At 34.0% G+C, this 57,671-nt stretch carries 43 protein-coding genes (1 of these 43 running past the window's edge); 26 read left to right on the top strand and 17 right to left on the bottom strand.

Annotated elements, in window-relative coordinates; genetic code table 11:
- Positions 1-926, bottom strand: the 5' portion of a protein-coding gene (locus H611_RS0102510; protein ID WP_051238694.1) for a T9SS type A sorting domain-containing protein. 16 nt of this gene lie to the left of the window's left edge; 926 of the gene's 942 nt are visible here — the first part of the coding sequence; it begins with the start codon at positions 924-926; its stop codon lies off the left edge, out of view.
- Between the two features lie 150 nt (positions 927-1,076).
- Here H611_RS0102510 and H611_RS0102505 point away from each other — a divergent pair, with 150 nt between their 5' ends.
- The 6 genes from H611_RS0102505 to guaB all read left to right on the top strand — a co-directional run bounded on the left by H611_RS0102505 (position 1,077) and on the right by guaB (position 8,893).
- Positions 1,077-1,940: a hydroxymethylglutaryl-CoA lyase gene (locus H611_RS0102505; RefSeq protein WP_027136865.1), complete on the top strand. Its 864-nt coding sequence runs from the start codon at positions 1,077-1,079 to the stop codon at positions 1,938-1,940.
- Positions 1,941-2,107: 167 nt separating this feature from the next.
- Positions 2,108-3,286: a porin family protein gene (locus H611_RS0102500; protein WP_027136864.1), complete on the top strand. Its 1,179-nt coding sequence runs from the start codon at positions 2,108-2,110 to the stop codon at positions 3,284-3,286.
- 196 nt (positions 3,287-3,482) lie between these two features.
- Positions 3,483-4,010, top strand: a complete 528-nt coding sequence (locus H611_RS0102495; protein WP_027136863.1) for an FMN-binding protein — start codon at positions 3,483-3,485, stop codon at positions 4,008-4,010.
- On the top strand, positions 4,011-4,499 hold the full coding sequence (locus H611_RS0102490; RefSeq protein ID WP_027136862.1) for a hypothetical protein: 489 nt from the start codon (positions 4,011-4,013) through the stop codon (positions 4,497-4,499).
- An 87-nt stretch (positions 4,500-4,586) separates the two neighbouring features.
- Positions 4,587-7,343, top strand: a complete 2,757-nt coding sequence (locus H611_RS0102485; protein WP_027136861.1) for an outer membrane beta-barrel protein — start codon at positions 4,587-4,589, stop codon at positions 7,341-7,343.
- A gap of 77 nt (positions 7,344-7,420) precedes the next feature.
- On the top strand, positions 7,421-8,893 hold the full coding sequence (gene guaB, locus H611_RS0102480; protein WP_027136860.1) for an IMP dehydrogenase: 1,473 nt from the start codon (positions 7,421-7,423) through the stop codon (positions 8,891-8,893).
- 55 nt (positions 8,894-8,948) lie between these two features.
- On the opposite strand, the gene H611_RS0102475 is transcribed toward guaB, so the two are convergent.
- Entirely contained in the window at positions 8,949-9,185 is a 237-nt protein-coding gene (locus tag H611_RS0102475) for a hypothetical protein (RefSeq protein WP_027136859.1), read from the bottom strand.
- Between the two features lie 146 nt (positions 9,186-9,331).
- Between H611_RS0102475 and H611_RS0102470 the strand changes: the two genes are divergently transcribed.
- From H611_RS0102470 to mqo, 10 genes are all read left to right on the top strand, one after another.
- Complete coding sequence (locus tag H611_RS0102470) at positions 9,332-11,284, top strand: peptidylprolyl isomerase (protein ID WP_027136858.1); 1,953 nt, start codon at positions 9,332-9,334, stop codon at positions 11,282-11,284.
- 3 nt (positions 11,285-11,287) lie between these two features.
- A complete protein-coding gene (locus tag H611_RS0102465) occupies positions 11,288-12,139 on the top strand; it encodes a hypothetical protein (protein ID WP_027136857.1) in 852 nt (283 codons plus the stop codon).
- Positions 12,102-13,556, top strand: a complete 1,455-nt coding sequence (locus H611_RS0102460) for a peptidylprolyl isomerase (protein ID WP_027136856.1) — start codon at positions 12,102-12,104, stop codon at positions 13,554-13,556. Before H611_RS0102465 ends, H611_RS0102460 begins: the two co-directional genes overlap by 38 nt.
- A 4-nt stretch (positions 13,557-13,560) precedes the next feature.
- Entirely contained in the window at positions 13,561-14,514 is a 954-nt protein-coding gene (locus tag H611_RS0102455) for an AAA family ATPase (RefSeq protein WP_027136855.1), read from the top strand.
- A 10-nt stretch (positions 14,515-14,524) separates the two neighbouring features.
- The gene (locus H611_RS14420; RefSeq protein ID WP_084158126.1) at positions 14,525-15,667 is read left to right on the top strand and encodes an acyltransferase family protein; all 1,143 of its coding nucleotides are present in this window, start codon (positions 14,525-14,527) and stop codon (positions 15,665-15,667) included.
- Positions 15,668-15,936: 269 nt separating this feature from the next.
- Complete coding sequence (locus tag H611_RS0102445; RefSeq protein WP_027136853.1) at positions 15,937-18,729, top strand: bifunctional aconitate hydratase 2/2-methylisocitrate dehydratase; 2,793 nt, start codon at positions 15,937-15,939, stop codon at positions 18,727-18,729.
- 223 nt (positions 18,730-18,952) lie between these two features.
- Complete coding sequence (locus H611_RS0102440; RefSeq protein WP_027136852.1) at positions 18,953-21,220, top strand: aconitate hydratase; 2,268 nt, start codon at positions 18,953-18,955, stop codon at positions 21,218-21,220.
- A gap of 109 nt (positions 21,221-21,329) precedes the next feature.
- Positions 21,330-22,103, top strand: a complete 774-nt coding sequence (gene mazG / locus H611_RS0102435; protein WP_027136851.1) for a nucleoside triphosphate pyrophosphohydrolase — start codon at positions 21,330-21,332, stop codon at positions 22,101-22,103.
- Between the two features lie 132 nt (positions 22,104-22,235).
- Entirely contained in the window at positions 22,236-25,490 is a 3,255-nt protein-coding gene (locus H611_RS14415) for an Ig-like domain-containing protein (protein WP_051238693.1), read from the top strand.
- Positions 25,491-25,692: 202 nt separating this feature from the next.
- The gene (gene mqo, locus H611_RS13840) at positions 25,693-27,042 is read left to right on the top strand and encodes a malate dehydrogenase (quinone) (protein WP_035483279.1); all 1,350 of its coding nucleotides are present in this window, start codon (positions 25,693-25,695) and stop codon (positions 27,040-27,042) included.
- Positions 27,043-27,097: 55 nt separating this feature from the next.
- Here the strand turns inward: mqo and H611_RS0102420 are convergent, their stop codons facing one another.
- From H611_RS0102420 to H611_RS0102370, 11 genes are all read right to left on the bottom strand, one after another.
- Positions 27,098-29,110, bottom strand: a complete 2,013-nt coding sequence (locus tag H611_RS0102420; RefSeq protein ID WP_394330411.1) for a DUF349 domain-containing protein — start codon at positions 29,108-29,110, stop codon at positions 27,098-27,100.
- Between the two features lie 131 nt (positions 29,111-29,241).
- Positions 29,242-29,979, bottom strand: a complete 738-nt coding sequence (locus tag H611_RS0102415) for a shikimate dehydrogenase family protein (protein WP_027136849.1) — start codon at positions 29,977-29,979, stop codon at positions 29,242-29,244.
- Positions 29,972-30,988 (bottom strand): DUF368 domain-containing protein, encoded by a 1,017-nt coding sequence (locus H611_RS0102410; protein WP_027136848.1) that lies wholly within the window; start codon positions 30,986-30,988, stop codon positions 29,972-29,974. The genes H611_RS0102415 and H611_RS0102410 overlap by 8 nt, the downstream gene beginning before the upstream one ends.
- A complete protein-coding gene (locus H611_RS0102405) occupies positions 30,988-31,908 on the bottom strand; it encodes a DUF368 domain-containing protein (RefSeq protein WP_027136847.1) in 921 nt (306 codons plus the stop codon). The genes H611_RS0102410 and H611_RS0102405 overlap by 1 nt, the downstream gene beginning before the upstream one ends.
- A 51-nt stretch (positions 31,909-31,959) precedes the next feature.
- Positions 31,960-33,348 (bottom strand): tetratricopeptide repeat protein, encoded by a 1,389-nt coding sequence (locus tag H611_RS0102400; RefSeq protein ID WP_027136846.1) that lies wholly within the window; start codon positions 33,346-33,348, stop codon positions 31,960-31,962.
- A 152-nt stretch (positions 33,349-33,500) separates the two neighbouring features.
- Entirely contained in the window at positions 33,501-34,691 is a 1,191-nt protein-coding gene (locus H611_RS0102395) for an aspartate aminotransferase family protein (protein ID WP_027136845.1), read from the bottom strand.
- A 1-nt stretch (position 34,692) separates the two neighbouring features.
- Positions 34,693-36,480: an OstA-like protein gene (locus H611_RS13835; RefSeq protein ID WP_035483276.1), complete on the bottom strand. Its 1,788-nt coding sequence runs from the start codon at positions 36,478-36,480 to the stop codon at positions 34,693-34,695.
- Positions 36,481-36,593: 113 nt separating this feature from the next.
- The gene (locus tag H611_RS0102385) at positions 36,594-37,868 is read right to left on the bottom strand and encodes an adenylosuccinate synthase (protein ID WP_027136844.1); all 1,275 of its coding nucleotides are present in this window, start codon (positions 37,866-37,868) and stop codon (positions 36,594-36,596) included.
- 12 nt (positions 37,869-37,880) lie between these two features.
- On the bottom strand, positions 37,881-38,333 hold the full coding sequence (locus tag H611_RS0102380; protein ID WP_027136843.1) for a Fur family transcriptional regulator: 453 nt from the start codon (positions 38,331-38,333) through the stop codon (positions 37,881-37,883).
- A gap of 25 nt (positions 38,334-38,358) precedes the next feature.
- Positions 38,359-40,578 carry a RelA/SpoT family protein gene (locus H611_RS0102375; protein WP_027136842.1) on the bottom strand — a complete coding sequence of 740 codons (2,220 nt, stop codon included), beginning with the start codon at positions 40,576-40,578 and terminating at the stop codon, positions 38,359-38,361.
- 71 nt (positions 40,579-40,649) lie between these two features.
- Positions 40,650-41,222 carry a non-canonical purine NTP diphosphatase gene (locus H611_RS0102370; protein WP_027136841.1) on the bottom strand — a complete coding sequence of 191 codons (573 nt, stop codon included), beginning with the start codon at positions 41,220-41,222 and terminating at the stop codon, positions 40,650-40,652.
- A 118-nt stretch (positions 41,223-41,340) separates the two neighbouring features.
- On the opposite strand from H611_RS0102370, the gene hpf reads away from it, so the two are divergent.
- Both hpf and H611_RS0102360 read left to right on the top strand, forming a co-directional pair.
- Entirely contained in the window at positions 41,341-41,640 is a 300-nt protein-coding gene (hpf, locus tag H611_RS0102365) for a ribosome hibernation-promoting factor, HPF/YfiA family (RefSeq protein ID WP_027136840.1), read from the top strand.
- A 62-nt stretch (positions 41,641-41,702) separates the two neighbouring features.
- A complete protein-coding gene (locus H611_RS0102360; RefSeq protein ID WP_027136839.1) occupies positions 41,703-42,728 on the top strand; it encodes a DUF481 domain-containing protein in 1,026 nt (341 codons plus the stop codon).
- Between the two features lie 7 nt (positions 42,729-42,735).
- On the opposite strand, the gene rlmH is transcribed toward H611_RS0102360, so the two are convergent.
- Positions 42,736-43,209 carry a 23S rRNA (pseudouridine(1915)-N(3))-methyltransferase RlmH gene (rlmH, locus tag H611_RS0102355; RefSeq protein WP_027136838.1) on the bottom strand — a complete coding sequence of 158 codons (474 nt, stop codon included), beginning with the start codon at positions 43,207-43,209 and terminating at the stop codon, positions 42,736-42,738.
- A gap of 130 nt (positions 43,210-43,339) precedes the next feature.
- On the opposite strand from rlmH, the gene nadC reads away from it, so the two are divergent.
- The 3 genes from nadC (at position 43,340) to priA (ending at position 47,693) form a co-directional block, all read left to right on the top strand.
- Positions 43,340-44,200: a carboxylating nicotinate-nucleotide diphosphorylase gene (nadC, locus tag H611_RS0102350; protein ID WP_027136837.1), complete on the top strand. Its 861-nt coding sequence runs from the start codon at positions 43,340-43,342 to the stop codon at positions 44,198-44,200.
- Between the two features lie 97 nt (positions 44,201-44,297).
- The gene (locus tag H611_RS0102345; protein ID WP_027136836.1) at positions 44,298-45,239 is read left to right on the top strand and encodes a YihY/virulence factor BrkB family protein; all 942 of its coding nucleotides are present in this window, start codon (positions 44,298-44,300) and stop codon (positions 45,237-45,239) included.
- 3 nt (positions 45,240-45,242) lie between these two features.
- Positions 45,243-47,693, top strand: a complete 2,451-nt coding sequence (priA, locus tag H611_RS0102340) for a replication restart helicase PriA (protein ID WP_027136835.1) — start codon at positions 45,243-45,245, stop codon at positions 47,691-47,693.
- A 19-nt stretch (positions 47,694-47,712) separates the two neighbouring features.
- Here priA and H611_RS0102335 read toward each other — a convergent pair whose 3' ends face one another.
- Positions 47,713-48,408: a LytR/AlgR family response regulator transcription factor gene (locus H611_RS0102335; RefSeq protein WP_027136834.1), complete on the bottom strand. Its 696-nt coding sequence runs from the start codon at positions 48,406-48,408 to the stop codon at positions 47,713-47,715.
- Between the two features lie 199 nt (positions 48,409-48,607).
- Between H611_RS0102335 and rpsF the strand changes: the two genes are divergently transcribed.
- The 5 genes from rpsF to hisS all read left to right on the top strand — a co-directional run bounded on the left by rpsF (position 48,608) and on the right by hisS (position 51,780).
- Complete coding sequence (gene rpsF, locus H611_RS0102330) at positions 48,608-48,946, top strand: 30S ribosomal protein S6 (protein WP_027136833.1); 339 nt, start codon at positions 48,608-48,610, stop codon at positions 48,944-48,946.
- A 2-nt stretch (positions 48,947-48,948) separates the two neighbouring features.
- Positions 48,949-49,245, top strand: a complete 297-nt coding sequence (gene rpsR / locus H611_RS0102325) for a 30S ribosomal protein S18 (RefSeq protein ID WP_027136832.1) — start codon at positions 48,949-48,951, stop codon at positions 49,243-49,245.
- Positions 49,246-49,258: 13 nt separating this feature from the next.
- Positions 49,259-49,705, top strand: coding sequence for a 50S ribosomal protein L9 (rplI, locus tag H611_RS0102320; RefSeq protein ID WP_027136831.1), 447 nt, complete (start codon positions 49,259-49,261; stop codon positions 49,703-49,705).
- A gap of 60 nt (positions 49,706-49,765) precedes the next feature.
- Positions 49,766-50,233 (top strand): DUF6495 family protein, encoded by a 468-nt coding sequence (locus tag H611_RS0102315; protein WP_027136830.1) that lies wholly within the window; start codon positions 49,766-49,768, stop codon positions 50,231-50,233.
- A 176-nt stretch (positions 50,234-50,409) separates the two neighbouring features.
- Entirely contained in the window at positions 50,410-51,780 is a 1,371-nt protein-coding gene (hisS, locus tag H611_RS0102310) for a histidine--tRNA ligase (protein ID WP_027136829.1), read from the top strand.
- 89 nt (positions 51,781-51,869) lie between these two features.
- On the opposite strand, the gene H611_RS0102305 is transcribed toward hisS, so the two are convergent.
- Entirely contained in the window at positions 51,870-52,646 is a 777-nt protein-coding gene (locus H611_RS0102305; protein ID WP_157515033.1) for a hypothetical protein, read from the bottom strand.
- 180 nt (positions 52,647-52,826) lie between these two features.
- The coding region (locus H611_RS13830) for a LamG-like jellyroll fold domain-containing protein (protein WP_035483274.1) at positions 52,827-57,671 on the bottom strand (4,845 nt) is incomplete at its 5' end.

Below are 57,671 nucleotides of genomic sequence, written 5' to 3'. Positions count from 1 at the left end.
TTCTGAGTTTGTTGTTTTCCACTACCTGAAATTAATCGTACTAGATATATACCTGTTGAAAGTGCAGAAAGATCTATGGTCTGGTAAGGTTGTTTTTTAGTTTTGAAGGTTATTTTTTCTACTTGATTACCAATAACATCGAAAAGTTCAAGAGACGAAACTTGTTCATTATTTGTATTTAAAATATTTACAATGCCCTGTGTTGGATTGGGGAATATTTTAAAAGAAGGAGCGTCATTTGATTTGGTACTTAGTGTTGAACCATTATAAGTGAAGGTAATCGTGCCCATTTTGTAGTCATTAATAGGGTAATCTTTAATTTTCGTAATTTCTATTGGCGGATCACTTGCCAGGTTATTCGAGGTGTAGTCCGTGCCATCATCAGTGCCAGCGTCGTATGCAAAAACATCCTTGGTATAAGTCTCTTTCCATCCATTATTGATGTTATTGTTTTCGGAACGTAGATTTTCGCTATTAATTCCTATAAACCAATCAGGACTGGGAGCAATCATCGATACTAAAGTTAGTGACGGGTATTCTTCAGATACCTGTAAGTTTTCTATAGTAAAAGTAGCCAGAGCTCCAGTTTTTCCTTCTACATTTATATAGGCATTAGCTTTATTGTTTGCAATGGCCGAATTCACTTCATTATTAAATGCGGTATTACTACCTAATTCAGCAACATTTTTAATTCCTAAAGTTGCAAGTTGTCCTATGTTAAAAAAAGTATGCGTGTTTTTATGTGTAGCTCCGACTAAAGCTGACCAGTGGGCGTTAGGAGGGATGGAAGAATGGTCGGTGGCGTTCCAGGTAGTTGATAAAGAAATCGTATAACTTGCACTGCTTTGTGCATAAATAGTTGCTCCAATAAATACTATGAAGAAGAATGAATAATAGCCTATAAATATCGTAGATTTAAGTATCACCCCCTGATTTTTAATAATAGTCGACCTTTAAAGATATTGCTTACAGAACACTATTTTTAAGATTGAACAAAGTACTGCGTATTAATACAGAGTAAATATTTGATTTCATAAAATAATAGTATTTTTACATCCGCATATTTACAATTATAAATGTCGAATCCTATTAAGATTATCGAATGTCCTCGTGACGCTATGCAAGGCATTCGTGAATTCATACCAACTGAGAAAAAGGTACAGTACATACAATCTTTATTGCGTGTAGGTTTTGATACTATTGATTTTGGTAGTTTTGTATCACCTAAGGCTATCCCGCAAATGGTTGATACGGCTGAGGTTTTATCGCGTTTGGATTTAAGTACAACTACGAGTAAATTATTGGCGATTATAGCCAATACACGAGGGGCAGAGGAGGCTTCTAAACATAGTGCCATAGATTATTTAGGATACCCTTTTTCAATTTCTGAAAACTTTCAGATGCGTAATACCCATAAGACCATTGCACAATCTATTGTTACACTTCAGGAAATTTTAAATATTGCAGATCGGGTGAATAAGGAAGTCGTGGTTTATATTTCTATGGGATTTGGAAACCCTTATGGAGATCCATGGAATGTGGAGATTGTTGCAGATTGGACTGAACGTTTAAGTCAGATGGGTGTTCGAATATTATCTTTAAGTGATACGGTTGGAAGCTCTAATTCTGAAACTATCGACTATTTATTTTCGAATTTAATCCCAAAATACAAGTACATAGAATTTGGAGCGCACTTGCATACTACTCCAGATTCCTGGTTTGAGAAAGTAGATGCAGCTTTTATGGCGGGGTGTACAAGATTTGATGGCGCTATTCAAGGCTTTGGTGGGTGTCCCATGGCGAAAAATGAACTTACCGGCAATATGCCCACGGAAAAATTATTATCCTATTTTACCTCTAAAAAGTGTAATAATTTAAATGCTTTAAGTTTTGAAAGTGCTCATAACGAGGCTTCTAAAATATTTAAGTTTTACCATTAGAAATAAGGTCTTTTTTAGTGGCTAATATGACGAAATTGTTAATTATTTAATTTTATTTAAATTTAATCTAAATAAAATTTGCTCAACTCATTTAGTGTTTTACTTTTGCAGCGTAAAACAATTTATTATTTATATTAAGTCTAAATAAAATCAATTAACAAGCAAAAATGAGAAAACTAACCTTACTTTTTTTATTCTTAGGATCATTAGCTGTGAGTGCACAAACCTTACAAGATTCTATTACCTTCGATCCTCAACAACAAATTAATGCAGCCCAACGATTATTATCTGGGAATTATGGTAAAGCTATTACCGTAGGTGGTTATGGGGAGATGACTTATAATCAACCAGAAGCTCAAAACGGAGAATTAGATGTACAACGTTTGGTGTTATTATTCGGTTATAAGTTTAACGATAAAACACAGTTTATAACAGAAGTAGAATTTGAGCATGTTCAAGAAGTATATATTGAACAAGCTTTCGTAAATTATGCAGTCGCTTCGAATGTGAGTTTACGTGGTGGTTTAATGTTGGTTCCAATGGGTATAGTTAACGAATTTCACGAGCCTACAACTTTTAATGGTGTAGAAAGACCAGCTACCGATAACGTTATTGTTCCAACAACTTGGCGTGAATTAGGAGTTGGTGTAACTGGACGTTTTAATGAATTATCTTTAGGGTATCAGGCCTATGTATTTAATGGGTTTAAATCTGCAGAATTAGATGGTGAAGGCGGAATTAATGGTTATTTGAAAGGATCGAATGGATTACGTGGCGGTCGTCAAAAAGGTATACAGTCTACCATTAATAGTCCGACATTTTCAGCTAAATTAGATTATTACGGTATTCCGGGATTACGTTTAGGTCTTTCAGGATATTTTGGAGATACACAAGCTGAAGATGGAGCCGATGATTTGGATGGTTCTATGGTAGGAGTTTCTATGGTGGGGGTTGATGCTCGTTACGCCTATCAACGTTTCACGGCCCGTGGTCAGTACATTCATGCTTCTTTATCAGGAACCGAGGCATATAACAATGCTACAGGTAGAGATTTGGGTAGTGCTTTACAAGGCTGGTATGCAGAGGCTGCCTATAATTTATTGCCACAAACAAAACAACAACGTTTATTTGCATTTGCAAGGTATGAAGCGTATGATACGCACGCTAACACCGCCGGAAGTGTAGTGAGAAATGATGCGTACAATCGTACCGATATTACCACAGGTTTAAGTTATCACATTGCCCCAGGTGTAGTTTTAAAAGGAGATTATCAGTTTAGAGATAATGCCCTTGAAGGTAATGATGTAGCAAACAGACTTAACTTCGGTATTGGGGTTTGGTTCTAATTTAAAATCAGACCAGTCTAATAGAAGATTATTATCGTTATAATAATGTCGATTGATGTTAATTTATAAAGCAATTATCCTTAGAATAATATTCTGGGGATAATTGTTTTTATTCATTTGATGAAGAAAATAAGCTTTATAAAACTAGCTTTGGTATCGTACTTGTAATAAATATAAAAAGCAATACTTTTGTAGAATGAAAACAAACCATGTAATATTATTAGTTTTTAGTATGTTTTTAATGGCATTCGGATTGCCAAATAATATTCAGAAAAAAATAGATAAGGAAATTACCAAAACTTTCGAGATTGAAGATTTCAGTTTTACCGAATTTAAAATTCCTAATGCTATAGCTAGCAAGGTAAAATCGAAATTTAATAATGATAATTTATTTAAAATTGAAGTAGAAAATAAGCTTGTAGGATATGCCTATGTGTCTCAGGCGCCAAGTAAAACAGCTTTATTCGATTATCTGGTACTTTTAGATACCGATTTAGTAGTTAAAAAATCGAAGGTATTAGTTTATAGAGAAGAATATGGTGGAGAAATAGGTAGTGCTCGCTGGCTAAAACAATTTATAGGTAAAAACCAGGATGATTCCTTAAAGTATGGTGAGAATATCATGGCTATCTCTGGAGCTACCATATCTGTAAGGTCGATGACTAATGCCATGAATGATTTACTACAGTCTTTAAAAGTACTCCATTCAAATAATATAATATAGATGCAATTAAACGGATTAATATATACGCTCCCAAAGGAAATTAAATTATTAATTGGAGCGTTTTTAATTGTTTTGTCGGTTGGTTTTTTTACCGGTCTTTTATTTGTTGAAGAAACATCATCTGCTAACCCTAATGGTATTGAAGAACAATATTTGGGAAATGAGAATGATGAAAATGCCGAGGTGATGCATTTTAAAAAAAGCCCTCAGGAAATGCTTACTTTAGTGCATAACCATATATTGTCTATGTCTATTATTTTCTTTCTTGTTGGAGTATTAGTTTCTCTAACCAAGCTAAATCGTAGATTAAAACTATTCCTTATGATAGAACCTTTAACATCGGTTATTCTCACTTTTGGTGGGTTGTATTTTTTATGGAGCGGTATGCTCTGGATGAAATATATTGTTATGTTATCTGGAATTTTAATGGTTTTAAGTTATTCATTATCAGTAATTGTTGTCTTTACACAGCTTTTGAAAAAAAGTTAATTTCAATTTTAACATTTCTTTAGTAAACTATTCATGAATTAATGAGTCTTAAGAACGCATAAAAGCGAATTAAACGACCAGCCTTTCATGAAAATATTTATTTCTTTATTTTTCCTTTTTTTAGTTTCAAGTTTATCTGCCCAAAAATTTACTTTAGAGGGGTATGTAAAGGATAAAGATGCCATAACTCTTGAAGGAGCAACGGTATATCTTCAAAGTATAAAAGACAGTGTGCCTATGGCTTACGGAATTACCAATAAGGAAGGCCAGTTTTCTATTCAAGTCAATACCGACAAAGATGCTAAGGCAATTTTTAATATTGCCTATTTGGGGTATAAACCCTATCGTAAAACTATAAATGTGCCGGAGGGGAAATTATTAGACTTAGGAAATATAACTTTAGAAGATCAGGTCGAGCAATTAAATGTAGTTTCTGTAATTGGTAAAGCACCACCAGTTGTAATAAAAAAAGATACAGTTGAATATAATGCCAATAGTTTTAAAACAATGCCCAATGATAAGGCTGAAGATTTGCTTAAAAAACTTCCAGGAATAGAGATCGATATGGATGGAGGCATTACCTTTAATGGTGTAGATGTTGAAGCGATAAATGTTGATGGCATGCAATTTTTTGGTGAAAAGAACGGCAATATTGCGCTTAAAAATATTCCTAGTAATGCTATTAGTAAAGTTCAGGTAACCGATTATAAAACCCAAATGCAAAAATTTACCGGTGAGGAGTCTGATTCTGGTACCAAAGAAATTAATTTGAAAATTAAGAAGGGAAAAAACCGTGCTTATTTTGGGGACGTTAATCTGGGGTATGGAACAGATGAAAAGTATCAGGGCAATGCAAATTTGTTTCAGTTGGTCGATGGGAAACAACTTGGGGTTATTGCGGGGACCAATAATATAAATATGTCACGTGGATTTAATGCACTCCCTGATGCCGAGTCTAGCGTTGGGTATATAGAATCCGACTTTGTGGGAGCGAATTTTTCAAAAGGTAAATGGAATGAAACTCGTGTTAATGCCAATTACACTTACAGTGCACAAAATAACGATACAGAGCAACGTAGCACAACGGAGAACTTTTTACCAAATTTTAATTATATAACGAAGGCTAACAATAAAGGATTTAACGATTCAGATAAACACAGAGCTGGATCCGATTTGAAATTTATAATTAAGCCTGAAAATAAACAATCTAATAGTTGGCTACAACTTTCAAACGAAACCAATTTTGATGCCTCTAATAATACCTCTTATTCTACGAGAAATAGTACCTCCGAATATTCAAATGGCGATTTGGTAAGTGAATATGTTTCAGAAAATGAATCGAATAATTCTAGTTATAATTTTAATAATGAATTTAGAGTTACTGGCCGCTTGCCTCAAAGAGGAGGTTTTGCAACTGCTGGCATTACAACAAATTTCGATAAATCTGATGGTGATTCTTATCGTTACTCTAAAAATGAAATTGTTAAGGATAATCGGGTAGTCGTTCAAGATCAAATATCCACATCAAATAATATGGGCTCCCGAATAGGATTTAATGCCCGATTACATAAACCTATATTTACAAATTTTACGCTTATACCTCGTTACGACGTTTATATAGATACACGAAATAATGAAAATCTATATTACGATTTGGATGAAAATACGGATTTATATGAGGATTTCAATGAGCAAATTAGTTCTGATAGTAAATATATATCAACAACCGTTAGGCCATCATTAAGGTTACGATATGAATATAAAGATTTTCGATTTGAAGTTGAAGGTGCTTATGTGAATACTTTTAGAAAATATGATGATAATATCATTCAGGAACGGGATTTTAAAAATGCTTTCGAATATGTTAATTATTCAGGTCGTATTCGCTATCGTGATCCTAATGGCTATAAAAACATCTCTTTAGATTATAGGCAAAATGTAAACTTACCTTCCGTAACTCAGTTACAACCGGTCGAAGATGTTAGTAATATTACACATATTAAAGTCGGTAATCCATTTTTGCAACCAGAAATTAATCATGGTTTCGATTTTAGATATCAAAATAATTTAGCGTTTCATAACATAAATATTGGAGGTAGAGCAAATGTGTCTATTATAAAGGATAAAATAATCAGCTCTACCATTACCGATGAAGATTTGATCCGTTACACGACTTACGAAAATATTAATGGGAATTATAATCTTTCGGGAAATGCGTCAGTTTCCAAATCATATTTTTCTAAAAACTCTAATTTCAATCTTAGTTTAAGAATTTCGGGAAATTATGCTAATAATAATTCCATTCAAAATGCTATTGAATTTAATACTCAAACCAGTAGATTAACACCAACGGGTTCAGTACAATATTCATACGATAAGAAAATAGAGGTATCAGCGTCTTATAGTTATTCCATGGTGAATACCAATTACAACACTGAGATGTTTAATGATAATGATTATTTTATTCAGAATTTACGATTTGATTCTTCTGTATTCTTTCTAAAAGATTTCTTTTTATCAAATAAAGTTTCCTATAGATACAATAGTCGTGTCGGGGATGATTTTGATGGGGCGGCGATTTTTTGGAATGCAGGTCTGGGAGTACAATTATGGGATAATAAAGCCACGTTAACGGCGGTTGGCTACGATATTTTAGGTTTGAATAACGGGTTTAATCGATCGGTTACAGAAACCTTAATTCGTGATGTTGAGAATAAAATTCTTGAGCAGTATTTCATGCTAACCTTTGTATATAAGTTTGGCCAGTTTGCAGGGCAAAATATAAATTCCGGAGACCGTGGTTTTAGAGGACGCGGTTCTGGTGGTAGAGGCCGTAGAAGGTAAAACTTTATGAAATGTTAAATGTCATTTATATTGATTAATTGTTGTATATTTGCACGCAATTATAACGTAATTGCATCATGATCGCACATCAAAATAAAATTGTAGGAGAGGGTTTAACCTACGACGACGTCCTGTTAGTTCCCGCATTTTCAGAAGTTCTTCCACGCGAAGTTAATATTCAAACTAAATTTACTCGTAATATTACTATTAATGTTCCCATTATTTCGGCGGCAATGGATACAGTTACCGAAAGTAAAATGGCCATTGCTATGGCTCAGGAAGGTGGAATTGGTGTGTTACATAAGAACATGACAATCGAAGCACAGGCATTAAAAGTTAGACGAGTAAAACGTGCCGAAAGTGGTATGATTTTAGATCCTGTAACATTACCTTTAACAGCAACTGTTTTAGATGCGAAGCAAAGTATGGCAGAGCATAGTATTGGAGGTATTCCAATTGTTGCAGAAGATGGTACATTAAAAGGTATTGTTACCAATCGTGATTTACGTTTCGAACATGATAAAAATCGTCCTATTGTTGAAGTGATGACTGGTGAAAACCTAGTAACAGCTTCAGTAGGAACGTCATTAAAAGATGCTGAAATTATTCTTCAGCAACATAAAATTGAGAAACTACTTATTGTAGATGACAATTATAAACTTTCAGGGTTAATTACATTTAGAGATATTACAAAACTTAGCCAAAAGCCAATCGCTAATAAAGATGAATTTGGGCGTTTACGTGTGGCTGCTGCCTTAGGTGTAACTGCTGATGCCGTTGAAAGAGCTGAAGCTTTAGTAAACGCAGGAGTTGATGCCGTGGTTATAGATACAGCTCATGGTCATACCAGAGGTGTGGTAAATGTATTAAAAGCAGTAAAAGCTAAGTTTCCTGATTTAGACGTAATTGTTGGAAATATTGCAACTGGTGAAGCGGCTAAATATTTAGTGGAAGCTGGAGCCGATGCTGTTAAAGTTGGAATTGGCCCGGGGTCTATCTGTACTACGCGTGTTGTTGCTGGTGTTGGTTTTCCTCAATTCTCTGCAGTTTTAGAAGTGTCTGCTGCTATAAAAGGATCAGGAGTACCTGTAATTGCTGATGGGGGTATACGCTACACAGGAGATATTCCAAAGGCTATCGCCGCTGGTGCTGATTCTGTCATGTTAGGATCTTTATTAGCAGGAACCAAAGAATCTCCTGGAGAAACTATCATTTACGAAGGACGTAAATTTAAGTCTTATCGTGGTATGGGATCTGTTGAAGCCATGAAAGAAGGTAGTAAAGATCGTTATTTCCAAGATGTAGAAGACGACATTAAAAAATTAGTACCTGAAGGAATTGTAGGGCGTGTACCTTATAAAGGTGATTTATATGAAAGTATTCATCAGTTTATAGGTGGTTTACGTGCAGGTATGGGATATTGTGGTGCTAAGGATGTTGAAACATTAAAAGAAACCGGGCGATTTGTTAAAATTACAGCTAGTGGCATTAATGAAAGTCACCCACACGATGTTGCTATAACAAAAGAATCACCGAATTATTCCAGGTAATTCATTAAAAATAATAAATAGTAAAAGCTCGGATGCCTATGTGTCCGGGCTTTTTTTATGGTGCATAAACCTGTCCTCGATGTGGTTTCAGAGCATCTCGTAAAGGTTTCATGTTGGCTTCATCCACCACTATATAGGCAATGGAATGCATTTCAGAAAGGTGCTCTATGCCTGTTATTGGAATATTTAGCTTTTCTATTTCTATGTACTCTTTTAAATGAATGAGATGATGTTCTGCCGTCTTACTAGCTTGAGGTCCTCTGAAATCCCAAATTAATTTTAATTTACGCATGGTAATTATCCCTGTTTTTAAGCGATCGAAAGGTAATTATTTATAAAATAAATACGTAATAATATTTCTTTTTTACCGTTCAATATTCCAACTTGTTTAATAGCTTTATATTAGTATTTTTGTAGCTATCGTATAATTTTATAAGTATGGATTTTAAATATTTATTGTTTGCTTTATTTCTGGCTTTTTCTTTAAAAATAGAAGCTCAATCAGAAAATAAGGAAATACTTTTTAGTGTCGACGGAGAGCCTGTTTATGTCTCGGAATTTATTAGAGTTTATAACAAAAACCTCGATTTAGTACAAGATGAAAATCAAAAAGATGTCGATGAGTATTTAACTTTATTTACAAACTATAAATTGAAGATTAAAGAAGCTCGTGCTTTAGGATTGGATAAAAAACCATCGTATAACCGGGAATTGACTAATTATAGAAAGCAATTAGCCAATAACTATATAACCGATACCAAAGTAACGGATGCCTTGATAGAAGAAGCTTACGAACGTGTGTCTTATGATGTAAAAGCATCACATATTCTTGTAAAAGTTGGTGCAAATGCAAGTCCTGAAGATTCTTTAGCGGCTTACAATTCAATAGTTAAATTACGTAATCGGGCATTAACAGAAGGCTTTGATGTGGTTAGAAAAGAAGTTCATAATGGACAAACCATTTATGGCGAGGATTTAGGCTGGTTTTCCGGATTTAAAATGGTTTATAAGTTTGAATGTGCGGCCTACAACACATCCGTAGGAGACGTTTCTCAGCCGTTTCGTACGCAGTTTGGGTACCATATAGTCAATGTCATAGATAAACGTAAGTCAAGAGGCGAGGTGACCGTGGCTCATATCATGATAGCGAATAAATTGGGTAATGATGCTTCTGAAAATCCTGAAGAACGCATTCAAAATATTTATCAAAAATTAAATCAGGGTGATCATTTTGAAACACTGGCAAAGCAGTTTTCAGACGATAAGAATTCGGCTGCTAAGGGTGGTAAATTAACGCCTTTTTCAAGTGGTCAATTAAATTCGGTAGCTTTTGAAGATGTGGCTTTCGGACTGGAAAATGTTGGTGATATTTCTGAACCTTTCCAGACCAATTATGGCTGGCATATTGTAAAATTAATTAATAAAAAGCCTGTGCCACCATTTACAGATTTAAAACCTTCGTTGGAGCAACAAGTTAAACGTGATGCGCGATCTAAACTTATCGATGATGCTTTACATCAGAAATTAAGAAACAAGTATCAGGTGGGTAACAAACAGCCGGCGTTAGATTATTTTGCTGAATTACTAGATGACAGCTATTTTACAAGATCATGGAAATTACCTCCTACATTCGAAGCTGATGCATCGTTAGTTAAAATAGGTGAAGAGCAGCTTTATTTTAGAGATTTTGGAGCATTTTTAGAACGAAATCAACATAATATCAATTCAAAAGAAAGCTTTAATACAATTGTTTCTAAGGCCTATAATGAATTTATAAATTCTAATTTGGTACGCTATCAGGAAGAACACTTAGAAAATGAAAATGAAGATTTTGCCTTTATCGTTTCAGAATACCGTGACGGATTATTATTATTCGATTTAATGGAGACTACCATTTGGAATGTGGCTCAAACAGATTCCTTAGCACTTAAGGATTATTATGAGTCGCATAAGGAAAATTATGTGTTTCCGGAACGTATTGATGCCGTGGTGGCTTCTTCAGAAAATCAAAAAGCACTGAAAAAGGTGGCTAAATTATCGGAACAAGGTTTACCTTTGGAAGAAATAAAGTCGCTTGTAAACAGTAACGATAAAATAGATGTACTTTTTACTGTGGGCATAATGAGTGCGGAACATCAGGCTTTACCAGAAGGTTTTGAGTTTAAGAAAGGTGTTTCAAAGATTTACAAACACCATGGTGCTTATGTGATAGCATCAGTAAAAGAAGTATTGCCTTCTAAACAAAAGACTTTCGACGACGCTAAGGGAGCCGTTATTGTAGATTATCAGAATGATAAAGAACAAAAATGGTTGGCCGAACTAAGCGAAAAATATAAAGTGGAAATTAACGAAGCGAGTTTAAACAAGATTAAATCGCAGCTAAATAAATAGGTAGTGCAGTTGAGAGTTGGAATAGTTGTTTTATTGGTGTTTTGCACGTCATGCCATTTTTTTAAAAAGGATGTAGATCGAAAACCTATAGCACGTGTTAATGATACCTATCTATATTTTGATGAGGTAAAAGGGTTGTTAACACAGAGCTTATCTTCTGAAGATAGTACGCTTTTAGTTCAGAATTATATTGAGAATTGGGCCAAAGAACAGTTGTTTGTACAAGGGGCTAAGTTAAATTTAAGCGAAAAAGAACAACAGGATTTTGATAAGTTGGTTCAGCAATATAAAAACGATTTATATTCAAAATCCTATATTGAAGCTTTGGTAAGCCGAAGTGTAAATACCGATGTGTCTATCGAAGAAGCTCAAGAGTATTATGAAGCTAACAAGGATGTTTTTAAACTTAATGAAGAACTTATTAAATTTCGATACATTAACGTGAGCGAAAAAATATTGGATTTTAATGAAATTGAAAAAAAGTTTAAGCGCTTTAATGAAGCAGATAAGCGTGAGTTAGATTCTATTGCCATTCAATTTAAATCCTATTCTCTAAACGACTCTATCTGGATACGGTTAAGTCAAGCGGTTGATAAAATTCCGGTGATAACTGCTGAAAACAAAGGGGAACTGTTAAAAAAAACCAATTTTATTGAGCTCAAAGATTCATTAGGAGTATATTTGATGAAAATTAATGATGTTTTGTTGCGTAACGATACGGCCCCTTTAGAGTATGTAAAACCCACTATAGACCAGATTGTTATTAATAAACGAAAGCTGGAACTCATTAGAGAATTAGAAAAAGATATCATAAAAGATGCAATTAAAAACAAACAATTTGAAACTTTTAAATAATTTGAAACACACATTTTTATTAGGAATTGCACTTTTCAGTGTACATATTATTTCGGCTCAGGAAGTAATAAAAGAAGAAGAGGAAACAGTAGCCGTAGAGAAGCCTGTAGAAACTTCGGTACAAAATATAAAGAAGGTCGATGGTGTGGCTGCTGTAGTTGGTGATTATATCATTTTGGAGTCTGATGTCGATAAATCTTATTTACAACTGCAGGCACAGGGTGTAAACACCAAAGACATTAAACGTTGTGAGTTGTTTGGTAAGTTGCTAGAAGATAAATTATATGCGCATGCTGCGATTCAAGATAGTATTGTGGTTTCTGATGCTGAAATTCGTCAGAATGTAGATTATCAAATTCAGCAGTTTTTACAACAAACCAATGGTTCGATGGAGCGTTTATTAGAATTCTACAAAAAGGATGATGAGGCGAGCTTTAGAGAGGAAATGTTCGAAATAAATAAAGCGAACCAGTTGGCACAGAAGATGCAAGCTAAGATTATAGAAGAAGTAGAAATTACGCCTGAAGAGGTGCGTCAGTTTTTTGATAAAATCCCAAAAGAGCAACGACCAACCTTTGGTACAGAGTTAAAAGTAGCTCAAATTGTAGCAGAGCCTAAGGTTTCTGATGAAGAGCGTCAGCGAGTTATTAACCGCTTAAAAGAATTTAAGGCAGATATTATTGAGAATGGCGCAAGTTTCCGTTCTAAAGCTGTATTGTATTCCGAAGATCCAGGATCAGCAAGTAAAGGAGGGAAATATACCTTAAATAGAAAACAACCAAGAATGGTTAAAGAATTCAGACAGGTAGCTTTTGCATTACAGGAAGGCGAAATTTCAGAACCATTTAAAACCGATTTTGGATATCATATTATTTATTGCGAAAAAATTCGTGGACAAGAATACGATATAGCTCATATATTATTAACGCCTAAGGTGTCGGTTGAAGCTATAAATGAAGCAAAAGAGCGTTTAGAGAAAGTTAGAGAGCGTATTGTAGCAGGGGAGATTTCATTTGCGGATGCGGCTAGAGAAGCGAGTGATGAAAAAGAAACCAGAGCTGAAGGAGGCCAGTTAATTAATCCCCAAACACAGGATTATAATTTTGAATTAACCAGAATGGATCCAGAATTGTATGCTCAGATTCAAAATTTAAAAGATAATGAAGTTAGTTTGGTACTACGAGAGCAAGATAGAACAGGTAATACCAAGTATAAAATTTTAATGGTTACTGATAGAGTCGATGAGCATGAAGCAGATTATGCACGTGATTATTTAAAGATTAAAGAATTGGCTTTAGATGAAAAGAAGATAAATACCATTGCTAAGTGGCAGGAAGATAAAATTAAGGATACCTATATAAAAATTAGTGGTGATTATAGAGATTGTGATTTTTCTAATAACTGGTTAAAAAAATAAGTGTATGTCAGACGTTGCTGCAATCGAAAAGTTTGTAAAAAAATATAAAGACTTAAAAAACGAAATAGCCAGAATTATTGTTGGTCAGGATGCAGTAATCGATCAAATACTTATTTCCATTTTTTCGGGAGGCCATTCCTTATTAATAGGGGTGCCAGGTTTAGCTAAAACTTTAATGGTAAACACCATTGCGCAGGCCCTTGGTCTGGATTTTAAACGCATTCAGTTTACGCCCGATTTAATGCCTAGCGATATTTTAGGGAGTGAAATATTAGATGAAGACAGACACTTTAAATTTATTAAAGGCCCGATTTTTTCCAATATTATTTTAGCCGATGAAATAAATCGTACCCCTCCTAAAACACAGGCTGCGTTATTAGAAGCTATGCAGGAGCGTGCGGTTACAGTAGCGGGACATCATTATAAATTGGACTTACCATATTTTGTATTAGCAACACAAAATCCAATTGAACAGGAAGGAACTTATCCTTTGCCTGAAGCACAACTTGACCGATTTATGTTTGCTATTAATCTGGATTATCCCTCATTTCAGGAAGAAGTGGAGGTGGTAAAAGCAACAACATCGGATGTATCTAAAAAGGTTAATCCGTTATTTTCTGCGAAAGAAATTGTAGATTTTCAACATTTAATAAGACGCATACCTGTTGCCGATAATGTCATAGAATATGCTGTGTCAATGGTTAGTAAGACAAGACCAAATGGAGACACTACTGCAGATTTGGTTAAAACCTATATCGATTGGGGAGCAGGACCTAGAGCGTCTCAGAATTTAATATTAGCGGCGAAAACGCATGCAGCTATTCATGGTAAGTTTTCTCCAGATGCCGAAGATGTTCAGGCAGTTGCTTACAGTATTTTAAGACACCGAATAATAAAAAATTATAAAGCTGAAGCAGAAGGTGTTACCGAAGACCAGATTATAAAGAGTTTATTTTAATTCTAAAAAAATATCTATTTCAATAGATTATAAGCATAGGAATTTTGGATTAGATGCTATTAGGGCATTGGCGATTCTATTAGTGCTTTTATCACATGCTACTTTGCTGGTGTTTCCAAAAGAAAATAATCTTGTTCTCACCGGGATTCGATTTTTGGGAACCGTTGGAGTTGATTTGTTTTTTGTGCTCAGTGGTTTTCTTATAGGAAGCATTATTTTAAAACAATTAAAATTAGGTAAAACTCGTTTTAAAGATTTTATGTATTTCTGGATAAGACGGTGGTTTAGAACCTTGCCGAATTATTTTTTGGTCCTTATTTTAAATGTTATTTTGTTTTATTTGTTTTCAGGTGAAATAATTGAAGGTCTAAAGCTTTATTTTCTGTTTCTACAAAATTTTTGGACTCCTCAACCTGACTTCTACACGGAATCCTGGAGTTTGTCAATCGAAGAGTACGCTTATATTATTGGTCCTTTGCTAATGTTTTTAAGTATTCTTATTGCTAAAAAGGCATCTAAGACAAAATTGTTTTTAATTAGTTCTCTTCTTGTTATAATAATATCAGTCTTATTGCGGTATCAGTTCCATTTGAGTCATTCTATCGATTCTGTTGAAACGTGGAGTAAATCATTAAGAAAGATTGTCATTTACCGAATGGATAGTATTTATTATGGATTTATATTTGTTTATATTATGAATATTAAGGAAGCTGTATTTAGACAGTTTAATAAGGTGTTTTTCTGGACTGGGATATTACTTTTTCTAGGGGTGCATTTATTAATATTTTCAACAAATATGACTCCTGTAAATTCCAGGTTGTTTTTCAATGTTATTTATTTGCCTTTACTATCTCTAAATTTACTGTTGTTTTTCCCTTATGCAATAACAATTACTACTAATAAACAGGTAGAAAAATTAGTGACTGAATTAAGTGTTCTTTCGTATGCGATGTACCTTTTAAATTATTCGGTTGTTTTATTAAGTATTAAGTATTTTATGGGATTTTGTAGTGATTCAATTTTGATTAGAATAATGGCGTTACTTATTTATTGCTTATTAACAGTGTATTTAAGTAAAGGATTATATCGGTATTTTGAAAAGCCAATGACCAATTTAAGGGATAAATCATTTTTCAAAGCAAAATTTAGTTGAATTTAGTTGTCAAATCATGATTTTTTTATTGTATTTCTTTGGAAAACTTTAAGCTAAATAACATAATTATAGTACAATAGTAATTTAATATTATGTCCTGAGCTAATCATTATTTTATTTTTAAATCTTTGCTTTAATTCAGTACTTTTGCTAGGCTGAAAAAACTATATAAGCGGCTTTTAGGAATAATTACCAATTCTGTAATCGATTAATAACAAAATAGAATTGGTGTGTTCAAGAAGCCTATAAAAAATGAAATGACTTTTAATATGAATATTTACAACGATTACATCAAGGAAATCGAAGAAAGAAAAGCGCAAGGTTTACACCCTAAGCCTATTGAAGATGCCGAATTAATATCGGAAATCATTAATCAAATTAAAGATTTAGAAAATGCTCACAGAGAAGATTCTCTTAAATTCTTTATCTATAATGTGGTTCCAGGAACAACTGGCGCTGCTGGTATTAAGGCGAAATTTTTAAAAGATATTATCATTGGTAATGCTGTAGTTGCAGAAATAACCCCAACATTTGCTTTCGAATTATTATCGCATATGAAAGGAGGGCCTTCTGTTGAAGTGCTTTTAGATTTAGCTTTAAGTAATGATGAATCTGTTGCTAAGCAGGCAGCGGAAGTATTAAAAACACAAGTATTTTTATATGATGCTGATACGGCACGTTTAGAAGAAGCATATAAAGCAGGTAACGACATAGCTAAAGAGTTAATTGAAAGCTATGCAAATGCCGAATTCTTTACTAAACTTCCAGAAGTAGAAGAAGAAATTAAAATCGTTACGTTTATTGCTGGGACAGGTGATATTTCTACCGATTTATTGTCTCCAGGTGCCGATGCACACTCTAGATCAGATCGTGAATTACACGGGCAGTGTATCTTCGAACATAATAAAGATATGCAAAATGATCTTTCTGAGTTAAAGACACAACACCCAGATAAGCGTGTTATGTTAATTGCTGAGAAGGGTACCATGGGAGTTGGTTCTTCAAGAATGTCAGGTGTTAATAACGTTGCTTTATGGACTGGTGTTCAGGCAAGCCCATACGTTCCGTTTATTAATATTGCTCCGATTATTGCCGGAACTAACGGTATTTCTCCAATTTTCTTAACGACAGTAGGTGTAACAGGTGGTATTGGTATAGACCTTAAGAATTGGGTGAAGAAACAAGATGCTGAAGGAAATACTATTGTTGATGAAAATGGAGATGCGGTATTAGAGCAAGCATATTCGGTAGAAACTGGTACGGTATTGACCATTAATACAAAAACAAAAAAATTATATAACGGAGACCAAGAGTTAATCGATATATCTGCATCGCTAACTCCACAGAAAATGGAGTTTATTAAAGCTGGTGGTTCTTATGCCGTGGTATTCGGTAAGAAATTGCAAACTTTTGCTGCTAAAGTATTGGGTGTTGAAGCGCCTGTGGTTTATGCGCCTTCAAAAGAAATTTCTGTTGAAGGACAGGGATTAACTGCCGTTGAAAAAATATTTAATAAAAATGCCGTAGGAACAACGCCAGGTAAAACATTGCATGCTGGTTCAGATGTGCGTGTTGAAGTTAATATTGTAGGGTCTCAGGATACTACAGGACTTATGACTTCTCAGGAGTTAGAAGCCATGGCAGCTACAGTAATTTCACCAATTGTTGATGGAGCTTACCAATCCGGTTGTCATACAGCTTCGGTTTGGGATGATAAATCTAAAGCGAATATTCCAAAGTTAATGAAGTTTATGAACGACTTTGGATTAATTACAGCTCGTGATCCTAAAGGAGAGTATCACGCAATGACCGATGTAATTCATAAAGTTCTTAATGATATTACAATCGACGATTGGGCCATTATTATTGGGGGCGATTCTCATACGCGTATGTCAAAAGGAGTTGCTTTTGGAGCAGATTCAGGAACCGTAGCATTAGCTTTAGCAACAGGTGAAGCAACCATGCCAATTCCAGAATCGGTTAAAGTTACTTTCAAAGGTGAAATGAGAAGTTTCATGGACTTCCGTGATGTCGTGCATGCTACGCAACAACAAATGTTAAAGCAGTTTGGTGGTGAAAATGTATTCCAAGGAAGGATTATTGAAGTTCATATTGGTACTTTAACATCCGATCAAGCCTTTACATTTACAGATTGGACGGCAGAAATGAAAGCGAAAGCTTCTATCTGTATTTCAGAAGACGAGACTTTAATTGAATCATTAGAAATTGCTAGAGACCGTATCCAAATCATGATAGGTAAAGGTATGGATAACGAAAAGCAAGTACTTAAAGGATTAGTAGACAAAGCGAATAAGCGTATTCAAGAAATTAAAACTGGAGAAAAACCGGCTTTAAGACCAGATGCCAATGCGAAATACTATGCCGAAGTCGTTATTGATCTAGATGAAATTGCTGAACCAATGATTGCCGATCCGGATGTAAACAACGAAGATGTTTCTAAACGTTATACCCATGATACAATTAGACCATTATCTTTTTACGGAGGTACTAAAAAAGTAGACTTAGGATTTGTTGGTTCTTGTATGGTTCATAAAGGTGATATGAAAATATTAGCTCAAATGTTAAAGAACATCGAAGCGAAACAGGGTAAGGTAGAGTTTAATGCTCCTTTAGTAGTGGCACCTCCAACTTATAATATTGTTGATGAGTTGAAAGTAGAAGGTGACTGGGAAGTGTTACAAAAATACTCAGGGTTTGAGTTTGATGATAATGCACCAAAAGGTTTAGCACGCACAAAATATGAGAATATGTTATACCTTGAGCGTCCAGGATGTAACCTATGTATGGGGAATCAAGAAAAAGCGGAGCCAGGTGATACTGTAATGGCTACGTCTACACGTTTATTCCAAGGGCGTGTTGTAAAGGATTCTGGTGAGAAAAAAGGTGAGTCCTTATTATCTTCAACTCCTGTGGTAGTATTATCTACTATTTTAGGTAGAACACCAACTATGGAAGAATACGAATCAGCAGTAGATGGTATTGTTTTAACAAGATTTAAGCCTTCTCAAAAGCAATTAAATACTGAAGCTGTAGCGCTTTAAAACATATTAGAGTATCCATATTTAAGATAGTCTGAATTTTATTTAATAAAGAGTCCGAATGTAAATTCGGGCTCTTTATTTTTTTGTCGTATCATATTACATAGGATATGGTATTTAACCAATTGTGCGTATAATAAATGTTTAAGTTTAGTTAATTGGTGGCTATTATCGTATTTTTTTAATAAATTTAGGAGATATATAAATTTATAAAAAAGTATATTATATGGCATTTGATATTGAGATGATTAAAGGTGTTTACACCAAAATGGCAGAAAACGTTGATAAGGCTCGTGAAGTTGTAGGAAAACCGTTGACGCTCTCTGAAAAAATATTATATAATCACTTGTGGGACGGAACGCCAACAAAGGCTTTTGTAAGAGGTAAAGACTATGTCGATTTTGCGCCAGATAGAATTGCATGTCAGGATGCAACAGCTCAGATGGCTTTATTACAGTTTATGCAAGCTGGTAAAGCGAAAGTTGCCGTACCTACAACTGTACATTGCGATCACTTAATTCAAGCTAAAGACGGGGCAGCTGCCGATTTAAAACACGCAAATAGTGTCAGCAGTGAGGTTTTTAATTTTTTGGAGTCCGTTTCTAATAAATACGGTATCGGTTTCTGGAAACCTGGAGCAGGAATCATTCATCAAGTAGTTTTAGAAAATTATGCATTCCCAGGAGGCATGATGATCGGTACCGATTCGCATACGGTGAATGCCGGAGGATTAGGAATGGTTGCCATTGGAGTTGGAGGAGCAGATGCGGTCGATGTTATGGCAGGTATGGCTTGGGAATTAAAATTTCCCAAATTAATAGGAGTTAAATTAACCGGAGAACTATCCGGATGGACCGCTCCAAAAGACGTGATTTTAAAAGTTGCTGAAATTCTTACTGTTAAAGGTGGTACAGGAGCCATTGTTGAATATTTTGGACCTGGAGCGACAGCGATGTCTTGTACAGGTAAAGGAACGATTTGTAATATGGGAGCCGAAATTGGTGCGACAACTTCAACCTTTGGCTATGATGAGTCCATGGAACGTTACTTACGTTCTACAGAAAGAGCTGATGTAGCTGATGCAGCAAATAAAGTAAAAGAATACTTAACAGCTGATCCAGAGGTTTATGCAAATCCAGAACAATATTTCGATCAGGTAATAGAAATAAACCTTTCAGAATTAAATCCCTTATTGAATGGGCCGTTTACTCCCGATTTATCAACACCAGCGGGTAAAGAAATGACTGAGAAAGCGCAAGCTAACGATTGGCCTTTAGTTGTAGAATGGGGCTTAATAGGGTCTTGTACAAATTCATCTTATGAAGATCTGTCAAGAGCTTCATCTATAGCGCAACAAGCCATAGACAAAGGCTTGAAAATGAAATCTGAATTAGGTATTAACCCAGGATCAGAACAAGTTCGTTATACGGCCGAGCGTGATGGTATTTTGGCTGTTTTCGAGAAATTAGATGCTAAAATATTTACCAATGCCTGTGGACCCTGTATTGGTCAGTGGGCTCGGTATAGTGACCCAAAGAATGCACCGAAAAATAGCATAGTGCATTCCTTCAATAGAAATTTCGCGAAGCGTGCCGATGGAAATCCTAACACCCATGCTTTTGTGGCTTCACCAGAGTTAACAGCGGCAATAGCGATTTCAGGTCGTTTGGACTTTAATCCGATGACCGATAAATTAATCAATGAAAATGGAGAAGAGGTCATGTTCGATGAGCCTACAGGGTGGGAACTTCCACCTAAAGGGTTTGAAGTAAAAGATAATGGTTATTTGGCACCAGAAGAAGATGGTAGTCATGTGCAGGTAAAAGTAGCTGATGATTCAGAAAGATTGCAATTATTAACGCCATTCGAACCATTAGGCGATACTATTACAGGAGCTAAATTATTAATTAAAGCATTTGGTAAATGTACCACCGACCATATTAGTATGGCAGGACCCTGGCTACGTTTCCGTGGTCATTTAGATAATATTTCGAATAACTGTTTAATAGGTGCGGTGAATGCCTATAATCAAAAAACAAACTTTGTTAAAAATCAATTAACAGGAGAGTATGGTGGGGTGCCGGATGTGCAACGTCAGTATAAAAAAGAAGGCATCAAAACGGTAGTGGTTGGAGATCATAACTATGGCGAAGGCTCTTCCAGAGAGCATGCGGCGATGGAACCAAGACACTTGGGTGTTGCTGCTGTTATTGTGAAATCGTTTGCTCGTATTCATGAAACTAACCTTAAAAAACAAGGCATGTTAGGGTTGACTTTTGATAATGAATCGGACTACGATTTAATTCAGGAAGACGACACGTTTAACTTTTTAGATTTGAATCAGTTTGCTCCCGATAAACCTTTAATGTTAGAAGTTGTTCATGCTGATGGAAGTAAAGACATTATTAAATTAAATCACACTTATAACAACGCTCAAATAGCCTGGTATAAGGCAGGATCGGCATTAAATCTTATAGCAGCACAAAACGCATAATTTTTTTAAAATTATAGAGATATAAAAATCCAGCAAAAGTGCTGGATTTTTTGTTTGATATTTATTTTTAAACGTAACAGAATAGTATTTTTATCCAAAACAATCTTTTATGAATACAAGAGCAGAGCAATTAAAAGCATTTGATAGATTATTAACCATTATGGATGAGTTAAGAGCACAGTGTCCTTGGGATAAAAAACAAACAATGGAAACTTTACGTCATTTAACTATTGAAGAAACGTATGAGTTAGGTGATGCTATTTTAGATAAAGATTTGGAGGAGGTTAAGAAGGAGTTAGGCGATGTATTACTGCATATAGTTTTTTATTCAAAAATAGGGAGTGAAACGGACGATTTCGATATAGCGGACGTGTGCAATGGTATATGTGATAAACTAATTAGTAGACATCCTCATATTTACGGTGATGTGAAGGTTGAGAATGAAGAGGATGTTAAAAGAAATTGGGAGAATTTAAAGCTAAAAGAAGGTAAAAAGAGCGTATTGGAAGGTGTGCCTAACAGTTTGCCTGCTTTAGTAAAAGCCAATAGAATTCAGGAAAAGGTAGCAGGTGTTGGTTTTGATTGGGAAGAACCATATCAGGTTTGGGAAAAAGTAGAAGAAGAGTTAACAGAACTTAAAGCCGAAATAGCCAAAGGAGATAAAGATGCTATTGAAAGCGAATATGGTGACGTATTATTTTCAATGGTTAATTACGCTCGATTTTTAGATGTAAATCCGGAGAATGCTTTAGAGCGTACCAATAAAAAATTTTCACAGCGTTTTAAATATCTTGAGTCAAAAGCGCGAGCTATGAATCGACCTTTAAAGGAAATGACATTGGCAGAAATGGATGTGTTTTGGGAAGAGGCAAAGAAATTATAGCTTTTTAATCGAAGTCTTTAATAGACGTATCGAAAAAGTGTCAATTAATTGATTTATATTGTGTTCTTTTATTAAAAATTAGAGCACAATATGTATTATTTAAATAGAAGGATTTTAGTTTTTATCCTTTTCATGTTTTTTTGGTTAACATTTATTTGTGCTCAAAATATAGCGCCAACCTTAACGGCTATTGGGAATCAGGCATATTGCCCAAAAAGTCAGATTCATATAGTTGAAGATTTTACAGTTTTTGATCCAGACGATTCTGAAATTGCAGCGTTTTATATTCAAATATCAACGGGATATGTTCCTAATGAAGATAGCTTGACCTTATTAGGGACACATCCCTTAATATCAACTATATGGGATATTCAAGAAGGAAAACTTACATTACAGGGAGTGAATGGAGACCAGGTAGCTTATACCGAATTTATTGCTGCTATCAAGGATGTTGTTTTTAAAAGTTCCAGCAATAATCCTACCGATAAATCATTTTCCATTACCATTGGCGATGCTAATTATTTGCCTAAAACAGGGCATTATTATGAGTATGTAGCTGAATATGGTATAAGCTGGTCTGAAGCCAAAGATGCGGCTGAGTTAAAAACTTATTTTGGTTTACAAGGATATTTGGCTACAATTATATATCCTGAAGAAGCTCAACTTGTTGGAGAACAAGCCTCAGGTGCTGGTTGGTTAGGAGGTACCGATGTAGAGACGGAAGGTGTTTGGAAATGGGTAACAGGACCTGAGGCTGGCGAGGTTTTTTGGAATGGATCAGTTAATGGTTCAACACCAACTTATGCCAATTGGAATTATAATGAACCTAATAATGTTAATGGAGGTGAAGATTACTTGCATATTACAGACCCATCAATAGGAATTCCCGGAGCATGGAATGATCTTCGCAATAATGGTGATCCTTCTGGGCCTTATCACCCCAAGGGATATGTGGTCGAGTATGGAGGTATGCTGGATGACCCCGAGATTAATATAGCCGCAAGTACAAGTATTTATACGACTAAAATAGTGTCTTCCAATGGAAATATAATTTGTGGTAGTGGAACGGTTGATTTAGAAGCTATACCATTAACAGGAGAGGTTATTTGGTTTGATGCTGCTACAGGAGGGTCGGCTTTATATAATGGTGAAAATTTTACAACACCAATATTAACTCAAACCACGACTTATTATGCATTAGCTTCAATAAATGGATGTTTTGAAGGTTCTCGTGTGGCGGTTACGGCTACTGTAAAACCCATACCTACCATTGATGCTATAACCGAAGATTTGATTTGTGATTCTGGAACTGGAACCTTAATTGCTCGGGCCTCACAGGGACAAGTATTTTGGTATGAAACTTCTACAGGTGGTACATCTGTGGGATCAGGATCAACTTTTGAAACTCCAGTTCTTAATGCAACAACAACTTATTATGCGGAGGCAGTTTTTAATGGTTGTGTTTCATCGGCAAGAACACCTTTAACGGTAACCGTTCAGCAGACGCCTAAGCCTATAGCTATAGCTGTCCAGTCTTTTTGTGATATAGAAGCAGCAACTATTTCAAATATTAATATTTCTGGAAGTTCAATTAAATGGTATGCGAGCAGTACGGAAGTTATTCCTTTGGGGTCAGATGAACTTTTAGTTGATAACACTACATATTATGCATCACAGACTATAAATGGTTGTGAAAGTTTTGAAAGAACTCTAGTTACTGTGCATATAAGCGAAACTGTAGTTCTATCATCAGCCAATAATAACTTACTGCTTGAAGCCTGCGATAGCTTATTGGATGGAGATGATACAAATGGTTATACGGAATTCGATTTAACGCTATTAGAATCAGATTTGTTAAATGGTAAATTAGCATCCGATTTTAAATTTCAATATTATACAGATTCATCCTATTTAAATCCTATTAATACGCTGCCGACATCTTTTGTAAATACTATTCAGAATGGTCAAATACTGTATGTTCGAATTGAGAATATTCAAAACAGTTTATGTTTTACGGATACGTCTTTTGAACTTAAGGTAAATGCTTTGCCTATTACTCGACCTATCGTAATTTTAAAAAATTGTGATGAAGATGGGCTGCCGGATGGGTTTACCGATTTTAGTTTGAATGAAGCTGATGAACTTATGACATTTAATAGTACAGAAAATTTAACCATTAGTTATCATATATCCCATGCTGATGCCGAATCGGCTATATTGGCATTAAGTAATATATTTAATAATAAAACGGCCTCAAAGGTATATGCACGTGTTGAAAATGAATCTGGGTGTTTTCGAATCTCGGTTGTAAATTTGCAAGTTTCAACAACCTCTTTTCCGCAATCTTATTTTGAGGAATTACAAACCTGTGATGATGACATAACAAATGATGGTTTTTCAGTCTTCGATTTAAATCAGAAAACAGCATCATTTATAAATCAATTTCCTGCAGGTCAAAATTTAAGTGTACATTATTTTGAAACTCTGATGGATGCTCAACTTGAATTGAATGAAATTGTCTCTACAGATGTGTATTCTAATAAGGATCCATATACCCAGATCTTATATGTGCGCGTTGAAAGTAATGACAATGGTGAATGTTATGGTATAGGACCTCATTTGGTTTTAACAGTTCATCCAAGACCTGAATTTGAGGTTGATAATTCGGCTATTTATTGCCTAGATAATAACCCTATTATATTAACAACATTTAATCCTAAAGGAACTTATACTTATAAGTGGACTAATATTCAGGGAGATGTGGTAAGTGTTTTGCCGTATGCAGAGGTTTTGTCAGGTGGTTTATATACTGTAATTGCTACATCTAACGAAAATTGTGAATCGTTTCCGGTCTCTTTCTCGGTAGTGGAATCGGCTATAGCAAAAGTCAATTCCGAAGATATTACGGTAGTAGAACTCTCTAACAATAACAGTATCGAAATTAATAATTCGAATAATAATCTTGGTATTGGTGATTATGAGTTTTCATTAGATGATGAATCTGGGCCATATCAGAATCAGCCTTTTTTTAATGAAGTTGGTGCTGGTGAACATATTATTTTTATAAGAGATAAGAATGGTTGTGGTATTACTTCCATTAATGTTTTTATACTTGGTTTCCCTAAATATTTTACGCCCAACGCCGATGGATTTAATGATTATTGGATGGTTCAGGGGTTAGGTGAGAAGTACACAAATGCGTCAAAAGTAAGTATATATGATCGATACGGTAAATTAATAAAGCAAATTGGAGCCAAGAATGGTATTTGGGACGGTACATTTAATGGCGATTATTTACCTAATTCAGATTATTGGTTTTTTATAGAATTGGTTGAAGTTTCAGGGAAAATTACTACGCATAAGGGGCATTTTAGTCTCGTAAGATAGATCTATTTTAAAGCGCCAACAGTGCTTAATAAGCAATTTTCACATAATTCATTGTTAGTAAATCTTTATTTGAATATTTTTTATTATAAGCCTGTTTATTGATTTTATTCTAAAAATTAAAAATATTATGCTTTAAGAATTTTAAATTTTTAATAAAGATTTATCTTTACACGCAATTTTAAATGAAACAAGGTTTCAAAAAATGGCAAAAACAATTAAACATTCTGAATTCGTATTAGTTGGAGGAGGAATTATGAGTGCCACACTGGCAATTCTACTTTTAGAAAAATTTCCTAAGAAGAAAATTACAATTATTGAGAAGTTACCTAAGGTAGCTGAAGAGAGTTCTGAAGCCTGGAATAATGCAGGAACTGGGCATGCTGGTAATTGTGAATTAAATTACACACCAGAAAAACGGGGTGCTATCGATACAACTAAAGCTCTTGATATCGCTAATCAATTTAATGAAACTTTCGCGTTTTGGAAGGATTGTGCTGAAAAGGGCTATATTAAGAATTTATCTAAGTGTATCAATGAGGTTCCTCATGTTAGCTTTGTTGAGGGAAAACGTAATGTTGAATTTTTAGAAAAACGCTGGAACGCACTAAAAGAAATACCTCATTTTAAGGATATGGTATTTTCTAAAGATTTCGATGAAATAAAAAAATGGATTCCTTTAATGATGGAGGGGCGTAGCAAAAAGCAAACTATTGCAGCAACCTATTATCATAATGGTTATGATGTTAATTTTGGCGAAATTACTGAACAGCTTTTTAGATTTTTAGAAAGTCAGGAAAATGTACAGTTAATTAAGCATAGTAGTGTTTATAACTTACAGCAAACCGATAATAAACGTTGGTTGTTATCAGTTAAGGGGAATCAAGTTGGTAAACAATGGAAAATTGTAACGAATTATGTGTTTATTGGTACAGGAGGAGGTGCTTTACCTTTGTTAGAAAAGTCTAACATTGATGAAGCTAAAGGCTATGGAGGTTTTCCAATTAGCGGATTGTGGTTACGTTGTACTAACCCTGAAGTAATTGAAAAACATCAAGCCAAAGTGTATGGTAAAGCTAAAAAAGGATCGCCACCAATGTCAGTACCTCATATGGATACGCGAATGATTAATGGACGTAAAGAGTTGTTGTTTGGTCCATTTGCAGGATTTACAACCAAGTTTTTAAAACATGGCTCTATGTTCGACTTACCTCGATCTGTGGAGTTCGACAATATATTAAGTCTCTTAGGGGCGGGGTATCAAAATTTACCATTAGTTAAGTACTTAATTAAACAGGTAAGTTTAAAGTTTAAAGATCGCATGGAACTGCTAAGAGAGTTTTATCCGGAAGCGAATGACGATGATTGGAAAATTGAAATTGCAGGACAACGGGTTCAAATTATAAAGCGAAACAAAAAAGGATTTGGTAAATTAGAATTTGGTACTGAAATTATTGTATCGAAAGATAAAACCATTGCCGCATTATTAGGAGCTTCACCAGGAGCTTCTACCTCGTATTCAGTAATGAAAGAAGTGGTTAATAAATGTTTTTAAAACATTAAAGCGATAAATAAAAAAATGCGGTTGATTTCAACCGCATTTTTTGTTATTAGTAAAGTTCTTTTATTTTTTTAAGCTTATTTTTCCAAAGCTTTAAAGATTCCTTATGGGTCTTAATGTTGTTGTGTACTTCTTTAACAAGCGGATTGTCATCATCAACATTGGTGAAAAATTGCAGATTGTTTTCTAATTGATTTATCTGACTTTTAACTTCGTCAATTTTTTTACGAATAAAAGAACGCTCATGGTCAAGATCTCTGTTATCTTCTGAAGTATCGATATGTTCCAGTTTATTTTCAAACTTAATCATCTCCACTTCATTTTTATCCATTTTTAAATTGGATAAGATTTCATCAACAGCTTTATTAAATTTACCTTCAATGTAGCGTTTATCGTTTGGTACGCGGCCCAGTTCTTTCCATTGGTTAATAAACTCTTTTACTTCTTCAATATTTTCCTCTTTATTACCGGTGGCGTTAAAAGTTTTTAATTTATCTAATAAGGCTATTTTTTTATTGAAAGCCTCTAAATGTTCTTTATTAGCTGCATTACGTTTAGCATGAAGTTTGTCAAAGTAAAAATTACAGGCGGCTTTAAAGCGTTTCCATATTTTGTCGCTATCTTTTCTAGGTACATGACCTATTTTTTTCCAATCACTCTGAATTTTCTTCATCAAAGGGGTCGTGGCTTCAAAATCGTCACTGTCCTTATTGTCTTCAGCAATTTTAATTAATTCTAATTTTTTTTGAAGATTGGTGTATTGTTCTTTTTTAAGACCTTTGTAAAAGGCATTTTTCTTTCTATTGAAGGTTCTAACCGATTCTTTGAATTTTGCCCAAGTAGGTTCGTTATCTTTAAGAGGTACTTTTCCTGCATTGAAAAAATCGTTTCTTAAAGCTTCTATTTCCTTAATGCGCTTTTGCCAGGCATTATGGGAATTAGTATCTAATGCAGTTATGGCTTCAATATTGGCTATAATCTCAAGTTTGCGTTCCAGGTTTTTCTCATATACCTTATCGATTTCTTGGAAATATAACTGGCGCTTATCATTAATAATTTTAGTTGCAGCCTTGAATTTGTCCCAGATTTCTTCACGGTAAGCTTTGTCAACCGGACCGAGTTCTTCTTTCCACATTTTGTGTAGCTCCTGAAGTTCTCTAAAGGCACGCATGATATTATCATCCTGAGCTAGTTCTTCTGCGCGCGCAATAATTTTTAATTTCTTTTCTAAATTATATTTGAAATCTAAATCTCTTAAATCGCGGTTTAAATGGAGAAAATCGTAAAACATCTCTACATGGTGATGATAACTATTCCATGCGTTATTGTATTTATCTCTTGGAATAGGGCCGGTATTTCTCCAACGTTCTTGTAATTCCTTAAAATGTTTGTAGGTGGTATTGATGTTTTCTTCAACATTGATAAGTCCTTTCAATTCCTCAATAATTTCAAGCTTATCTGCAAGGTTCTGTTTTAAGTTTCTCTCTATGTTTTGGTAATATTCGTTACGTTTTTTACGATACTCCTGATAGGCTTCCTTGTAGCGTTTTTGAACTGGTGAAGAGTAGTAAAAATCAATTTCATTTCCACCATCATTAAGAAAATCTTCTTTTTTCTCGTCTAAAAGGGATTGAAATTTATCTTTAAATTCGTTGTTAATGTTCTCAACATGTTTTTTTATAGCCTGAACTTTTTCATTTTTTATCAGACGCTCTAATTCTATTGCTAAAGCCTCTAAAGACATAGTGTCATAGGCTTTCATTTCTATGGTATGACGTTCTTTATTTCCTTCGTCTTCCGCGTCTTCGGCGTTAGATTCATCAATTTCATTTAAAACCTCATCGTGCTCGTCTGAATCTTTTTTATCTTGCTGGGCTTCGTTTTCATTTGAAATAACACTTTGAACGGAATCATTTGCCGAAGTTTCAGAGGCAATGACCTCATGATTTTTGGTTGCATCAACATCAGAAGTATCATTGGGGGTATGGCTATTCGTTTCTCCTGTAGATTCAGAAATGTTTTTTTTAATTTCTTCCCCATCGGCGTTTGTTAGTTCATTCATATCAGACATTTTTTAAATGTTAAGGTTCGTAACGTTTGTTGTTTGAGTTTAAAGATACTAACAAGAAAAGTATTTACAAAGTAAATTGATAAAGTATAAGCTGCTAGGTTATAAAAAGAAATTAGTGCTATTTATTTTTTCCATATAGACCATGCTTTTTCAGCTTGATAAACGAGCATTTTGTAACCATTAATCGTTTGAGCTTTTTGAGCTTTGCCTAAACGCAGAAATTTAGTTTCTTCAGGATTATAAATTAGATCGAAAAGGATGTGTTCTGCTCCGAGTGATTTATAAGGAATATTAGGGCAAGCATCAATATTAGGGAAGGTGCCCACAGGGGTGCAGTTTATTATAACGGTATGGTTTTTAATGATTATTTCGGAAAGATTATCATAGGTTAGCGACACCGTTTGTGAAGCTTTTCTTGAAACATATTGATATTCAATACCTAGACTATCTAAGGTAAATGCCACAGCTTTACTTGCGCCACCAGTACCTAAAATAAGTGCCTTTTTATGATGTGGTTTTAAGAAAGGTTTTAAAGATTTTTTAAAACCGTAGCAATCGGTATTATAACCAACTAATTTGCCTTTTTTAGTAACCTTAATGGTGTTTACGGCTCCGATGGCTTTCGCTTTTTTATTTAATTTATCTAAATAAGGTATAACCACTTCTTTATATGGAATGGTAACATTAAGACCTTTTAATTCAGGAGTGTTTTTTATAATGGAAGGCAACAAATCAATACTTTCAATATCAAAATTTTCATAAGTAGTATCTTGAATGTTTTCATCCTCAAATTTTTGTTTGAAGTAATTTCTTGAAAAAGAATACGATATGTTTCGTCCTAAAAGTCCTAGTTTATTCATTAATTTTTCTTGTTTTTTGTCCGTAATATTCGAGTCCGAGAACAATGAGGATACCTAGCAGTATAAAACCTATGGCCATATAAGTCTCTTGGTGTAATTCGGGAATATAACGTTTGTAATTTGCTATAATGGGTTTGCCGGTAGAATCAAGCATGAATTCACCATTTTGCATTTTGAAAATAGTTTCTTTCCAAGGCCAAACGACTCCCAATGACCCTATAATAAATCCTATAATGGCAGATAAGGTGATACTTTTATAGTGCTTTAGAATATAGCTTAAGGCATGTGAAAAAGTAACTAAGCCCGTAACAGATCCTAGGGTAAATACGGCGAGCACTTGAAGCATTCTTATACGTTCTGTGTTTTGAATAAAACCAAAATCACCTCCAATAATTTCATAAAAAGTATCAAAAAGAGCGTTAACCGAATCGACCAGTAATAATACATAATTACCAAGTAGAATAAGAATGAACGAGCCTGAAAACCCTGGGAGAGTCATACCAGAAACACTAATTATGCCACAGAAAAACACAAACCAAAGGTTGTCATTTTGAGTGGCAGGACTAAGAAAGCTAATGCTAAGCCCAGATAAAATACCTAGAATAAGAGAAATATATGTTTTATAATTCCAGTCCTTAAAATCTTTATTTATATAGTAAATTGAGCCAAGAATCATTCCGAAGAAAACACTCCAGACATACAGTTCGTAATGCTCAATTAAATAGTCTAATAGTTTGGAAACACTAAAATAACTAATTATCATTCCAAAGAAAAGTAGTCCTAAAAATCGACCGTTTATGTAGTTATAAAAACTTTTATATCTGCCATTAATAAGGAGTTTAAAAGCTTTACTGTTTACTTTTCTTAGTGAATATATAAACTCTTCGTAAAAACCAGCAACGAAGGCAACGACCCCGCCAGATACCCCGGGAACTTTATTAGCTGCACCCATTCCTAATCCTTTAAGTACAAGGAAAATTTTATCTTTTAGCGTTCTGGTACTTTCCATTATTGTTTTTTATTTCCTACTTTTTCTAATATAAAAATAGTTAAAAATCCTAGAATCATTAAGATTAGAGCAAATACAAGTTGACTATCACCATTAAAATTAAAAGGCGAAACACTTTCTTCTAATAGAGGTGTTTTTAGTCCTTTTGAATTCGTATGCCAGGTTAAGGTTTTTTTCCATGGCCAAACTTTGTTTAGCGATCCAAAAATGAATCCTGTTAGTATAGCTAAAGTGGTATTGTGGTAGTTTTTAAATAGCCACTTTAAGAGGTGACTAAAACTTAATAATCCTAAAATAGCTCCAGAAAAGAAAAGAACGAGTTTTTTAATGTCGATATCATGAATGGCGTCACTTAACGTTTTGTAAGCACCCAGAATAATAAGTATAAATGATCCGGAAATACCTGGTAAAATCATCGCACAGATGGCAATAGCTCCAGCTATAAATAAAAAGTAGTCATTGTGGCTATTTGACATTGGAGGTAATATGCTAACATAATAAGCTATCGTAGCACCCACTATCAACGCAATTATAACCGAAAGATTCCACTTTGTTATTTGTTTTCCAACAAAATATATGCTCGCGACAATCAGTCCGAAGAAAAAGGACCATATTAAAACAGGCTGATTTTCTAATAAATATTTAGCCAATTTCATAAAGGAAACATAACTGATAACTATACCTGTCAGTAAGGCTAAAATAAAATTTCCATTAACAGCTTTCCAAAACGCCAAAATATCATCTTTAAATAGCGTTTTTAATAAGGATGGTTTTATATTACTAATGGTGGAAATAAGTTCTTCGTAAATACCTGAAATAAAAGCAATAGTACCACCTGAAACACCAGGTACGGCATCGGCAGCACCCATAGCTAGGCCTTTAAATGAAATAATTAAGTAATCTAAGAAACGTCTTTGCATAGCTTATTTTTAAACGAATTTCAAAGGTATGCATTTTCGTTTAACGTTCCTTTATTGATTTTCTTTTAGTAGGTTTTTTACTAGTAGTTTATTAGCAACTTCAGGAAAAAGTTCGTCTATAATAAATCCGAATTCTTCATTAAAGCGTAACCCATTTTTTAAATGAAAGGTACCTTTGTCGGTTTCATTCAGGCTAAAATGTAATCCAGCTAGACGGTATTCGATTTCGGCATTTTCGGGATAAAATTCTGAAGCTTGCTGAAAATTATAAATAGCTGCTTCTGGCTCCCCTAACTTAATTAATAAATCGCCTCTAGATAACCAAGTACTTAATTCGTAATTACCTAATTCTAATGTTTTTTTAAATCCGCGTTCGGCTTCTTCAAAATGATTTAAACGCTGATTTATAACAGAATATAATTTCCAATACTTAACATTTTCAGAATCAATATTAATAGCTTTATTGATATAATATAAGGCCTTTTGGTAATTTTTTCTTCTTTTATAATATTGTGTTATGGCAATCCAGCCTTTATCTAATAACGGATCTTCATGAACTGTTTTATAATAGTACTGAACTGCTAAATCATCGTGCTTTAATTTTTCATAACAATACCCTATTCTTAATAATGCAAACGAAGTGGGATCATCTAATTTTAAGGTGATGTTGTAATTTTCTATAGCTTCCTCATAACGTTGTAAACGTTCTAAAACTTTACCACGTTCTAAATAAGCACCTATAAAAGAATCGTCTGAAATTATAGCAAAATCATAAGCAGCAAGCGCTTTTTTATATTTCTTGAGTGTGTAATACTGTTTACCCAATTGATGCCAGGCAACTTCACAATAGGGATTTTTGTCTAAAAAGACATTTAAATATTGAATAGCATCTTCTGTCTGATCTAAAAATTCAAAACAATAAATAACATTGTATAGAGCAGAATAGTCCTCTAAATCTTCTTCAAGGCACTTCATAAAATATTCCTTAGCCTCTTCAAATTTATCTAAGAACAAATATTCCATTCCGATTAGTGAATAGATGTCAACTGCATCATCGGTGAGCTGAACGGCTTTTTTAAGAACCTCGACAGCTTTTTCATGTTCATCTTTTTTAGAAAAAATATTCGCTTTCTGAATGAAAATTTCTTCATTACTAGGATCTAAAAGATATAATTCATTCAGTAGGGTATCTGCCTCTGTTAATTTATCCTCAAAGACATAGATTTCAACTTTAAAGAGTTTTAATGTAATGGAGGAGGGATGCTGGTCTAATCCTAATTTTATGGCTTTTTTTGCGAGTGCAATTTTGCCTTGATTTAGGTAGTGATGAATGATGTTCTCAAATTCCTCAGAGTCGAAAAACAAAACATGGTTTGTTTTTAACATCGATTCAAATTTCGTTAGAGGTAAATTGTTGTTGTCATCATGACTGAACTCCATAAGCGGTTTTGTGTTGTTCTATATCAATAAATTTAAGCTTCTATTTTATCGGATTGCAGTACTTAAGCTGAATGTTTTTAACAAAGTAATGAACAATTTTTATTGTTTTGAGATAAAATAGAGTGTAAAATATTGTTTTTTAGAGATTTAGGTTATTTTTTGTTCTCGTTTATTTTGTCGAGAATACTAATGATTTGCTTACATCCAATTTCAATTTCTTCATTAGAAATTGTTAAAGGCGGGGTAATTCTTACTGCTTTGGGTTCAAAAAGTAACCAAAATAGGATTAATCCTTGGTCGTGACAGCTTAATATTAATTCATTCGTAATGGTGTCAGAAGGTGTTATTAAAGCGAGCATAAGACCGCGACCGCGTATTTCTTTTATTAAGGGATGAACTAAAAGTTTTCGAAGTAGAGCTTCTTTTTCTAAAGCCTGAGCCATTAAATTACTTTCAGTTATTTCTGTAAGTGTTGCTAAAGCTGCTGCTGCAATAACAGGGTGTCCTCCAAAAGTGGTGATATGTCCTAATTTAGGGTTATCCTGAAGTAAATCCATATGTTGGCTTGAAGCAATGAAAGCACCAATAGGCATACCACCTCCCAGGCCTTTGCCTATTACTAAAATATCAGGGATGCAGTTGTAATTTTCGTAACCAAATAGTTTACCAGTTCTACCTATTCCTGGTTGAATTTCATCTAAAATTAATAGTGCTCCGACTTTGTTGCACTGTTTTCTAACATTTTCAAGATAGCTATCTTTAGGTTCAATAAACCCAGCTCCGCCTTGAATAGTTTCTAATATTACTGCAGCTGTTTTCGTGGTTATTTGACTTAGGTTGTCATGATTATTAAATTCAATAAATTTAATATCTGGGATTAAGGGACGGAAGGCACGTTTGCGTTCCTCATAGCCCATAACACTCATTGAACCCATGGTATTGCCATGGTAGGCATTTTTAGCTGAGATAATTTCGCTTCTTCCTGTAACACGTTTAGCTAGTTTCAGGGCTCCTTCAATGGCTTCGGTTCCAGAATTTGTTAAATAAGTTTTATCTAATGAAGCTGGTAGGTTTTTTGCCAGTAATTTACAAAGTGCCACAGGCGTTTTTTGTACATATTCACCGTAAACCATCACGTGCATATATTTATCTAGTTGTTCTTTAATAGCCGAAACAACTTTTGGGTGATTATGTCCTAAAGGCGTGGCAGACACACCTGAAACAAAATCTAAATAAGCTTTATTATTTATGTCGTATATATAGCTTCCTTTGGCATGTGATATTTCTAATGCTAACGGATGTGGACTTGTTTGGGCTTGATATTTAATAAAATCCGACTTCATATTATTTCTGGGAAGCAGCTGCTGGAACAGGTAATTGTTTTGGGTTTTTTACATTTTTAGGAAGATTACGAGACGCTTTCGGATCCTCTTCATTATTAACCGGGGCTTCCTGATTGGCTTTGTCTATGCGCTCCATCATAGCTTCATCGAAGAATTCTTTTTCAGGTTCGTAATCTTTCAGACCTTTTATAACCGGTAAGTTTAATGGCGGATCGTCTTTAAATAAATCTTCAATACTTTTTGGGCGTTCTTCTTCCCTCCAGTCAAAACCTTTTAAGCGTTTATCTTTAGCCGGATATTTCGATTCTGGATATAACGAGCCGTCTATTTGATTAAATCTGGAATAGGATTCAATATCACCATCAGCAAACATAATGGTAATACGACCCGATTTGGCCTTGTCTATACCTATTAGTTCCTGCTCCTCATTTCTTGTGTAAAAGATGGATTGTGCATTTTTGTTTATATCCACTTGTCGCAGTTCATTATTATCGTTAAATAATCCGGTTAATGTTATGCCGTTAATCTGGTTGTAACCATCTGCACTTAAGGTGTCCTTTGAAATAATAAAAGCATTTTCAAACACATATAAAGAATCTAGTTTTTCAGATTTGCTGTTTGAAAATAAATGAATGGTATCACCGGTCATTTGATTTTCTAAATTCCACATAATCGGTCGTCGTTTTGTAGAAAATTTATCGCCTGATGAAAAACGACTTAAATTAATAAGTTCTGTTAACCCTGTTTTTTGATTAGAAACTATAGAGTCGGCTTTACCGCTTAAATCGGACTTGTATAATTTTGCATTGTGAAAGGCTTTTAATATACGATTATCAGGTTTACCAGTTACCATAATTTTGTCGGCATGCAGGTAAATGGAATCATTTTCCTGTTTTGTTGCTGCCAGTGCATGTTTTGTAATGAACAAGGAATCTTTTTCTTTAAAAACCTCGGCATAATGTCCTGTTACAACCATTTGATTAATAGTGTCGGTGATTTTAATGTGGTTGGTGGCGGAAGCAAAACTTCGGTTGTTATCAAAATATAAGCTGTCGCCTTCAATTATGCGGTTGTCGTAATTAATCTTAGAATTCTTTAAGGCGTATCCTACTTTAGCTTTAGTGTCGTAATAGCCCTTTTCGCAATAGGTTTTGCTAGCTTTGGTAACAATTGTAGAAGGACCATATAAATATGCATGACCTGTATCGGAATAAAAATCGAAGAAATTTGATTTTATCGTGGCGTCTTGGTTAACAAGTACAACATCTTGTTCAAATCGGTATTTTTTAATCTGCATTAAGTAACGGCCTATTTTAGAGGTAATGGTACCAGAGGTGTCTTTAACTACGGTTCCCCCGGTTCTGTAGAACGCTTCTTGTTTGATGCGATCGAAATACAGAGTGTCTGTAGAAATGGTAGAGTTAGGGTCTTTTAAAACCACATCGCCACTGGCAAAGGCTAATTCCGTAACACCACTGTATTCAATATATTTTGAGGTCATATTAATCGTATCACCTTGAATCATTTTAACTTTGCCATAGGCTTCGATGAAATTTTCTTCACTGTAGTAAATGGCTTTATCTGCCCACATGTTAATACTATTGTGAGTAATATGTACTTGTTGTGAATCATCTCGAGTAAAAATTCTAGCACCAGGATAGTTTTGTTCATCAATATTTAATCGTCCAGAATATTGAATTTCAATTTTACGTTTTTCCTGAGCTTGCGTATTATAAGAAAGAATTAAGCTTATTAAAACGATGAAAAGTATATAGGATTGTCGATTCAAAATAATAAATGTTTGTGGCAAAAATAACGATAATTATAATGTGGTATTATTTATATACAAAAAACGCTCCAAATTATTTTGAAGCGTTTTTATTATATAAAAATATAGTGTTTTTATTTTCTGAAAATCGTTTGTTTTCTATCAGGACCAACGGATACGATAGTGATAGGGATTTCTAATTCTTTTTCTAAGAATTCGATATAAGCATTTAAAGCTGCTGGTAACTCAGAAGATTCAGACATAGCTGTTAAATCTTCTTGCCATCCATCAACTTCGGTGTAAACAGGCTCAACATTTTCAGGTTCAATATTGTAAGGGAAATGTTTAATAAGTTCACCATTATATTTATAGGCAGTACAAACTTTAAGGGTTTTAAATCCAGAAAGAACATCGCCTTTCATCATCATTAATTGAGTAACACCATTAACCTGACAAGCATATTTTAAAGCGACTAGGTCTAACCATCCACAACGTCTAGCTCTACCCGTGGTAGCTCCAAATTCGTTGCCAACACGACTCATAGTTTCACCGTCTTCATCAAATAGTTCGGTAGGGAATGGGCCAGAGCCAACACGTGTTGTGTATGCTTTGAAAATTCCAAATACCTCGCCAATTTGATTTGGTGCCACACCTAATCCGGTACAAGCACCAGCTGCTGTGGTATTACTTGAAGTTACAAACGGGTAAGTTCCAAAATCTATATCAAGTAAAGACCCTTGAGCGCCTTCAGCAAGAATAGATTGTCCAGACTTTTGTGCTTGGTACATGTATTCTTCAGAATCAATAAAAGTGAGACTTTTTAAAGTTTCTACAGCTTTAAAAAATTCAACTTCTAGTTCTTCTAAATTGTATTCGATATCTACATCGTAGAAAGAAATCATGGATTCATGCTTATCGGCAAGGGTTCTATAGCGTTCTTTCCAGTCACTTAATTCTAAATCACCAACGCGAATACCATTTCTACCTGTTTTATCCATATAAGTTGGACCTATACCTTTTAGAGTAGATCCAATCTTAGCTTTTCCTTTAGAAGCTTCGCTGGCTGCATCTAATAACCGGTGCGTAGGCAAAATAATATGTGCTTTTCGTGAAATAACTAAAGATTTTCTGTAATCTACATTTTGTTCTTCAAGTTTATCAAGTTCACCTTTAAAAATAACAGGATCAATCACAACGCCGTTACCTACTAAATTAGTAGCTCCATCGTGAAAAATACCTGAAGGAATGGTGTGTAGCACGTGTTTTTTACCATTGAATACTAGGGTGTGTCCTGCATTTGGCCCACCTTGAAAACGCGCAATAATATTGTAGTTAGAGGTTAGTACGTCAACAATTTTTCCTTTGCCTTCGTCTCCCCATTGTAATCCTAGTAGTAAATCTACTGCCATTGTAAAACTTAGTTATTTATTTGATTTTCTATTTCCGTAGAAATAAAGAGAATGATTATTAATTTCGATGTCGAATACTTCTTCGATTGTTTTTTTGATAGATTGAATTCTAGGGTCACAGAATTCGATAACTTCGCCCGTATCAGTTAGGATAACATGATCGTGTTGTCTATCGAAATATGATTTTTCGTAATGCGCTTGATTTTGACCAAACTGGTGTTTTCTAACCAAACCGCATTCCAGAAGTAATTCTATAGTGTTATAAAGTGTAGCACGAGATACACGGTATTTTTTGTTCTTCATATTGAGATACAAAGATTCAATATCAAAATGCTCCGTGTTGTTATAAATTTCTTGTAGTATAGCGTAGCGTTCGGGTGTTTTGCGATGCCCGTTATTTTCTAAAAAGTTAGTAAATACACTTTTTACTATTTCTTGATTTTTCGTATCTGCGCTTGCGTTCATAATTTCGATGCAAATTTACACTTTTTTACACTCTATTCACCTTATCTATACCATTAATTTTTTTTAATCTTTCAAGAAGCTTTTTTAGCTGGGTATTGTTCTTAACAATAAGGTTGATTTTCCCAGTAAATACGCCGCCATCACTTTCGAAACTGATACTTCTCATGTTAACGTGCATGTTTTCTGAAATTAACCTTGTGATATCATTTACTAGCCCAATATGGTCGATACCAGATACTTTAATTTGTGACAAGAATTCTTGCTGGCTCGAATCGATCCATTTTGCAGGCATAATCCTGTACGCATAATTTGACTGCAAACTAATGGCATTCGGACAGTTTTTTTTGTGCACTTTTATGCCTTCTGAAACCGTTAAAAACCCGAATACATCGTCGCCAGGAATCGGGTTACAGCAGTTCGCTAATTTATAGTCTAGTTTTTCCTCTTCTTTGCCAAAAACCAGTAAATCGTAGTTCGAGGTAATCTCATCTTTTTCAATTTCCTCTTTACTGATGGTAGGTTTTCGTGTGATTTTGTTTTTCAAGAAATTCATAATGGTGTTATTTCTTGATGCCGCAAAATCTTTTATCATGATATTGTCTATGGTGCCAATGCCGACACGATAAAACAAATCTAAACTGGTTTTTAATTTAAAATATCTAACTAGTTGATTGATAGAGTTTTCGTTAAGGGTGATTTTCAGTTGTCTTAATTTTCGTCTTAAAAGTTCTTTCCCATCTTCGGCAATACGTTTTTTGTCTTCACGTAATGATGATTTAATTTTGCTGCGCGCTCGAGCTGTGGTGGCATAATCTAACCAGTTAGGATTTGGTTTGGATGTTTCCGAGGTTAAAATATCGACCTGATCGCCACTATTTAATTCTTGACTTAAAGGCACTAATTTGCCATTAACTTTGGCGCCACGAGTTCTCATGCCAACTTCGGTATGAATGCTAAAGGCAAAATCTAGAGCAGTTGCACCTTTGGGTAAACTTTTTAATTCTCCTTTTGGGGTAAAAACAAATATTTCTTTTGAATAGAGGTTTAATTTAAATTGTTCAACAAAATCTACCGCATTGGTTTCTGAACTTTCTAAAGCTTCTTGAAGTTTATTAATCCATTCTTCAAGATTATCTTCTTTTTCGCTTTCTTGTTTGTATTTGTAATGAGCAGCATAGCCTTTTTCTGCTATTTCGTTCATGCGTTCACTACGTATTTGCACTTCAACCCAGCGACCTTTAGGTCCCATTACCGTAATGTGTAAGGCTTCGTAACCCGTTGTTTTTGGAGAAGAGATCCAATCGCGTAGCCTAATAGGATTTGGTCTAAAGTGATCTGTAACTATGGAATAAATTTTCCAGGCAAGGAATTTTTCGTTTTCGGAATCACTTTTATAAATTATTCTAATAGCGAATTTATCATAAACTTCATCAAAAGTAACCCCTTGCTTGGTCATCTTTTTTCTTATTGAAAAAATCGATTTAGGTCTTCCCTTAATGGTGTATTTAAGGTGCTCCTTGTCCAACGAATTTTTTATTACTTCACTAAACTGTTTGATGTATAGATCCTGCTCTTCCTTACTTTCTTTTATTTTATTCAGGATATCGAAGTAAACATCAGGTTCAGTATATTTTAAACCAAGGTCTTCGAGTTGGGTTTTAATATTATAAAGGCCGATTCGATGCGCTAGCGGTGCGTAAATATATAAAGTTTCCGAAGCTATTTTTTCCTGTTTGTCTGGACGCATAGAATCCATGGTTTGCATGTTGTGCAAACGATCGGCTATCTTGATTATAATAACACGTACATCATCATTAAGTGTAAGAAGCATTTTTCTGAAGTTCTCGGCCTGAAGAGAAACATCCATGTCCTTTTCTTTACTTAATGAAGATATTTTGGTAAGTCCGTCTACAATTGTAGCTACGGTTTTTCCAAAAAGTTCTTCGATATCTTTTATATCATAATCAGGACTGTCTTCAACGACATCATGTAACAATGCAGCGGCAATAGAGGTACCGTCCAAACCAATTTCCTGAGCCACTATCTTTGCTACAGCAATGGGATGGAAAATATAAGCTTCACCAGACTTTCTTCGTTGGTTTTTATGACCATCGATGGCAACGTCAAAGGCTTTTCTAATTAGCTTTTTATCGTCATCAGTTAGTGTCGTATAACTAACTTTAAGTAAATCTTTGTAGGCCTGAGTGATGGCTGCGTTTTCTTTTTCAATATCAATCTCTGTCATATATTAAAAATAGCATAAAGAAAATTAACAAACAACTGGCTTATTGTTTTTGTAGTGAATTTTGTCGTGTTTTAAGAATTTAAAAAATCAACTAACTGGTTTACAGCTTTTCCACGATGGCCAATGCTGTTTTTTAGGGCTAAATCCATTTCAGCAAAAGTTTTATCATAATCTTTAGGTTGAAAAATAGGATCGTACCCAAAACCTTGCTCTCCAGATTTTTGTAAAGTAATAGTTCCTTCGCAAATTCCAGTAAATGTATGAAGCATATTGTTTATCTGTAAAGCAATTACGGTTTTAAATTGTGCCTGTCTATTTGTGTTTTGGTCTAATTCCTTAAGGAGTTTAGTCATATTGTCGTTGGCATCACGTTGCTCTCCAGCATAACGGGCTGAGTATACTCCTGGTGCACCGTTTAATACGGAAACTTCCAGGCCGGTGTCATCGGCAAAGCAATCGTAACCATAATGATCTTTAATATAATTGGCTTTCTGAATAGCGTTGCCTTCAATGGTATCTTGGGTTTCCGGAATATCCTCGTTGCAATTTATGTCTTTTAAACTTAAAAGTTTTATGTTTTTAGGAACTAATGCCTGTACTTCTTTTAATTTGTTTAAATTGTTTGTAGCAAAAACAATCTCCATATGTTTTTTAATTTCAAAAATAGTGCTATTCATCGTAAAAAAGATTATATTTCATGATAAAAATCAGAAGTATAAAGTTATTAAGTATTTAAATTTGATTATATAAAAAAGTAAAGTTATGACAGTGAATTTTGAATATGTAAATGTAGATGTAAGTGAAACTCTTAATGCTTTCACCGAAGAGAAATTGAAAAAAATATTTAACAGATATGAGTTTTTAATAAGTGCGACGGTTCATTTTAAAATAGATGATAAGCAGCATGAAACTGGTAAAATTTGTAGCATAGAATTAAGTTTACCTGGACCGAGAATTTTTGCGACTTCTATGGAGCGTAATTTTGAAGTGTCGGTTAGAGAAACGATTAGTGATTTAGAACGTCAACTAAAAAAACGAAAAGAAGTTTATAAGACACACTAAATTTTATTAGTTGATTTTCATTAAATTAGGTTCTTGGTAGTTTATATCCAGAACCTTTTTTTATGAAACATATAATGCTTGCTACATTTATTTTGAGTTTTTTGTTTTGTTCAGAACTTAGCGCTCAAAAGAATGACACCATTGTAATGAAGACCAATAATTTTATTATTGGTGATATTAAAGAAATGAACAATGGGGTTTTAGTGGTTAGTACAAAGTATAGTGACTCCGATTTTAAAATTGAATGGTTACAGGTAAAAAGTCTAAAAAGTACAAAGCTATATTTAATTAATTTGTCTGATGGTACTAGGTTTAATGGCTCCATTTTAACTAGTATCGATTTCCCTGAAAAGGTTGTTTTATTTAATGATAAAATAAGGATTCCAGTAAGAGTTAAAGATATTGTTTTTATTAAGCAAGTAGAGCAAACGTTTATTTCTAGGATTGATGCCGAGCTTTCTGTAGGTTTTAATTTCTCCAAGGTTAATAATTTAGCTCAATTAAGTATAATAAGTAAAATTTCATACACAGGTAGTAAGTGGTTTTTTAATGGTGGCTATAATCGTGTTAGTAGTAGTCAGGATCAAGTAAATTCTACTTTAAGGGTAGATGCTAATATAGGTTCAAGGTATTTTTTTAAGCAGGATTGGTTTGCTATTTTGGCTGCAGATTTTTTATCTAGTTCGGAGCAGCAACTTAAATTACGTTCGGCCACCAGGGGAGGGATGGGTAAATATATTGTTCATTCTAATAAAATGTATTTTGCCGGTGGTACAGGTTTGGTTTGGAATAACGAACGCTATGATGGTATTAATATTCCTGATAGAAATAGTTTAGAAGCTTTTGCTGGTTTAGAAGTTAATTTGTTTGATTTTGGTGATTTGGATCTGAGTTCTTCGGTTTCGGCTTATCCGAGTTTAACCGAAAAAGGACGTTTTAGAACGGATTTTAATTTCAGTTTTAAGTATAATCTCCCATTAGAGTTTTTTATAAGACTGGGACTTAATTATAATTTTGATAATAAGCCTGTGGAGAACGCCTCCCAGTCCGATTATGTGTTTCAAACGACTTTTGGGTGGGAAAAGTAAAAAAAAATTAACGGTGATGATAGGGTTCATTCCTAAGAATTGTAAACCCTCTATATAATTGCTCGATAAAAAATAGTCTAATCATTTGGTGTGAAAATGTCATTTTAGACAATGATATTTTCCCTTGTGATTTATTGTAAACATCTTGAGAAAATCCATATGGCCCTCCAATAACAAAAACCAACTGTTTTATCCCTGAATTCATATGCTTTTGAAGGTAATTTGAAAAAGTAATAGAGTCCATTTGTTTACCATTTTCATCGAGTAATATTAAGACATCTGTAGGTTGAATTTTACTTAAAATGAGTTCGCCTTCTTTTGTTTTTTGTTCATTTTCACTTAGATTTTTGACCTTCTTTAAATCAGGAATAATTTCAATATTAAACTTGATGTAAAAACCTAATCGCTTCATGTAATCATCCATTAAGCTTTGTAAATCTTTACTATCGGTCTTTCCTATGGCAATAAGTTTTATAGTCATGACTGCAAAATTACTACTTAGGATTTAGGAATAATGATTTTAAATATGTAAAAATTAAAAAATTCGTAATTGTAATATTTAAAAAAGAAAATCAATTTGCTATTTTTGTTCACAAACCAACGAATTTATTATGATAACACAAGAACAGTTTGATCAAGAGGTGAAGTCTATTATCGCTAATGCCATTAGGGAAGATGTAGGTGATGGAGATCATAGTTCATTGGCATGTATTCCTGAAAATGCAAGAGGTAAAGCCAAAATATTAGTAAAAGATAAAGGAATCCTTGGTGGCGTTAATTTTGCAAAAAAGGTATTCGCTTATGTAGATAAAAATTTAAAATTAGATATTCTTATAGAAGACGGCTCGGAAGTAACTTACGGTGATGTGGTTATGTATATTGAAGGACCTTCGCAGTCTATTTTAAAGGCTGAACGTACAGTGCTGAATTCTATGCAACGAATGAGTGCGATTGCTACCAAAACAAGAATGTTTGTCGATTTAGTAAAAGGGACAAATGCCACTATTTTAGATACCAGAAAAACAACACCAGGAATTCGTGTTCTAGAAAAATGGGCTGTTAAGCTTGGAGGTGGAGAAAATCATAGATTTGCCCTGTATGATATGATTATGTTAAAAGATAATCATATCGATTTTGCTGGTGGTATCACCAATGCCGTTGAAATGACAAAACAGTACCTTCAAGATACTGGTAGAGATTTGAAAATTATGGTAGAGGCCAGAAACCTTACTGAAGTTGAAGAAATTTTAACTCTTGATGGTATTTACCGTATTCTTTTAGATAACTTCGATTATGAAGATACGCGTAAGGCTGTAAAAATGATTGGTGATAAATGTTTAACAGAGTCTTCTGGTAACATAAATGAGACAACGATTAGGTTTTATGCAGAATGTGGGGTGAATTATATTTCTTGTGGAGCCTTAACACATTCGGTTTATAATATGGATATTAGCTTAAAAGCTATCAAGTAGTTTAAGAAGATTTTATTTTGTTTGAATTCCTAGAGTTTTCAATTTTTACTGTTTTAAATTTTAATAACTTTGATTTAAACTTTAAAGCAATTTTTTAATGACGAAACCAGTAGAGGATAAACTAGATAAGATTCCTATTTTAAACGTCTTGGTTCGATTATTTAAACAAATAAAGTTACCTGCTTTAGAAGGGTTGTCATTTTATGATTTATTAGAACTTTATATTACCGGAATTGTTAAAGGTGCATTAACAACCAGAGCGAGTGCCATTGCATTTAGTTTTTTTATGGCATTGTTTCCCTTTTTATTGTTTGTAGTTATAATAATTCCGGTAATACCAATTGAAGATTTTCAGACCGAATTCATGAATTTTTTGGAGTCTTTCTTACCTCCAAGTACTTCAGATTTCTTTTTTGACAATATTTTTGGAAATATAGAGGATACGAAACGCGGAGGGTTGTTATCGTCGGTGTTCGTGCTTTCCATAATTTTAATGGCTAACGGTGTAAATGCTATTTTTTCTGGTTTCGAGAATTCGTATCATCAACAATTAACACGTAGTGTTATTAAGCAATATTTGTATGCACTCGGAGTTGCTCTAATATTAGCCTTTCTTCTAATCATTACCATTGTAGTGTTGGGGTATTTTCAAATTTACATCATTCAGAATTTATTAGATACCCTTACTAATAAAGGTTTCGAAGTGCAATCGCAAAGTGTGTTTTGGTTTAATATGGCGAAATATGTCTTTTTTATAATAATGGTTTATATTGCTACTGCAACGTTGTATTATTTTGGAACTAAAGAAGGACGGTATTCCAGATTTTTCTCGGTAGGAGCTTTGTTTACCACATTATTGATAATAGTTTTATCTTATTTATTCGGAATTTATATTGAAAACTTTTCTCAGTACAATAAGTTATATGGCTCTATTGGTGCGTTATTAATCTTATTGATTTATTTATGGCTTAATTCTAATATTCTGCTCTTGGGCTACGAATTAAATGCCACAATCAATAAATTGAAGCAAAAGCATTAGTCTATGTTGTATTTTATAGATGTAATAATTCCAATTCCACTTCAAAAGCTATTTACGTATCGTATTACCTCGGCTGAAAATGAATTTTTAAAACCAGGAATGCGTGTGGCGGTTCCTTTCGGGAAGTCTAAAATCTATACGGGAATAGTATATAAATTGCATACCGAAGCACCTACCGCCTATGAGGCTAAAGATTTGCATCAGATATTAGATGATAAACCTATTGTAAACGCAAGGCAATTGGTGTTATGGAAATGGATTTCTAAATACTATCTCTGTACTATGGGGGATGTGATGCGGGCAGCATTGCCGAGTCCGTTTATATTGGAAAGTGAAACTGTTATAACTAAACATAATATTGAAATTAATGAATCTGAATTAAAAGATGATGAATTCTTAGTGTATGAGGCCTTGCAGTATCAATCCTCGTTAAAGATTCATGATATTTCAAATATACTGGGTATTAAAAATGTACTCCCTGTATTAAATCGTCTAATAGAAAAGGAAGCGATTACGGTTGAAGAAGAAGTTTACGAAAAATATAAACCAAAATTAGTTCGGTATGTAAAACTGCACACAGACTATACTTCTGAGCAGAGATTGCAGGAATTGTTGCAGGACTTAAGTAGAGCGCCGAAGCAACATCAGGTTATTCTGACTTTGTTTTCTATTTCTGCTACAACTAAGAAACCTATTAAAGTTTCGAAACTTACTGAAGAAAGTAAGGCATCTGCAGCTATTATTAAAGCACTTATTGATAAAAACATTTTAGAAGAATACTATATACAAACCGATAGAGTAGAGTATTCTGGTGATGATAATGAAAATTCAAAATCTTTGAACAATTATCAAAAGCAAGCTTTAGAGGAGATTAACACCGCTTTTGAAACACAAGATGTGGTTTTACTGCATGGTGTGACATCATCGGGTAAAACAGAAGTATATGTTAAATTGATTGAAGAGGCTTTAAAGGATAACAAACAGGTACTTTATTTATTACCCGAAATAGCTTTAACGACCCAGTTAATAGCCAGATTACAGAATTATTTTGGAGAGAAAGTGGCGGTGTTTCATTCTAAATATTCGTCGCATGAACGTGTTGAAGTTTGGAATCATGTTTTGAATGATGCCAGTAAGGCGCAGATTGTTATTGGTGCACGATCGTCTGTGTTTTTGCCTTTTAATAATTTGGGCTTAATCATTGTTGATGAAGAACATGAGCAGTCCTTTAAGCAGTTCGATCCGGCGCCACGATATCAAGCACGTGATACGGCTATTGTACTTGCCAATATTCATAAGTCGAAAACCTTATTGGGTTCGGCTACTCCGAGTCTGGAAAGTTATTTCAATGCGAAGCAAGATAAATATGGTCTTGTAGAAATTACCAAACGCTATAATGATGTGCTAATGCCTGATATTGAGTTGGTCGATATAAAGGAAAAGTTTAAAAAGAAACTTATGAAGGGGCATTTTAGCGATAGGCTTGTTGAGGAAATGACCGAAACTTTAAAGGAAGGTTTTCAGATTATTTTGTTTCAAAACCGTAGAGGCTATTCGCCTATTGTGGAATGTAATACCTGTGGTCATTCGCCTCAATGTCCGAATTGTGATGTGAGTTTAACTTATCATAAATATCGACATCAATTAAGATGTCATTATTGTGGATATGGTATTGCGATGCCACAAAATTGTCAGGCTTGTGGAGGTGTAGATTTGGATAATAAAGGTTTTGGTACTGAGCAGATTGAGTCAGAAGTAAAAGCTTTGTTTCCTGATTATAAAGTCGCTAGGATGGATCTTGATACTACAAGGGGTAAGCATGGTTATGAAAAAATTATAACAGCCTTAGAACAGCAGGAAATCGATATTTTAGTCGGTACTCAAATGTTAACGAAGGGTTTAGATTTCAGAAACGTAAAACTTGTTGGCATTATGAATGCCGATAATATGTTGAACTTTCCTGATTTTAGAGCGCATGAGCGTAGCTTTCAACTCATGCTTCAAGTGGCCGGTAGAGCAGGGCGTACGGATACAAGGGGGAAGGTTTTAATTCAAACCTATAATCCCAATCATAATATTTTACAGCAGGTATCTACGAATAGTTATTTTGATATGTTTAAGGAGCAGATGGATGAACGTTATAATTTTAAGTATCCTCCAGTATACAAACAGATTAAAATAACGTTAAAGCATCGGGATTATAACAATGTAGAATCCGGAGCTATATGGTTTGCTAAGGCGTTACGTAGTGTTTTTGGTGATTATGTTTTAGGACCTGAATCACCGCCAATTGCGCGCATTAGAAATCAGTTTCATAAAAATATTTTGGTGAAGATCCCGAAGCAACAGTCTTTAGCAAAAACAAAAGAAGCTATTATTAAAATAAATAACAGCTTCTCTAGTATTAAAGATTTTAGGTCGGTTAAAGTAATTTTAAATGTCGATAACTTTTAATTTTTACTTTATTAATATTTTAAATATTGTTTAATGCGTCAACAAGTTGGTTTTTCTTGTTTCTACTTAGAGGAATTTCATAAGCTCCAACTTCAACATTTTTACTGTTAAACCTGTCTATTTTATCAAGATTTACAATATAAGATTTGTGAATTCTTAAAAACTTATTTTCCGGTAATTCTTTTTCAAAAGATTTCATTGTGGATAAGACAACAAGACTGGTGTCTTCGGTAACTAATTTTACGTAATCACCTAAAGCTTCAATCCATTTAATGTCTTTAATGTATACTTTACGTTTTTTAAGGTTACTTTTTACAAAGATGTGCTCACCTTCTTCCTCGTGGAAGTCTTGAGTTAGTTTGTGTTGTTCAAGAGCCTTAGCAACAGAAGTGTTAAAACGTTCTCTTGTAATTGGTTTGTGTAAATAATCGGTAGCATCATAATTAAAAGCTTTAAATGCATATTCCGTTTTACCAGTTACAAAGATAATCTGAGGTTTGTTGTTTAATACGTCTAATAGTTCGAAACCGTTTAATACGGGCATTTCAATATCTAAAAAGATTAAATCAACTTGATGTGTGTTTAAACCATTTTTGGTTTCTAAAGCGCTACTGTACTCTGCTATTAAGTTAAGGTTGGGGTGATTCTCTACTAACTTCACAATAGAGAGTCGCTGTAAGGCCGAATCGTCTACTACTACACAGTTTAAAGTCATAACATTTATATTATTTCGGTTAAGATATCGACAATAGTACGAAAAAATCCGCTAAAAACCAAATAACATCGTTAAACTGCTTAATTTAACAAAACTTTAACAGTTTTTTTACTACTACAAATATAATGAAAATATTGTTGGTTTATATGTAGTAATTAATTATTTTTGCAGCCAAATTTAACAATAAAAAACGATTTTTATGAATCATTATGAAACTGTTTTCATCTTGAATCCCGTTTTATCTGAAGATCAGATAAAGGAAACAGTAAAGAAATACGAAGATTTTCTTGTTTCTAACGGTGCAAAGATGGTAGCTAAGGAAGATTGGGGGCTTAAAAAATTAGCTTATCCAATTCAAAACAAGAAAAGTGGGTTTTATCACTTATTCGAGTACACTGTACCAGGAGAAGTAATTGGTGCTTTAGAATTAGAGTTTAGACGTGATGAGCGTTTTATGCGTTATTTAACAGTTGCATTAGATAAACATGCAGTTGCTTGGGCAGAAAGAAGAAGAGAAAAACTTAAACAAAAAGCGTAATTATGTCATCTATCGAACAACAGTCTAAAGGAAAAAAAGACGGAGAAATTAGATATTTAACTCCGCTTAATATCGACACAAATAAAACGAAAAAATACTGTCGTTTTAAAAAGTCTGGAATCAAATACATAGATTATAAAGATCCAGATTTCTTATTAAAATTTGTAAACGAGCAAGGTAAAATTTTACCAAGACGTTTAACAGGAACTTCGTTAAAGTATCAAAGAAAAGTATCTGTTGCTGTAAAAAGAGCGCGTCACTTAGCTTTAATGCCTTACGTAGCTGATTTATTAAAATAAAATACCGATAACAATGGAACTTATATTAAAACAAGACGTTGAAAATTTAGGATTTAAAGACGATGTTGTAACAGTTAAGAACGGTTATGGTAGAAACTTTTTAATTCCTCAGGGGAAAGCTATATTAGCTACAATATCTGCTAAGAAAGTTTTGGCAGAGAACTTAAAGCAAAGAGCTTTTAAAGAAAAGAAAATTGTTGATGATGCGAATAAAGTGGCTGAAGCTTTAAGAACATTAGAAATTAAAATAACTTCAAAAGTTGGTGCAGGCGATAAATTATTCGGTTCTGTAAACAATATTGATGTGGCTGCTGCCTTAGAAAAAGCTGGTCATAACATCGAGAAAAAATTCATCACAGTAACGACTGTAAAACGTTTAGGTAAGTATTCTGCCGTTGTACGTTTACATAGAGATGTAACTGTAGATTTACCATTTGAGGTTATTGCAGAAGCAAATTAATATCAAATATTTTCATATTAAAGCCTCAACTTAGTTGGGGCTTTTTTTATAATATAACTTATGAAGTATTCCAGACTTACAAAAGAACAATTTGAAGAGTTACACCTAGAATTTATAAACTTTTTGGCAACACAATCTATCACTGCCGATGAGTGGGCTAACTTAAAAGAAAATAAGCCTGAATTAGCCGAAACAGAATTAGATGTATTTAGCGATTTAATCTGGGAAGGCGTTTTAAATAATGCCGAGTACTTAGAGCATTTTTCGCCAAAGCATATGTATTTGTTTCGATTAGCAGAAGATAAAATGCAGGCTATTGTTGTTAATGTAAAAAACGATGTAGATATTACAACTCAAGAGGGCTACGATTGGTTGCGTGAAAATTTAATGGATGATAGTGTCGAGTTTTTACAAGCTGATAAAGAATACTCTGAAGATAAAAATCTAGATAAGTTTAAAATGATAGAACAGGGAGCTGTAATTACAAAAGGTGAATTGTTTAATTATTTTAATAACTTACTTAATTAAACATGCGTTGTAGCAAATTCTATCTGCAGCAGATAATATTTTTTCTGAAAGTTGCAGTTTGAAGAATTACATTAATTATTTTTGTTTTCATTTTTTACAATTATTTTCAAGCACTTAAAATTTCAATTCGCAGTAAGTTTTTATAACAAAGTGGTTTTGAAAATTAAATAGATATTATGGCACAGAAACCAGGTATTCCTAAAGGAACTAGAGATTTTAACCCCGAGCAGGTTGCAAAACGAAATTATATATTTAACACTATTAGAAAGCGTTTTGAAACGTTTGGTTTTCAACCTATAGAAACACCTAGCTTTGAGAATTCGGAAACCTTAATGGGTAAATATGGTGATGAAGGTGATCGGTTGATTTTTAAAATTTTGAATTCTGGCGATTATTTATCTAAAGTAAATGAATCGGCGTATAAAGAAAAGGATTCTAATACATTAACATCAAGTATTTCAGAAAAGGCGCTTCGTTACGATTTAACAGTACCATTTGCACGTTACGTGGTACAGCACCAGAATGAAATAGAATTTCCATTTAAGCGTTACCAGATACAGCCGGTTTGGCGAGCAGATAGACCTCAAAAAGGGCGTTTTAGAGAATTTTATCAGTGCGATGCCGATGTCGTTGGGAGTGACTCTCTTTGGCAGGAAGTAGAATTTATCCAGCTATACGATAGCGTATTTTCAAGCTTAAAATTAGAAGGGGTAACCATTAAAATTAATAACCGAAAAATATTATCTGGTATTGCCGAAGTCATTGGGGCTAGCGACAAGCTTATCGATTTTACGGTAGCCTTAGATAAGTTAGATAAAATAGGAGAGGAGAAGGTTAAAGAAGAAATGCGATCTAAAGGCATTTTAGAAGAAGGTATTAATAAGCTACAACCTTTATTTACCTTATCGGGGTCTTTTGAATCTCAAATAGAAAGTTTAAAATCAATTTTATCTTCATCTGAAGAAGGTATTAAAGGTATTGAAGAGTTAGCTTTTATTAATGAGGCCATATCACAACTCGGGTTAGAAACGGCGACTTTACAATTAGATGTGACTTTGGCACGTGGATTAAATTATTATACCGGTGCTATTTTTGAGGTAGCAGCTCCAAAGGGTGTTCAAATGGGCTCAATTGGTGGTGGTGGCCGTTATGATGATTTAACCGGTATTTTTGGATTGAAAAATGTAAGTGGTGTTGGAATTAGTTTCGGCTTAGATCGTATTTATCTTGTTTTGGAAGAACTAAATTTATTTCCAAATACGGTTACTAAAAATGTTGAAGTGCTCTTTATTAATTTTGGAGAACAAGAGGCTTTGTTTAGTTTAAAAGCAATAAAGTTATTGCGTTCCGAAGGTATAAATGCCGAGCTTTATCCGGATACAGCTAAAATGAAAAAACAAATGAATCATGCTAATAAGCGTGCAATACCATTTGTGGTGTTAGTAGGAGAACAGGAAATGACATCAGATACTTATACGCTGAAGAATATGACTTCTGGAGAGCAAACTAAGGTTAGTTTAATAGAACTTATAGAAGCCATTAGATAATAAAAAAGTCCTAAATGTTATTTAGGACTTTTTTTTGCAATTAATTTTCTGTGAAATTAAAGTGCGACTAACTCAAAGGCTTTAATGTGCTATAGAAGCATAAATTGTTTACTAATAGATCCTAAATCTGTAATGATATTAACTATTAAATGGTTGGTAGTAATATTGTTCAGACTTAGCTTTATTTCGGATGCATTTACATTTTGACTCATAACGGTTTGACCGAGCGTATTTACAATTTGGATAGATTTTATGTTAGCGGTATTATTACTGTTTATATATAGTTCTTTAGTGCTATTAAGTATTTTTACTTTCATGTTTTTTAAGATGTCATCATTTGTTGAAAGTGATTTGTTAGCATAAACAGAGGATTCGTCTTTAAATGCAAGATAAAATCTGTTGGTGTACTCACCTTTATTTATGTAATTTGTATAAGCCTTATCATTAATTTTGGTATATGTGTTTAATAAAGCATCGTAAATAAACAAATTGATGGGACTATCAAAATTTTCTAGAGAGTCGAAAGATATTTCTATAGAATCAGTTTCGGACATAAATAACCATAATGGATATTTTTTACTGTCATCAAAAGCACCAACTCCTTGGGCGGTACATTTTAAATCTCCAATTAGCCAATTTAAGTCATATGGATATTTAGTATAATTTATAGCTTCAAACCCATAGTCGTAATTATCACTAGCAGTATTGTCTTTAGTAAATGATAATAGTAAAGGTCTATTGAACTTTTCAGGTACGGTAAAATTTATTCTAACTCGCTGAATATTTTGGGCAAATGAAAAATTTAAGAAACCATTTCCTAAAATAAAGAACAATAGAAAGGAGCAAAGGTGTAGTTTAAGTTTCATCAGATTTGGGTGTTTAGGTACGACTATAAAGATAGGTTATTTAATTAGTTTTACCGATAAATAACTTATAAAATCGACGAAATGCAGTTATAAGTAAGCTTAAACTTACTTATAATAAAAATAAAGCTGTCTTAAGACAGCTTTATTTTTATTATAAACATGGTGGTTTTAAAGTGTAAGCTAATTAATTATAATCTTTTTAGAAATATTATTGTTGGTGGTAATAATTTTAATTACATAATTACCTTGAGAAAGACTAGAATTAACAGGGATTCGTATATCATTTGTATTAAAATTGATATGAGTATTATCCCATGAATGAATAGTTTGTCCTAAAATATTGATTAAACTTATTTGTTTAATATTTACATTCATCGGATTTTGTAAGTATATCACATTATCGCTGTTTAAATAGTTTACTTGAATCTTGTTTAAATCTATATCGTCAATTGAAAGCGTTATTTGCTCTTTTTTAGAAAATGTAATATAAAATCTATCAGTGTATTGACCAGGATCTAAAGTTATATTGAATGTTGAATTTTTATCGTCAATTTTTGTGTAATTTCCAAGTAAGCTATCATAAACATAAACTTTAGTATTTTCTGGTAGGTTTTCAATTTCCCTTACAAAAATTTCAAATGAGCCACCCTTATTTGTGAATATGGTAAAAGGAATTTGTTTAGTATCATTAAATTTACCAACAGCCTGAATAACCAAATTAGAGTTGTTTAATCTAAATAACATATCGTTGGGAAGAGGGTCGAATATTTTAGCGTCATAGCCATAGTCGAAACCATCAGTAGCAGAGTTGTCAGGAGTAAATGCTAATAACAAATTACGAACTCCCTGATTATTTTTAAATTGAAATCTAATACGCTGTATATTGTTTTCTTGGGTATTAGAAATAGGGTTAGCTTTTGTGCTTTTTTTGTTTGCCGACTTAAGTAATACGGTTCCAGTTGTAGTCGCTTCCACTGATTCTCTATAAAATTGCCTTTGACTATTTTTAAATTGAATTATATCGGATTCTTTATCTGCTTCAAACGCTGATGTAACATAAAAACCTTGAGCTACTGGGATAAAGTGGTCAGGTTCTCTATTAGAACTTCCTTCACCACTAATATAATAACCATCATTCGTTAATAAAATCGACTGAGCCGGAGCATTACCACCTGCTAATGTATACGTGGCATATCCACCTTGATAATCTTTCAGGATATGCGTATCATTACTGTCATAATGTATCCAAAAGTATAGAGTGCCCGCTATACTGCCCGTTGCTCCCTCATTAGCAATAGAAGGACTGCCGTCTGGGTTTTTACTGGGAATATTGTCCTTTATAAACTCCCGAGCATATATCGAAGAAGGATAAGGATTGCCAATTAGAGTGTGATGATTTTTTTCAACAGTATTAAGTATTGTATTATTATTTGGTTCTCCTTTAAACGTATAGTTTTGGTAATCATTGGGTGTGCCACTTCCTTTCATTGTAAACCCAACTCCAGCCTGTAAACGAGTATAAGGATTTAATTTAACCCATTGCGAATATGTATTGCCAGGAGCATTATAATAAGACCATAACCAGTATTTAGCTATACTTATAGCAGATGATGGACTTCCTGCGGCGTTTCCATCATAACCGCCTATCCAATTTATTCTCTGCTCCGATTGAGTTGTTCCATCGAGCATGTTATATATTGGAACAAACGGCATATTATTTGTTGTTGTACTTCTAATACCTACAGGGGAACCCCAATAGTTATAATTATGTACATTGCTTTGCCCTTGTTGATCTCGCTCTATTTTTCCTTCACAATTAGTATCTAAAATACTTTCATTAAATTGACTTGTAACGAAAGATTGAGTATCCGTACCAATATTATTATATTGTCCATATCGCTTTTGAACCAACTGTGATTCTCCAACCAAATCAATTAGACCATCGAGTTTTAAATAATGGGTTATCCACAATCCTTGACCATCATTGTTTTCATCAAAAGGAGCAGTTGGATCTTGAATTGTTAATTCAGAATTAGAGTCAACTAAAAGACCTAAAACAGTAATGTCTTTATCTCCCGATTGAATATTGTGGGATGTTTTAACAATATTCCAATCAATTGGCTCTCCGTTTATACCATTACTATTTGGGGTATCCCAAACAATTGGTTCTTTCCATGTGGAATTGGATGTCCAAAGTCCATTACTTTGCGAAATATATGGAAGAGGGGCGTTTTCTGTTTGGGATGAGTTAATATTTCTTAATCGACCGTTAACTCCTTTGAAGGCTCTAAGGTATCCACATTCAATTTCCATTTTATAGTATCCATCCAAATGTGACCAGGAGAGTAAATCTTCTTCTACTTCATCTTGATTGGTGTCTACCCCATAAATTTTGGTTGGAATTACTTCACCTCCCACATTCCCTCCGAAATCCTTGATTTCTTGGTTCATCATTTGACGAATATGTTGTATATTCAATGCTTTATTCCAAATTCTTAATTCATCAATCCAGCCATGATAGTAATTTATCGGTTCATTAGGAGGGCTTTGGTATAAGGCACCTAATATAGCTTCGACATTGCTTGATGTTTGAGAAGGAGCATTCCCTGAGATGTTCCCTAGTAAGACTCCATCAATATACATACTGTAAATACTGCCATCGAAGGTTATGGCTAAATGATACCATCTTGAAGCATCAATTGTACTTGAGGCTATTAGAGATCCTGTGCCACCGGCGTTATGCCATTGGAAAGTAGGCGTGTTTCCATCTAAGAATAATGAATAACCACTGGTATCTATAGACGATTCTTTTCTTGAAAAGATAACCTGTTTTCCAATAATATCTTCTGGTTTTACCCAGACTTCGATGCTAAAAGGCCCAATTAGGTTATAATTGTCTTTAAATGTTACATAATCGTCTTCACCATCAAAATCAACTTGTGAACAACTTGTAATTGTAATATTAACATCATCAAAACAAGCATTGGCATCGTTTAAGGTCCATCTTAAGGTATAAGTTCCGGGTTCTCCTGTAAAGGTTGCTCTTGGGTCTGTATTGCTAGAGAATGTTGCTGAAGATCCACAGCTGGATGTAGGTGATGAAATAACAGACCAAGAACCTGTTACCATAGTTCCGTTGTAATCAATATCACCTGCAGCTACATCTGGGACAATATAATATCCCTTGCCAGAGGATTCCCATGCTCCGTTGGCATAATTTTGAGTCGCTTTTAATGTATTGTCATATGCATTTAAACGAACACTTGATTGTCCGCATTTTTCGGCATTAGGATTGAAATCTTTCCCAGCATAGGCCAAGCTCGTATTAATATCAACATATTCTGTACCATCATTTGTGTCAGCTCGACAACCATTCACTAAAGTTGTAACATTAAACCTTCTTTGGCCTGGTGTAACAGGCTCTACCGTAACATTGTTTCCGATGGCGATAACATCACCATTTTCATCTCTCCATTCTAATACTTCATCAATTGGAGCATAAGGAAAACCAACATCGTCAATTACCCAGGTACTGTGTACATCAAAATTACTAGGTATGTTTCCACAAGTATTGTTGGCTCCGGGGCTAAAATTAGCATTGCAAGTGGTATTCGAATCTTCACTATCAAAAATAAACATGATTCTAAGACTAGGTTCATTTAAGTAATCAGAAAGGTCGATAGAAGCAGGTTGAAATGGATCCGACGTTGGTTGTTGTCCCTGAGGGCCATTGCCACACCCTTCACTAGTTGCTAAGACAGAAAAACCTGTATTATGGCCAGATGTTAAGTTGTCATTTTGATCTGTATTTAGAGTAATGTCGTATGTAGCTCCTCCATCTAAAGATAATTTTATTTCTCCAAATGCACCGTCACAGAAATAATAAGCTTGATAAAACTCTAGAACAGCCTCACTTGCAGACATGCCTATGGTGCTGAAGATGGGAGTTTCCATGGTAGTTCGTATCCCTATTCCATTCGCAATTGCAAATTTAGTGTTATCGGTAGTGTCGTATCTTATACCACCAAATATTTTTGGTCCATTGGTTTCGAACCAATTAGAAGGATTAGTGTTATTTCCAGGAGCAGGTAAATATTCTACACCATCAACAAGCCAGTTTTCGGGATTAGCATAATTAAAATAACCGCCACCACCAAATTGACCACCATATTCAAAAAAGCTAGAAGCTACAATATCTACATTGTCTCCTAAGCAAATATTAGTGCTTGAAACAGATTCAATAACAGGAGGTTCATCAGGCGGTAAAAATCGTATTAATGCATATGGGGAAATGGAAGGGCAGCTACCAGATAAAATATATGCCCTTACTATAGTAGTAGTCGTTAATCCAGTAACAGTTACAGTTGTTTGTCCAGAACTTCCAGAAACATTTTCCCATGATGTACCTTGATTTGTTGATATTTGCCAAGTACTAATATTACTTGCGTTAATATTACTACCAGTTAAATCCAAAGTTAATTCAACGTCTCTAGCTACTAACGTTCCTCCAGGACATGCCGTAACCTCTATTAAGTCACTCGGAGGAACAATGGGGTCTGGAGAAGGATTTACCACCTCACCAGTTATAGTCCCTGTAGAAATTGTTGGTGGTTCTACTTGAATAACCGTATTGCAACTATTTGTATTTCCGTTGGAGTCAGTTACGGTTAATGTTATGGTATTGTCACCAACATCCGTACAGTCAAAAGTATCAGGATTAACAGTTCTAGAAACTATGCCACATTCATCGGTAGATCCGGCATCAACTTGATCGGGTGTAATTGTAGCTGTACCTGTTAAAGGGTCTAAGGTGACAATTAGGGTTGATGAATCAATGCAAATCACATTTGGCAATTCATTGTCTTCAACTGCAACAGTAGTTGTGCAAGTGTTTGTATTACCATTAGGATCTTTAACTGTTAATGTCACTAAATTATCACCTACGTTAGAACAATTAAAACTTGATGGAGAAACACTAACCAAGGTGGGTACTCCACAATTGTCATAAGAACCATTGTCAATGTC

The sequence above is a fragment of the Gaetbulibacter saemankumensis DSM 17032 genome, from assembly GCF_000425645.1.
GTDB classification, from domain to species: Bacteria; Bacteroidota; Bacteroidia; order Flavobacteriales; family Flavobacteriaceae; genus Gaetbulibacter; species Gaetbulibacter saemankumensis.
This window is presented reverse-complemented; position numbering and strand designations above follow the sequence as displayed.

What these genes read in the sequence shown, in the direction of transcription:
- H611_RS0102505 (WP_027136865.1), top strand. Translation starts at nt 1,077, where the DNA reads ATGTCGAATCCTATTAAGATTATCGAATGTCCTCGTGACGCTATGCAA.
- H611_RS0102500 (WP_027136864.1), top strand. Translation starts at nt 2,108, where the DNA reads ATGAGAAAACTAACCTTACTTTTTTTATTCTTAGGATCATTAGCTGTG.
- H611_RS0102495 (WP_027136863.1), top strand. Translation starts at nt 3,483, where the DNA reads ATGAAAACAAACCATGTAATATTATTAGTTTTTAGTATGTTTTTAATG.
- H611_RS0102490 (WP_027136862.1), top strand. Translation starts at nt 4,011, where the DNA reads ATGCAATTAAACGGATTAATATATACGCTCCCAAAGGAAATTAAATTA.
- H611_RS0102485 (WP_027136861.1), top strand. Translation starts at nt 4,587, where the DNA reads ATGAAAATATTTATTTCTTTATTTTTCCTTTTTTTAGTTTCAAGTTTA.
- guaB (WP_027136860.1), top strand. Translation starts at nt 7,421, where the DNA reads ATGATCGCACATCAAAATAAAATTGTAGGAGAGGGTTTAACCTACGAC.
- H611_RS0102475 (WP_027136859.1), bottom strand. Translation starts at nt 9,185, where the DNA reads ATGCGTAAATTAAAATTAATTTGGGATTTCAGAGGACCTCAAGCTAGT.
- H611_RS0102470 (WP_027136858.1), top strand. Translation starts at nt 9,332, where the DNA reads ATGGATTTTAAATATTTATTGTTTGCTTTATTTCTGGCTTTTTCTTTA.
- H611_RS0102460 (WP_027136856.1), top strand. Translation starts at nt 12,102, where the DNA reads ATGCAATTAAAAACAAACAATTTGAAACTTTTAAATAATTTGAAACAC.
- H611_RS0102455 (WP_027136855.1), top strand. Translation starts at nt 13,561, where the DNA reads ATGTCAGACGTTGCTGCAATCGAAAAGTTTGTAAAAAAATATAAAGAC.
- H611_RS0102445 (WP_027136853.1), top strand. Translation starts at nt 15,937, where the DNA reads ATGAATATTTACAACGATTACATCAAGGAAATCGAAGAAAGAAAAGCG.
- H611_RS0102440 (WP_027136852.1), top strand. Translation starts at nt 18,953, where the DNA reads ATGGCATTTGATATTGAGATGATTAAAGGTGTTTACACCAAAATGGCA.
- mazG (WP_027136851.1), top strand. Translation starts at nt 21,330, where the DNA reads ATGAATACAAGAGCAGAGCAATTAAAAGCATTTGATAGATTATTAACC.
- H611_RS14415 (WP_051238693.1), top strand. Translation starts at nt 22,236, where the DNA reads ATGTTTTTTTGGTTAACATTTATTTGTGCTCAAAATATAGCGCCAACC.
- mqo (WP_035483279.1), top strand. Translation starts at nt 25,693, where the DNA reads ATGGCAAAAACAATTAAACATTCTGAATTCGTATTAGTTGGAGGAGGA.
- H611_RS0102420 (WP_394330411.1), bottom strand. Translation starts at nt 29,110, where the DNA reads ATGAATGAACTAACAAACGCCGATGGGGAAGAAATTAAAAAAAACATT.
- H611_RS0102415 (WP_027136849.1), bottom strand. Translation starts at nt 29,979, where the DNA reads ATGAATAAACTAGGACTTTTAGGACGAAACATATCGTATTCTTTTTCA.
- H611_RS0102410 (WP_027136848.1), bottom strand. Translation starts at nt 30,988, where the DNA reads ATGGAAAGTACCAGAACGCTAAAAGATAAAATTTTCCTTGTACTTAAA.
- H611_RS0102405 (WP_027136847.1), bottom strand. Translation starts at nt 31,908, where the DNA reads ATGCAAAGACGTTTCTTAGATTACTTAATTATTTCATTTAAAGGCCTA.
- H611_RS0102400 (WP_027136846.1), bottom strand. Translation starts at nt 33,348, where the DNA reads ATGGAGTTCAGTCATGATGACAACAACAATTTACCTCTAACGAAATTT.
- H611_RS0102395 (WP_027136845.1), bottom strand. Translation starts at nt 34,691, where the DNA reads ATGAAGTCGGATTTTATTAAATATCAAGCCCAAACAAGTCCACATCCG.
- H611_RS0102385 (WP_027136844.1), bottom strand. Translation starts at nt 37,868, where the DNA reads ATGGCAGTAGATTTACTACTAGGATTACAATGGGGAGACGAAGGCAAA.
- H611_RS0102380 (WP_027136843.1), bottom strand. Translation starts at nt 38,333, where the DNA reads ATGAACGCAAGCGCAGATACGAAAAATCAAGAAATAGTAAAAAGTGTA.
- H611_RS0102375 (WP_027136842.1), bottom strand. Translation starts at nt 40,578, where the DNA reads ATGACAGAGATTGATATTGAAAAAGAAAACGCAGCCATCACTCAGGCC.
- H611_RS0102370 (WP_027136841.1), bottom strand. Translation starts at nt 41,222, where the DNA reads ATGGAGATTGTTTTTGCTACAAACAATTTAAACAAATTAAAAGAAGTA.
- hpf (WP_027136840.1), top strand. Translation starts at nt 41,341, where the DNA reads ATGACAGTGAATTTTGAATATGTAAATGTAGATGTAAGTGAAACTCTT.
- H611_RS0102360 (WP_027136839.1), top strand. Translation starts at nt 41,703, where the DNA reads ATGAAACATATAATGCTTGCTACATTTATTTTGAGTTTTTTGTTTTGT.
- rlmH (WP_027136838.1), bottom strand. Translation starts at nt 43,209, where the DNA reads ATGACTATAAAACTTATTGCCATAGGAAAGACCGATAGTAAAGATTTA.
- nadC (WP_027136837.1), top strand. Translation starts at nt 43,340, where the DNA reads ATGATAACACAAGAACAGTTTGATCAAGAGGTGAAGTCTATTATCGCT.
- H611_RS0102345 (WP_027136836.1), top strand. Translation starts at nt 44,298, where the DNA reads ATGACGAAACCAGTAGAGGATAAACTAGATAAGATTCCTATTTTAAAC.
- priA (WP_027136835.1), top strand. Translation starts at nt 45,243, where the DNA reads ATGTTGTATTTTATAGATGTAATAATTCCAATTCCACTTCAAAAGCTA.
- H611_RS0102335 (WP_027136834.1), bottom strand. Translation starts at nt 48,408, where the DNA reads ATGACTTTAAACTGTGTAGTAGTAGACGATTCGGCCTTACAGCGACTC.
- rpsF (WP_027136833.1), top strand. Translation starts at nt 48,608, where the DNA reads ATGAATCATTATGAAACTGTTTTCATCTTGAATCCCGTTTTATCTGAA.
- rpsR (WP_027136832.1), top strand. Translation starts at nt 48,949, where the DNA reads ATGTCATCTATCGAACAACAGTCTAAAGGAAAAAAAGACGGAGAAATT.
- rplI (WP_027136831.1), top strand. Translation starts at nt 49,259, where the DNA reads ATGGAACTTATATTAAAACAAGACGTTGAAAATTTAGGATTTAAAGAC.
- H611_RS0102315 (WP_027136830.1), top strand. Translation starts at nt 49,766, where the DNA reads ATGAAGTATTCCAGACTTACAAAAGAACAATTTGAAGAGTTACACCTA.
- hisS (WP_027136829.1), top strand. Translation starts at nt 50,410, where the DNA reads ATGGCACAGAAACCAGGTATTCCTAAAGGAACTAGAGATTTTAACCCC.
- H611_RS0102305 (WP_157515033.1), bottom strand. Translation starts at nt 52,646, where the DNA reads ATGAAACTTAAACTACACCTTTGCTCCTTTCTATTGTTCTTTATTTTA.